We start from the raw sequence: 56,758 nt of genomic DNA, 5'->3' as shown, positions 1-56,758 counted from the left end.
CCGAGGATCATCATCACCACATGCTCGGCAACGCTGATGCTGTTGCTGTAGGTGACCTCGGCAACGGTCATGCCGTGCTTGATCGCCGCGTCCAGGTCGACGTGGTCGGAGCCGATGCCGGCGGTGATCGCGAGCTTGAGGTTCGGCGCCTTGGCGATCCGCTCAGGGGTCAGGTACGCCGGCCAGAACGGTTGGGAGATCACCACATCGGCGTCGGCCAGCTCCCGGTCGAGAACCGAGTCCGGGCCCTCCTTGTCGGACGTGACGACCAGCGTGTGGCCCTGGCTCTCCAGGAACTCGCGCAGCCCGAGCTCGCCGGACACGCTGCCGAGCAGCTCGCCCGGTGTGAAGTCGATTGCCTTCGGCGTGGGTGCGGTCTGGCCGCCCGGGTAGCCATTGACTGTCGGGATGTCGTCCCGTGCGTACGACGTCGGATGGCCGTCGACGGGATCGTCGTACAGGACGCAGATGATCTTGGCCATGATGTGGAATCTCCTTGTTGGAAGGGACTTCCACAGTCGCCGCGTCACGGTCCGACGGTCAAAGACTTGCTCGCTATGTCGAGATAGCCAGAACCCATCAAATGCACGTTGAGTAGATCGTCGAGAGCGGTGTGTACGGCGGCCTGCCGCGCGACGTCGAGGAGCGCGCGGGCCAGCACGGGTTCGGGACTGCGGGCCGCGATCACCAGTCCGACCCGCGGCCCGTGCGCAGGACTCTTCAGCGGTACGACGCGCATGCCTTCAGGCACACCGAACATATGCAGCCAGGCGTGGGAGATCACGGTCGACCAGTGGTTGCCGTGCAGGTGGCTGTAGAGACCGGAGACCGTGTCGCTCTCGATCGCTGGAGAGGCGGTCACGCCGTCGTCGGTGAAGTAGCCGTTCATGATCCGGCGGTTGCGCATGTCGGGGGAGAGCAGGCACAGCGGCAGTGCGGCCACCTGCGCCCAGGTTGCCACCGGCAACTCACCCAGTTCGGTGTGCTGCGGGGTGAGGAGCAGGTACCGCTCCTCGTACAGCGGGGTCTTGCGGACCTGGCCCAGCGTGTCGTCGTCGAGGTAGGTCATCGCGACGTCGAGATCGAACTCGGCCAGCTTCTGGGTGATGTCGCGCGACGACAACGACTCGAGCGTGACCCGGGCGCTCGTGTGCCGCTCGCAGAACGGGGTGGTCAGCAATGAGACGACCGGCATCGCGGTCGGGATCGCGCCGAGCCGGAGTGTGCCGGTCAGACCGCCGCGCATCACCGACAACTCGTGCCGGAGCGCATCCTGCTCGGCCAGGATCCGCTGCGCCCACAGCAGCACCCGCTCGCCTTCGGGAGTGAGCCCCTCGAATCGGCGACCGCGCCGGACGATCGGTACGTCGAGCTCCTGCTCGAGCTTGCGGATCGCGGCGGACAGCGACGGCTGGGAGACGTAGCACGCGTCGGCGGCTCGGGCGAAGTGCTTCTCCCGGGCGAGGGCGACGAGGTACTCCAGCTGGCGGAGCAGCATCAGGAACCCATCGTGCGGTGGACCGCATACCAGCCGTCTGTATACATAATCCAACTGTAGTGAGGCGGGTCGGCCACGGATAGGGCTCGGGCTCGCCGCTAGTGTCCTGTGATGTGGATCACAACCGATGGGGTGTCTCTCCACGCTGTCTTCGTTCGACGGATTGGCAGGGATCCCCAACTGAGGAGGGGTGTGGTGATGGAGAAGGTCACCTCGAAGGACGGCACCGAGATCGCGTACGACACCTACGGCAGCGGGCCGGTGCTGGTGCTCGTGGCCGGCGGGTTCACCGACCGCGCGCGGTACGTGCCGGACGCCGAGGCGCTCGCGTCGACGTTCACCGTGGTGAACTACGACCGGCGTGGCCGTGGCGACTCCGGCGATGCACCGACGTACGCCGTTGAGCGCGAGTGGGAGGACCTCGATGCGGTCCGCTCGGCGACCGGCGCGCGGTTCGCCTGCGCGTATTCGTCGGGTTCGATGGTGCTGTTCCAGGCCGGACTGCCGTTCGAGAAGCAGGCGGTGATGGAGCCGCCGTTCCGGGTCGAGGGAGCGCCGCCGGCGCCGGATCGGTATATCGAACGGCTGCAGGAGTACGTCGCGGCCGGGAACCCCGGCGGTGCGGCCGAGTTGTTCATGGTCGAGGCGGTCGGCCAGCCGAAAGAGGTCGTCGATCAGATCCGGGCGACGCCGATGTGGGCCGGGCTCGAGGCGATAGCGCACACGCTCGTGTACGACGGCCTGCAGATGCGGGACAGCGCCGTACCGACCGAGCTGTTGTCGACAATCGAACTGCCGACACTTGCGCTGTACAGCAACGACAGTCCGGTGTGGCTGCAGGATTCGGTCAAGCAGACCGCCGCAGCGCTGCCGAAGGGCACGGTGGAGGGGCGTGACGGCTCGTTCCACACGCTCCCGCCGGAGACGCTGGCGCGGGTGTTGAAGGACTACTTCGTGACGGCGTGAGCCGGCTCGCGACGGGCGCCGGGTAGGACGCGCTCGAGCAGCCGCTTGAGGCGGGGCGCCAGCGGTTGCTCGACCCCGTAGTGCAGGGCGGCCGCGACGCCGACCATCGCGAGCATCGTGGCGGCGACCAGGAGAACGTGGTTCACCTGGTCGCCGAGCCGTTCGAAGACGATGAACCCGATGTGCGCGTGCACCAGGTAGAGCGGGTAGGTGAGTGCGCCGAGGACGGCGAACCACGGCCGTCCGAGCCGATGGGTCCACTTGAGCGCGACGGCCAGCATGACGGCGAAGATCACCACGATGATCGCGACGACCGCCGGCCGGTGGATCTCGGTGTGGTAGCGGACGCCGACGCGGTCGCCGAATCCGATGCCACGGTAGATCGCGTTGCCGAGCGAGACGGCGACGATCAGCAGCGTCTGCGGCGTCGGGCCGTACCGGTGGATCAGGCACAGAGCCATACCGGCGATGAAGTAGTGCGAGAACTGGGTGTTCAGCACCAGGTCGGTTGCGTGCGGCAACAGACCGGCCTGGAAGACGAACGTCGCGGCCAGCCACGCCCAGAGGAAGATCGTGACCCGGCGGCGGGTGATGCCGATCCAGGTCAGGAGCAGGATCATCGCGTAGAACCGCACCTCGGCCCACAGCGTCCAGTAGACGACGTCGACGTTCTCGATGTTCGGCAGCGAGTTGAACATCGTCAGGTTGGCCAGGTACTGCGGCAGTGACACCGGGAACCGGCCCTGGCTGAGCGAGACCGACACGATCGTGGTGAGCGTGACCGCCACCCAGTACGCCGGGTAGAGCCGGACGGCCCGGGAGACGACGAAGGACCGCGGCGTGCGGTCCCAGGCGCTCAGCAGCACCACGAACCCGCTGATCGTGAAGAACAGATCGACACCGAGATAGCCGTACCGGGCCACCACGTCGGCATGGGGGCACTGCATCGCCGACAGGCCGCCGGCGTACGCCGAGAACAGGTAGTGGTACGTCATCACCGAGACGGCCGCGAGGATCCGCAGCAGATCGATCTCGTGCAGCCGGGCCTTCGGCGAGTCCACAGTCGTCCTTCCTAGTGGTGGCGCGGGGCACCACCACTAGACCGCATCGACCGCCGCCGATCGTCAGTCCATAGCCTGATCCGGCGTCCTACTTACGGATGATTGCCGTCGGCATCCGGTCGGCATCAGCTCGGCAGCCGCATCGGCATCAGGATGTACGCCGAGTCGCCGGTCGGAACCTGGTCGGGAGCTCGCAGACCGGTCAGGTTCACAGGCTTCATCGGCTGGGTGAAGGCGAAATGCGCGATCGGCAGACCCAGTGAGGCGAGCGCATCGAGGAGATAGCCCGCGTTGAACCCGGTGGACACCGGATCACCAGTGACTGTTGCCTCCACCGACTCCGATGCCTGCGCCTCCTCGCCACTCCCGGCGTCGAGAGTCGCCGTACCGTCCGCGAAGTTGATCCGCACCGGGGTGGTCCGCTCGGCCACCAGCGCGACTCGCTTCACCGCCTCGACCAGCGAGGCTGTGTCCACTTGGACGGTGCTGGTGATCGCGGACTCGGCCGGGATCAGGCTGCGAACCCTCGGGAAGTCGCCGTCGATCAGCCGGCTCGTCGCGCGCCGGCCGCCACCCTCGAACCCGATCAACCCGTCCCCTGTGCGGGTTGAACCGAGCGCGAGAGTGAGATCGTGGCCGGCCATCGCCTTGGCCACGTCGTGGAGCATCCGCGCCGGCACCAGCGCGTTCGCCTCCACGGTCGGGTCGGCCGGCTCCCACTCGATGACGCGGAGCGCCAGCCGGTACCGGTCGGTGGCCAGCAACGAGATGGTCGAACCGCGGAGCTCCACCCGGATGCCGGTGAACACCGGCAGCGTGTCGTCACGGCCGGATGCGCTCACCACCTGGGCGACGGCGCGGGCGAATGCATCTCCATTGACCACGCCGCTCGCGCCGGGCAGCTCGGGCAGCGCCGGGTACTCGTTGAGAGGGAGGGTCTGCAGCGCGAAGCGCGAACTCCCGCTGACCACCTGGACCCGGGACGCGTCACCGCTCAGATCCACCGAGTCCCTCGGCATGCTGCGGCAGATGTCGGACAGCAGCCGGCCCGACACCAGGACCCGCCCGCCGTCCGCCACCTCCGCAGGCACACTCACCTGCGCGGAGCTCTCGTAGTCGAACCCGGACAGCGTCACCTGACCGTCTGCCGCGTCCACCACCATCCCGGCCAAGATCGGCACACTCGGCCGGCTCGGCAGCCCCTTTGCCACCCATCCGACCGCCTCGGCCAGCACCTCACGAGCAACCCGAACCTTCACACCCATTCCTCCCCACGTCGAAGTACGACTCAATCACCCGGCACCGACAGTTCCTGAGACCCTCGACTTACTCTGTACGCTTACGATGTAAGTGCCACGGTCGGCGAGAGGATCGGAATGGCGGTACGGCGCGAGCCACTGAACCGGGAGCGGGTCCTGCGGGCCGCGATTACGCTGGCCGACAAGGAGGGCCTGGACGCGTTGACCATGCGTCGGCTCGGCCAGGAGGTCGGCGTGGAGGCGATGTCGCTCTACAACCACGTGAAGAACAAGGACGACATCCTCGACGGCATCGTCGACCTGGTGCTGACCGACATCGACGTACCGCCCGCCGGGACGGACTGGAAGAAGGCGATGCGGCGGCGGTCGATCTCTGCCCACGAGGTGCTGGTCGCCCATCCGTGGGCGGCGATGCAGATCATGTCCCGGTACAGCATCGGTCTGGGCATGACGCGCTACCTGGACGCGACGCTCGGTCGGCTCCGCGAGGGCGGCTTCACGATCGAGGGTGCACTGGATGCCTGGCACACGCTGGACAGTCACCTCTACGGATTCACCTTGCAGCAGCTCAACCTGCCGTTCGCCGCCGACGACGCGTCGCGGGTGTCGGCCGACGTACTCCCGGGATTGTCCGCCGAGGAGTTTCCGCATGTCGTGGAGGTGATCGGTCACGTGATGCGGTCCGGGCGGGTGGAGGACTTCGAGTACGGGCTGGATCTGATCCTGGACGGTCTGGAGGCCGGCCTCAACGGAAGCTGATCGCTTCGAGCCGGTTCGCCTGGTCGCGATCGAGGACGATGGCGGAAGCCGCGCCGGGGATGAGTTCGGCGGGGTCGGCGACTGCCTGGTCGAGGAGCTGCGGCCACCGACGGCAGTGCGTGGCCATGCTGCCCTTGCCTACGACGCGTCCGCGCGCCTGCTGGCCGTCGCGGGCGAGGTCATCGGGTACGTCGAGCAGGAGCAGGTGCACTGTCCTCCCAGTCTGGCGGGCCCTCCAGCCGATGAGGCGTCGTACCCACGGACGGGTCGCGCAGTCGTGCACGACCAGGGGACCGGTGCGCATCGCGTTGAGCACGATCGCGTAGTACGTGAGATGGAGGAGCGGCCGCCACCAGGGATAGGGGAGGACGCCGAAGACCGGCATCCAGCGATCGCGGAGGCGGCCCGAGTCGTACACGCGGTCAGTGTGTTCGGGGAACAGCCGGTCGAGGAGTGTGCTCTTGCCGGCTCCTGGAACGCCGGCGAGCACGACCACGGAGTCGCTCGGGTACGTCAGCTCCTCGGCCGTCATCGTGTCGGCGGTACCTGTCATGCTGTCGTCCCTTCGCCCGGCGGACTTTCGTCCGTCAACGGAGGTGAGACGGGCAGGGTTCCGCGATCGGCCCGTGATTGCACTGAGAACTTGATAGGAACTTCCTGAGAGGAGCGAGCGCATGGACTGGTCCACTTGGCATGACGAGTACGACGACCCGGGGTCGGTGCTGTCGCAGCGGTTGAAGGTCGTGCAGACACAGCTCCGGGCCGCTTTGGAGGACTGCGCTGCCGGACCGCTGCGAATCGTCAGCCTGTGCGCCGGCCAAGGCCGCGACGTACTCGAGGTCCTGGCCGACCATCCACGCCGCGGCGACGTCCGTGCCCGGCTGGTCGAGCTCGACCCAGAGATCGCCGACGGTGCCGCCTCAGCCGCTCACGCCCTCGGACTCGATCAAGTGGAGGTCCGGGCCGGCGACGCCGCTCTCATCGATCAGTACGCCGGTATGGTCCCGGCAGACATCGTGCTGGCCTGCGGAATCTTCGGCAACATCAGCGACGAACACATCCAGCGCACGATCGCCGCCCTCCCGCAGCTGTGTCGCTCCGGAGCTCCCGTGATCTGGACCCGCCACCGCGGCGACCCCGACCTGGTTCCGCAGATCTGCTCCTGGTTCGAGTCGCGCGACTTCGAACCCATCTACCTCTCCGAACCCTCAGCCGGATTCGGCGTCGGCGTCCACCGCTACACCGGCACCCCTGAACCCCTAATCCCCGGCACCCATCTCTTCACCTTCCGCCACTACGAGCCATGACGCCGCCGGGACTCCCATGGAGCCGACGAGGTGGCGGGCACGAGTGCAGGGGCGTAGTACTCGTGCGCCTCGCGATGGGGTATTTCGGCTTCGGTCAATGCGCCGAGGATGGGGGCGCGATGCCTGGGGTAATCGGACGAGTCGGGCGACTGACTGCGCCACGGCGTACCGCGCGGATGGCCAATGCCCAGGCGGCCATCATCGGAACCGTGCCGGCCCCCGCGGACAGCACACTGCTCAATGCGATGTCCAGCGGCAACCAGCCAAGCAGCAGCGCCGGGACGAGCCAGGGCCGGAAACCGTCGCGAAGGAATGCGATACCGAGCACCAGTGAACCGACTACCGCTAGCAGGAACCCGGGCAGGCCCGCCACGACGTAGGCGATATCCAGCCCGATCCAGAAGAATCCGAACAGGCCGAGAGCCATCAGGGTCAGGCCGGGTACGGTCAGCCGCCAGCCCAAGCGCTCGAGGCGTCCCCGACGCCGGCTGTTTCGGACCAGCACCGCACTGACGATGGTGGCGGCGATCAGGACCGGCCATCCCTTGCCGTACATGCGGTAGACCGTGTCGACGTCCGCCCAGTCGAGCAGCGGCCGCAATGCGCGCGCGGTGGGCTCGGCCCAGATCCGGACGACGCCGCTCTCCAGGTCTTCCTGTCCGTCTGGTGTCGCGAACCGTGCCAGCGCGTGCAGTGGCGCCAGCACGGCCGCCATGCCCACCGGCACCCATGCAATCTTCCTGATCAGCCGATGTTCGTGGTCCATCTCTGCCTCCCCGGATCGGATCGTTCGCTCGACCGTAGGTCCGGTGCGGCGTTCTTGGCGTCGGCTCCGGGATTGGCCCGTTCTCCAACCTGGGTTTGACCCGCCGAGCGGCAGGCCGATCTAGCATCGAAGCGTGGGGTGGGGACTTCCGCCGGCGCTGCGCGAGGCCGCAGTGCCGGTCACACTGGGCGTCGTCGCCACCGCCGAGCTCTTGGCCCTGGATCTTCCGGGCACGGGCGCGGCGCTGGCCATCGACTGGATCGCCTGTGCGTTGTTGGTGCTGCGTCGGCGGTTTCCTTTGTCTGCATGCACGCTCGCAGGCCTCGTGCTCATCACCCCGGTCGTCGGTCGTGTCGACGATGCGGCCGCGCCCATCTTGATCCTCGCGCTGGCGACCTTCACGGTGGCCCGGAGGGTCAGTGGCCTGCGGGCGCTGATGCCAATCGTGCTGTTTCTCGCGGCCCTGTTCTGGGGCTATCTCCGGCTCGATCGACCGCTGGATGTCGCCGACCTGGTGTTCGTCTCGGCCGTCGTGCTGCCGCCGTACGCGTTCGGTCTGCTGATGCGGTCCCTGGACGAACGGAACGTGAGGCTGGCCGAGCAGGCCGAGCTGCTCGTCCGGCACCAGGAGATGGTCCGGCGGGAGGCGATCGCGGCCGAGCGGACGCGGATCGCGCGCGAGCTGCACGACATCATCGCCCACTCGGTCAGCGCGATGGTGGTTCAGGCCGCTGCTGCTCGCGACCTGGTACGGCGGGATGCAGACGGCGCGGAGGCGGCGATCGACGAGGTGACGACCGCGGGGCGCGAGGCGCTCGGCGAGACGGGCAGGTTGCTGCGGCTGATTCGCGACACCGACGACGAGCTCGGACTCGCGCCGGAGCTGGGACTCGACCGCCTGCACGACCTGGTGGACCGGTTCCGGCGCAGCGGCCTGCAGGTCGATCTCACCGTCGAAGGGCGGCTGGATACGTTGCCGTCCGGCGTCGATATCTCGGGCTACCGGATCGTGCAAGAGGCGCTGACCAACGCCCTCCGGTACGCGACCGACCACATGGCGTCGGTCCGGGTCACCCGTTCGCCGACGGTACTGCTGATCGGCATCGAGAACCGCGCCTCCGGTGTAGCAGACAGCGCCGGCGGGCTCGGACTCCTCGGCATGGCCGAACGTATCGCCGTGTTCGGCGGCCGGCTCACGCACAGTCTGACCGACGACGGACGCTTCGTGCTCACTGCCAGCCTGCCGCTTGTGCCGGAGGCCCGATGATCAGCGTCGTGATCGCCGATGACCAGGACCTGGTGCGGTCCGGGCTGGCGCTGGTATTGCAGGCCCGCGGCCTCGCCGTGCTGGCGGAGGTCGCAGACGGTAGGCATGCGATCGACGCTGTACGGCGTACCGATGCAGACGTCGTTCTGATGGACATTCGGATGCCCGTACTGGACGGCATCGGCGCCACCCGCGAACTGACCCGGCTCGGCTGCCGGACCAAGATCCTGATGTTGACCACGTACGACCTGGACGAATACGTCTACGATGCGCTCCGGGCCGGTGCCGCCGGGTTCCTGCTGAAGGCGACGCCGCCCGATGTGCTGGCCGCCGGCATCCGCACAGTGGCCGCAGGCGACGCGCTGCTCGCTCCCGGTATTACCAGGCGGCTGATCGAGGAGCACATCAGCAGACCGCCGCCTGTGCGGGGGGTGCCGACGGCACTGGTGGCGCTGACACCGCGGGAGGTTCACGTGCTCACGGAGATCGCACGCGGCAAGTCGAACGGCGAGATCGCCAGTTCCCTGGTCGTCAGCGAGGCGACGGTGAAGACGCACGTGAACCACATCTTGGCCAAGCTCGATCTCCGCGGCCGGGTGCAGGCCGTCGTCCTCGCCTACGAGACGGGGCTGATCAGCCCGGGCCGCTGACAGCTCAGCGGCCAGCTCGGGTCTGGCGATCGAATGTCGTGCACGCGCGCGCCCACAAGAAGAAGCGCACCTGACAGCTTGCAGTCGGGACGCCAATGTGAACGAAACGGTTTCGTTCACTTGGGGGGTGTGGGGTGACTGGCGAGGACGGGCGCCGGGGGCAGGCTGAGGTGCGGGAGGAGGCGATTCTCGGGGCGACGTTGGGGTTGCTGGCCGAGGTCGGGTACGACCGGATGAGCATGGATGCGATCGCACTGCGCGCCCGCGCGAGCAAGGCCACCATTTATCGCCGCTGGTCGGGTAAGGCCGAACTGGTCGTGACCGCGGTTGAGCGGCATACCGGGCAGCGGATGACCGAGCGGCCGGATCCGGGGACTCTCCGTGCTGACCTGCTGGGCACGCTGCAGGCGATGCGCGATGGATTGACCGAGCAGGACGCCGGACTGTTGCTCGGTCTGCTGACGGCGATGCATCACGACGAAGAACTGGCGCGGACGGTGCGAGCGCGGATGGCCGACGACAAACGGCAAGCGTTCGACCCCGCCATCGACCGAGCGATCGCCAGAGGTGAGCTGCCGGCTGCGATCAATCGCGCGCTGCTCGCGGAGCTGAGTTCGGCGATGCTGTTCTCGCATGCGTTCGTCACCGGTGAGCCGCTGGACGACACGTTCCTGACCGGGCTCGTCGACGACGTACTGCTCCCACTCCTTCGCCACCCAGGCAGGTGACGTCTGATGGTGACGACGGTCCTCCTCGCGCTCGTGGCCGGCTTCTTCGTCGGCAACGGGCTTCCGTACTACGTCCTGTTCCACCGAAGAAACGCCAGCTTGATGCTGACCACCATCCTGCGAACATCGTTGTCGGACGGGGATGTTCGTCGCCACGGTGATCTGCTGGCACCTCGCCCACGTGTCCAGCCACAAGGTGTCCGGTTACGCCGCCGTCGGTGTACTGGCTGTCGGGCTCATCCACGCCAGGCTCTGGCGCAACAACGCCTGGCCTTGGCGTAAGTCTCCAGTCGAACAATGGAACCTGTTCAGCCCACCGCCCTGACCTCTGTCTGGCGATTGGCTCGCATGACTCGTTCGTAGGCCTCCGAGAGATCGCGTTGCCTCATGGCACTGTCAGGTTCTTGGGTGACAAGTCGTCTCGCGATGTGCAACCCCTTGCGGTACTGGCGCGCCGCTTCACGCCGACGCCCCTCACGGAGGGAAATGTCACCGAGACGAAGGACGCAGGTCATCAGGTCGCGCCGTGCGGGGAGATTGTCCGGCTCGCTGGCAGTCAGATCACGTGCAACCTCGTAAGCTCGGCGATAGTAGGCCTGGGCATCAGGAACCTCAGATGAACTCATCGCCAGTTCGCCTAGTTTGCTGTAAGCATCAATGAGATCACGTTGGAGAGTCGCATTCTTCGGCTCCTCAGATGCTAGGTTCACAGCAATTCGCAGAACCGTTCGGTAGTGGTCGCCCGCCTCGGTAAGGTGATCCGTCAGCGCTGCCAGGTCTCCGAGGTTCTGATAGGAGACCGAGATGTTTCGCTGACATGGTGTGCTTTCGGGTTCGTGCTCGGCGAGATCCTCGACGATCCGCAAGGCCTGCCGATATCGGTTCCCCGCGTCCGGCCATTCATGTAACTCGACCGCCAGATCACCCAGGTTGTTGTACGAGTTCCACAGGTCGATTTGATAGACACTGTTTCCTGGTTCACGTGGACTAAGGGACAGTGCAATCGCCAGCGCTTTGAGGTATGGCTCTTTCGCGTCATCAGGGCGGTCGTCATTGACAGCCAGATCGCCCAGATTGTTGTAGGCATTTGAAAGGTCGCGCTGATAGATCGAATTCTCGGCATCACGGTCGATCAGCCGGAGAGCGATGTCCAATGCCTGGTTGTAGCGTCGTCTCGCCTCGTCATTGCGGCCCTCTTTGAATGCCAGATCGCCGAGGTTGTTGTAGCAGTTCGACAGCTCGTGGCCGTAGATGCTTCCGGTCGGATGTGCCCCGACGATCGCTTCGGCGATCCGCAAGGCCTCGTGATAGTTGTCGCGGGCGTCGTCATAGTCCTCCTTCTGTACCGCTAGGTCGCCAAGGCGGTTGTAGGAGTCGGACAACGCGAACTGATAGGCCTGGTTATCGGGATGGAGGTTCGCAAGCTCTCGTCGAGTCTTCAAGCTGTGGTAATAGTAGGTTTCGGCCTCGGTGGTGCGTCCGGCTTCGGCATGAAGAACGCCGAGATTGTCGTAGGAGTTTGCCAGATCGCTGCGGTAGACGAGGTTGCCGGGATCTTGGTCAACCCTCCGCTGGCACAGGTCGTGGTACTGAGTGGTGAGAACGGCCGCGTCCTTGCTTCGTGCGAACTGCCCGGCCAGGCCTCGAACCATGTCGAGGCCGGCTGCCAATGCGTCCATCTCCCGGACCGTGAGACGAGGCAAGTCTCCATTCCCGATGACAGCCAGATGAAGGCGCACCAGACCATCGAGCAGGCCAGTCGCACCCACGCGGTCTTTTGAGCCCCGCGTCTGACGTTGGCAGCGTCTTGCCAAGGTACCGTAGCGGGCTATCAATGGCGGCCTCAGGTCGTTCGCCCAGACCTTGTCGATCGTCAATCGGGCGAGCACCTCGAGCGCACGCTCGACTTGTCGATCCGACCTGAGTCGAAGAATCTTCCGGACTACATGCTTAAAACGTAACGACTCCTCGCGGAGTGACTGCGCAATCAGGACCTCGCCAAGCCGGTCAGGTTTGAGAGGATTCCAGTGGTCGTCGCCGGGATAGAGTGCGGCCAGCCAGATGTCGACTGCTCGTCGAGCAGGTCCTTTGCCAACCTCGGGTACAAGGGAGAGCAACGCGCGAGCTTCGGCGTTGTCCCTGGCGCCAGCCAAGGTAGCGAAAGCGACACATCGGCGAGCAAGATCTCCGCCGACAGGTGCCGAACCGGTCCGCCAGTACCTCTCTTCGTGGTTCAGGACGCGTTCCACCGCTGGGCGTGTGCCGTCGTGTCCGCCGTGGTCGGTCAGCGCCGTATCGAAGGCCTCGAACAGAACGTCGAGCGGCTGGGCGAAATGGTCGTCGCTGAGGTCAGGGCTTTCCTGATCGGTGGGTCTCCAAGTCTCGCCGGCGGCGCCGTGACCGAACCGAGGGAGGGCCTCCGCGAACAGCACGCTTCTCTGATCCGTCGTGAGGGCCGAGACAGGATCGGCGAGTTCGACAGATTTCTCCAGCGCGCGCAACAAAGCGCCGACGGCAAGTGGTTGTTGCGCCACCGCATCGATGGCGGCGTGCAGGCCGGCTCCTCGGGTTGGTCGGCTCAGCAGAAGAACACGGACTGGGCTCATCTGATTTGCGGAGTTGCACAGGGAACTGAGCTCAGTCACGAGGTCCAGCGCTCCGCTCTCCTCGACGTAGTCGACCGCGATCAGACGCGGAAGTGGAACTGAGCTCACACCTCGGGGCTCGCGAGGCAACATGCCGGTGATCCATCCCTTCAGCGCCACGCGACGGCAGAGCTCAATGGCAAAGCGTGTCTTCCCGGCTCCGCCGGCCGCCTCGATGTAGCGAATCGAGAAACGATCCGGAGTTTCACACCATTCCAGAGCTCGTTTGAGCCCGTCATCCCGAAACATGTATGGGACGACGCCGAACTCGGCTCGAAGCATCGTCGAAGGGTGATCGAAGCGATCATCAGGCTCGAGTCCTTCCCACGGATGGTCAAGACATCCCTCGGAGTCAGTTACTGGCAGCGCCCTGTTCCAGAGCGCTCGATGCACCCAACTGTTCGACCGATTCTCTGCAACGACTGTCTCGGCGATGCTTCGGCCGCCGTCAACGTCAGGTATGGCAGGGAGTGCTGACACTGGTCCGGCCCACCCACCTCTTGCCGCCCCCGGGTCGCGCGTCGCAGTCATGATGCCGACCACCGCCCGCTGGATCGGGCAGACAAGCGGTGATCCGCTGAGCCCAGGTGTGGCCTCACCTGCCGACAACGACAGGAATCCGTCGCCGTCCTCGCCGGCAAGGGTGTATGTCGACGCGGATCCGACAGACGCAACGCCTTCTTCGCGCAGGCCGTAACCCCACGCGTGTGGCAGGCAGTCGCCGGTAGGTACCTTCCCACTGAGCACTGCAAAGGAATGATCCGTCCAGTCCGGCGTCCGCACGAGCGCTAGATCCGGGAATGGCCACAAGGCTGACGGTGAGGAAGGATCCCGAGAGTCCGATCTCGCCATGGTGAGACCAGTCACCTTCGCAGGAGGCTCCGCACCGTCGCGCGTCAGCGCCCCTCGATCTGGCACGACGACGACGCGATCGCGACCCCCGAGCACGTGGGCGGCGGTCAACACCCAGCCTGAGGCGACCAGAACGCCTGAGCCGAGAGTCTCCGTCTGGTCTGCTGATTCGATCCGCACCACGAACGCGCGCAGCACAGAATCGAAGAACGTGGTCGTTGCCATGGATGTTCACCCCGGTTCTGCTTGATCGCCGGCCTTCCATGTCAGCGAGATCGAGAGTGTGGCCTCCCCGCCCCCATCCACGATCAGACCGGTCAGCTTGCCGGACTTCGCTATGAGTTTGAGACCGAAGTCGACGGTCGCCTCAGCCGGCTTCACCTTGTCCCAGATCTGACCAAGTTCGGTTGCCACCGCCAGAATGGTGTCGCGAACCCCGTCGAGACTGAGTGGCTCGTGATTCGATCCGATCGTCTGTGGGCCGCCGATGTTCACCACCTCGACGTAGAAATCCGCACCCCCGGCACTGACGAGTTGTGATGACATGGTCCCCTCCCGAGTGGTCCACGCCGGGGGCCAAACATTCATTTGAATTCGTTGCGATCAAAATGGAGTCTGTTTGCCGCCCGGCATTTCACAGTACAGCCGCTGGAGCCACATACGTACGCTGAGAAGGCCGCGCGGCCGGCTTGCCGATTCGACTGTTGCACGCAGTCAATCGGTCGACTGCGTGCGTCGAGCCGGACTACTCTCCGGACGCCGGGATCCTGCTCACAGCTTCCTGCGCCGGCGGAGGCTAGAGCGGGCGGGAGTTGTGGCGGGCCCAGACGAGGGGGCGCTCGTCCTCGGGGACTTGGTGGAGTTCGCGTACCAGGGCGTCGATCTGTGGGGTCATCGTGACGAGGATGGTTGCCGGTAGGTCGCCGACGGTCGCGAAGGTGTGTGGGGTGCCGGCAGATACCACGAGGAACTCGCCGGCGCCCAGGCGCCGTACGTCGGCTCCGAGCGTCACATCGAGCTCGCCGGTGAGGACGACGAAGCCCTCGTCTCCGCGGTCGTGGACATGCAGCGGAGCCTGTGGGAAGGGGAGTGGCGTCAGGTCCCAGCGTCGTATGACGAAGTCGGCCATGGCCTGACGCTATCGGCTCGGAAGGTCGTCGACTGCTACTGCTGCCATTCGTGGGCGAGGAGGCCGTAGAGCACGAGGTCGCGTCGTTCGTTGGGGAAGACTGCGGCCTCGCGCAGTACGCCTTCCTGGGTGAAGCCCATGCGCTCGGCCACGTTCCGGCTGCGGGTGTTGTCGACGGTGGTGCACAGCCCGACTCGGAGCAGGCCGAGCGGCCCGAAGGCGTGATCGAGTACGGCGGTGACGGTCCGGCTGACCAGTCCACGGCCGACGAAGTCCGTGTCGAGCCAGTAGCCGATCTCGGCCGACCGCGCCTGACGGTCTATCTCGAGTTGCGCCCAGCCGACCAGGCGCCAGCCGTTGTCCGCCTTCACCGCGATGGACAGCGGCAACAACGATCCGTCCAGCCAGCCCCGCCCAGCCTCCTCCAGGGTCGCGCGGGTCTCCTCGAGCACCGGTGGTTCCTGGTACGCGTCCCCGAACCACTGCGCCAGGCGTTGATAGTTGGCCTCGACCAGAGCGAAATGCGCCTCCGCGATCGCGGCCGTGCGTGGGATCAGTACGGCGTCGTCGCCTAGCGGCCAGGTGAATTCCGCAGCGGTAACAGTGGACACAGCTGCTCCGATCGCAGGGTTTGGTGGGGCGCCCGGCAGGATTCGAATCGGCGATCATGCTCGCATATGTAGGCCCGTTGTTGGGGTTACGCTGCTGCGGTGCTGGTGGGGCGGGCAGTTGAGCGGGCTTCGGTGGAGCGGGTGCTCGCCGAGGCCCTTGACGGCCGGTGTGGGTCGTTGGTGGTGCGGGGTGAGGCCGGGATCGGCAAGACCGCGCTGCTCGATCACGCGGCGGCTGCTGCTGACGGCATGCGAGTACTGCGGGTTGTCGGCATCGAATCCGAGGCGGAGCTTCCGTTCGCCGGTCTCCAGTTGATGCTCGCCCGTTTCGCCGATCGCTTCGACGCGTTGCCCGGCCGCCAAGGTCAGGCACTGCGGACCGCGTTCGGCGCGAGCACCTTGCCGGGTGGGCCACCGGCCGTCGGCGCGGCTGTGTTGACGCTGCTCTCCGACCTGGCCGAGGAGCAGCCACTGGTGTGCCTGGTCGACGATGCGCACTGGTTCGACCGATCCTCGATCGACGCGCTGCTGTTCGCCGTACGGCGCCTGCACACCGACCCGGTCGCGATGATCATTGCCGCGCGGGACGGCGACCGACCGTTCCCTGCCGCAGGGCTGGACAGCATCGCCCTCCAGCGACTGGGTCAGCCGGACTCGACTCGGCTGCTGGCCAGTGTTCGTACGTTGCCTCGGGAGGCAGCCGAGCGCGTACTCGCGGAATCCGAAGGGAACCCGCTGGCCATCCTGGAGTTGGCGGCGAGCGATCGCGCAGATCGTCCGTCCGCGCCAGTCACCCCGCTGCCGGCCAGCGGACGCTTGGAGGAGCACTTCCGTCTGCAGGTTCGCGCCCTGCCGGAGAATGCGCAGCGAGCGTTGTTACTTGCCGCCGCCGACCACACCTCAGAGCTTCAAGCGTTCTCGGCCGCCGCCGCGTCCCTGGGTCTGGCCGCAGCGGACCTCGAGTCGGCCGAGCAAGAGCGACTCGTCCGGGTGACCTCCGACTCCGTCGAGTTCCGGCACCCGTTGATCCGGTCGGCGGTCTACCAGGACGCGCCGTTCGCCCAGCGAGTGGCCGCGCACGAAGCGCTGGCCGACTCGTTCTCGGATCCACGTTTTGCCGACCGGCGCGCCTGGCACCTCGCCGCCGCGGCCGGTGGCACCGACGACTTGGCCGCGGCGGAACTCGAACGCGCGGCGCTCCGTGCGGTCGGGCGCGGCGGCCCGGCGTCCGCGGCGCGAGCTCTGGAGCGGGCCGCACAGCTCAGCAACGACCGCGCCGACCGCGCCAGGCGTCTTGTCGGAGCCGCCCGAGCGACGTACGACGCGGGTGGGCTCGATCATGCGGCAGAGTTGGCCGCGGCCGGTGGCACGCTGACCAGACAACCCAGCGAACAGGCCGAAGCCGCTTGGATTCGAGCCCAGGTGGCGTACGAGCGCGTCTCTCCCGCTGAGGCGAGTGCGCTGTCTCTCGCCGCCGCAGTACCGATCCTGTCGACCGATCCGGACCGTGCTGTCTCCATCCTTGCCGAAGCGACGTGGTGCGCGCGCGACGCGGCCGATCCCGTCCTGCTTGGTCGTTGCGCTGAGCAACTACAGTCGATCAACGGTGGCCTGGCCGAGGCGTTGATCGGCTTCACCGACCTGTTGCTCGGAAACATCAAGCCCGCGGTCGCATCGATGCGGACGCTGCTGCCCGCTGCGCTCGAGCTGGACGCCAGGCTCGACCGGCTGACGGCCGGGTACATGGCCGTGCTCATCGGCGAGGACACCTTGGCGCTCAAGCTCCTCGAGAGCCACGTCGCCGCGTTGCGCCTGGACGGAGCGCTCGGCTGGCTGCCCTATGCGCAGGAACCACTCGCGCTCGCGCAGTTGGTGACCGGCCGCCTCCAGGACGGGGAAGCGACGGTGACCGAAGCGATCGAGCTGGCGACCGACCTCGGTCAGGACCTACAGGTCGTCGTACTGACCTCGATCTCGGCGTGGCTTGCCGCAGTTCGCGGCGACGCCTCAGCCGGCGCGCAGGCAGACCTGGTCCTCGCCGATACCAGGCAGCACCGGATGTCGGCAGCCCTGGTGACCTGGGCCCTTGCGTTGGTCGATCTCATGGCTGGTCAGCCCGCTGACGCCCTCGACCGGCTGGAGCGAGTCTGCGACGGCCCATCCGGACGGGACGTGGCCGTGCGCGCGATCCCCGATCATGTCGAGGCCGCCGTACGGGCGGGTGAGACCGATCGCGCGCAGCGGTACCTCCCGGCGCTGATCGAGTGGGCGACAGAATCGGGCAACCCCGCGGCACAAGCGCTCGTACTGCGGTGCGAGGCGTTACTCAGCGAGGGACCCCAGGCACAGCAGGCGTTCGAGGCGGCGCTCCGTCTCGAAGGGTGCGGACCGTACGACCGGGCGCGCACTTCCCTTGCGTACGGCGAATGGCTGCGACGCAATCGCCGTCGTACGGCGGCCCGGGCCCAACTGGCGGAGGCGCTCGGTACGTTCGAGCGGATCGCGGCGTACGGCTGGGAACGACGCGTCCGCACCGAGCTCACCGCGCTCGGCGACACCGCTCCGGAGCCGGTGGCCGGTCTCGGTGGTGTCAGCCAGCTCACCCCGCAGGAGTTGCAGGTCGTACGCCGAGCCGCGCAGGGTATGAGCAACCGGGAGATCGCGGCCGAGTTGTTCCTCAGCCCGCGCACCGTCGGTCATCACCTGTACAAGGCGTACCCCAAGCTGGGCGTCAGCAGACGCTCGCAGCTCGCCGGACTGACGCCGTGACTCATCGGCACCGGCCGTCGCGTACGCCAGCACCAGTCATCTGACTGATTCGGAGCGGGCTGTCCTGCTCCTAACGTCAGGTCCAGTACCTGCACACCAGGGAGGATCTGATGGCTAGAACGATCATGGGAGCGATTGTCTCCTTGGATGGCTACATGGCCGACGACAGCGACGGAGTCGGTCCGCTGTTCGACTGGCTGGGCAACGGGGACGTGAGTTGGTCGTTCGAAGGCAGCGACGACACGGTCAGCACCACCCAGGCATCGGCCGACTTCACCCGCAATCACTACAAGGGAATCGCGTGCGTCATCATGGGCCGGCGCCTCTTCGACCTCACCAACGGCTGGAACGGCGTACCGGCCGCCGGCGAGCACGTTTTCGTGGTCACGCACGAACCACCGAAGGACTGGGAGCACGCCGGTACGGCGCCGTTCACCTTCGTCGGCAGCGTCGAGGAAGGCATCAAGGCCGGGCGGGAGTACGCCGGTGAGGACCGCATCGTCGACGTCGCCGCCGGCCAGATCGGCGGACAGGCCTTGCGGCTCGGCCTGATCGACCAGGTCGTCGTCAACCTCGTCCCCGTGGTGTTCGGCTCGGGCCGCCCGTTCTGGGCGACCGGTCCGCTGTCCGAGCCGCTCATGCTCGAGAACCCGTCGCAGATCGTCCAAGGCGACCGCGTCACACACCTCGTGTACGACGTACCGAAGCGCTGAAGCCCACACGGCCGGGCCGGCGGCCTGGAGGGGTGGACCCGGAGACCAGCCGGGACGCGATCACCGAGAAGCTCTCGGCCAACTGACGATCAGGTCGAACGCGGAGAACCGCATTCAGCGGGGGGGGGGGAGCTCGCGGTCACTGTCCGGTCAGTTCGGCGACGACAGGAGCCAGCGCGTCAACGGCGTTCGCGCCGATGACGATATATGAGAAGCCACCCTCCTCACGTCGTCGCAGGATTTCCTCGGTGGCTGCCGCCGGGTCACTTGGAAGCACCAACAGCGAGTCCGCTGCGCGCAACGCGGCAGGGTCCGTGTCGGGGGGTGCCATGAACGGGGAGACCTCGTCGCCGACCACCGCCACGTGGTGCGCCAGTTCGAGGTCTCCGAGTGCGCGAAACTCGGTCGCCAATCGCACTATGTCGGCGCGAGAGTCGCCCGGCATCGTGGCGAACGTGACTGTATCGGCCAGGGCGGCCGCCAGCGCTTGCGCCTTCGGGCCACGCACGGCCATGACCACCGGCGTACGGAGATCCGGGCCGTCGAGTTCTCTGAGCGACGTGACAGCGTCGCGCACCTGAGACAACCGCTGGCCCGGTGTCACCACCGGAAGGCCCAACTCACGCAGTTCGTCCTCGATCCCGGGCCTGCCGACGCCGATGCCCATCTCGAAGCGACCTTCAGTAAGCACCGACAGTGAGTGCGCTTCCCAGGCCAAGCTCCAGGGCGTGCGCAGCGGAGAGGCATACACCCACGTACCCACCCGCAGGTCCGCGAGAGTCGCCGCGACAGCCAGGGTGGGACCGGGCGCCGGCTGCCACTGCTGAACGTCGGGCATCAGGAGTGTCGAGAAACCGCTGTCGGCAATACGGCGCACCTGGTCTCGCCACGCCGGCAGCTCAGTTCTGATCGGAGCAAGAACACCGAATCGGAACTTTCTCGCTCCGCCGGTCGCCCTGTCGTCGGTCATCGTCGCCGTCCTCTCGATTCATGCCGGCCGAGCCCTGTGCCCGGTCTCTACATCACATCGAACGGGCTCGGACAGATCCGACAACCACACGCCGCCAATCTCGCGCGGCGCGCTCACGAGGCTCAGGGTGGTCGGCGGCGGGTTGTTGACTGGAGATCCCGTTTGTGAATCGGATCACAAATTCGTTTCCCCGGTTGATGCATTGCTGCGAGGATCTGCGCATGGCCAGCGGCGGTGCACGGCAGCGGAGGTGGCGGACGGCTGCGGTTCGCGAGTGGCTGGACAGGATGACCGAGACGTGGATCCCGCCGGCGCACCGTGATCTGACCAGCCCCTGGCGCTTCCTCTTCTGGCTTACCCGATCGCAGCCGCGGCGGGTCGCGACGGGTGCGATGTTGGGCACCGTCTGGATGGTCGGCTTGGCGGTGCCACCGTGGGTGCTGTCCCGTGCGGTGGATGACGGACTTGTCGCCGGCGATACTGCCGCCCTCGTCGAGTGGGCTCTGGTCCTGCTCGTGGTCACCGTGCTGAACGCGCTCTTGGGGATCGCTCGGCATCGCACGATGACCAAGATCCGGATGGACGCATCGTTTCGCTCGGTCCGGGCAACGGTGTGGCACACGTCCCGCTTGGGTGCCTCGCTGACGCGTCGCGTGAGTGCTGGGGAGGTGGTGACGGTCGGCATCGCCGACGTGTACACGGTTGCGATGGCCCTGACCGTCACTGGTCCCGGCGTTGGCGCGGTGGTGGCGTACGCCGTCGTCGCCGTCGTATTGTTCACGATTTCGCCGTTGCTGGCCGCGGTGGTCCTCGCCGGAGTTCCGTTGCTCGCTGTCGCAGTGGGCCCGTTCCTGCAGCGCATCGAGCGCACCGGCGGCGAGTATCGCGTGCACCAGGGGCAGCTGACGACCCGCCTGGTCGATGTCCTGGCCGGGCTACGAGTGCTCAACGGCCTTGGCGGGAAGGGGGTTGTCGCCGAGCGGTACGGACAGCAGTCGCAGGGACTGGTGAATCGTGGCTACCGGGTCGCCGGTCCCTCGAGTTGGGTCGGCGCATTGTCCACAGGACTGCCGGCGCTGTTCCTGGCTGCGGTGGTGTGGCTCTCGGCGCGAATGGCTGCGACCGGCGACATCAGCATCGGAGACGTTGTCGCCGTCTACGGCTACGTTGCCGTTCTGGTCGTGCCGGTGTCCGCCTTCATCGAGGGCGGAGGTGACATCGCCCGTGCGCGGGTGGCCGGTCAACGAATCATCGACCTGCTCAACCTGCCGGTGACACGCGACAACGACCGCGACGCGGCGATCATCCCTCCTGACGGTGGGCCGTTGGCCGATCCACAGTCGGGGGTGGTGATCTATCCCGGACGGTTCACCGCGCTGGTCGCTGCCCGCCCCGCGGAGACAGTCGCGGTGGTCGAGAGGCTTGGGCAGCTGAGCACCGATCCCGAGGCCGGTGCGACCTGGGCCGACGTACGGATCGATGATGTTGCTCGCAGCGAGTTCAGGCGCCGGCTGGTTGTCGCCGACAACCACGCCGAGGTGTTCGCCGGCACAGTCCGCGACATTGTTGCGGGACGCCTCGAGCCTGACGACGACCGAATCCATGCGGCCCTGCACACCGCCGTGGCCGAGGACGTCGTGGACGCGTTGCCCGGCGGTCTGGACGCGTCGATCGCTGCCGGCGGGAGTGACCTTTCTGGTGGCCAACGGCAACGGATTCAACTCGCCCGCGCCATCTATGCCGCACCCGAAGTCCTGCTCGCCGTCGAACCCACCTCCGCGGTCGACGCGAACACCGAAGCAGTCATGATCGACCGGCTCCGCGAAGCCAGACGCGACTCGACCACGGTGATCACCACGACGTCACCGCTGGTTCTGGACCGTGCCGACGTAGTCATCGTCCTGGTCGATGGTCAGACGTCGTCAGTCGGGACACACGCCGAACTCCTGCGCAGCGATCGCGGGTATCGAGACTTGGTATCCCGTGCACAGGGCGATCAGGAGAGCCATGAGTAGGCAGCTGCCGATCGCAGGCACCCCCGAGGTCCGTGCAGCGGCGCTCCGCGACCTGCGCGCAGACCGAGGTGCCGTGGTCGGGATCGTCTGTGTCAATGGGCTTGCTGCCGCAGCTGGGCTGGTCGGTCCGTGGCTGCTGGGCCGAATCATCGACACGATCCAAGCCGGCGGCAGTGACGTGCTCAGCCAGGTGGACCGTCTCGCCTTCGGCGCATTGGTGTTCACGATCGTGCAGACAACCCTGACCTGGTGGGCGCTCAAGATCGGCTACCGGTTCGGCGAGCGCACAGCGGCACGGGTTCGAGAACGGTTCTTGAAACGCACCCTGGCATTACCACCACGAGTCGCAGACCATCTGCCCACTGGCGACCTGATCGCCCGCGGAAGCACAGACGCATCCGTGGTGGCCATGACCTTGCGGTACGCCGTACCCGAGGTCCTCGTCGCCCTCGTCCACGCCCTGTTCCTCGTCGTCGCCGTTGTCGTTCTGGATCCATTGCTCGGACTGTGCGGGCTCGCCTGCCTGATCGGTGTTGCAGGGGCGGTGCGCTGGTATCTGCGACGCGCCAGACCCGTCTATCTGGCGGTCGCAGCGACCGGAGCAGAACTGGCCGACGTCGTCGCCAGCACCGCCAAAGGCGCCCGAACGATCGAACTGCTCGGTCTGGAGCAGCGCCGAGCACAGGCCACTGAGTCAGCCGTCACTCAAGCCCGGTCCGCACGCCTAGGGGCATTGTGGCTGCGAACGGTGCTGTTTCCGTGGGCAGACGTCTCACTGGCACTGCCAGTGGTCGGAGTCCTCCTGGTCGGCGGCGCACTGGAGGCCAACGGTGTGGTCAGCCTCGGCGTGGTGGTGACGGCGACGGTGTATCTACGCCAGCTCGTCGGCCCGCTCGACACCCTGATGCTCTGGATCGAACAACTACAAGGCGCTGGCGCCTCCTACGCCCGCGTCGAAGGACTGGCCGACGTTCCCGACGAGGAACCCAAGCCAACCACGCACGTCAGCGCCGCCGAGGACGGCGACCGGATCCAGGTGACCAACGCTCACTACAGCTACACCGACGATCGCGACGTGCTGCACGGAATTGATCTGTCCGTGCAGCCCGGAGAACGGTTGGCCATCGTCGGCACCTCCGGAGCAGGGAAATCCACGCTCGCCCGTCTCCTCGCCGGCCTCGACCGTCCGCACACCGGGTCGGTGACCATCGGCGGTACACCCGTTGCCGACCTGCCACCCGACGAGCTGCGCGAACACGTCGTACTCATCACCCAGGATCATCACGTCTTCCACGACACCGTGCGCGACAACCTGCGCATCGCCCGACCGGACGCGACCGACGAGGAGCTGTATGCCGCCTTGGACGCAGTCGGAGCCGCGTGGTTGGACGACCTACCCCACGGGCTGGACACCGAGATCGGCGACGACACCAACCTCGACGGCGCCAGCGCCCAGCAACTCTCGCTGGCACGAGTCGTCCTCGCCGATCCGCACACGCTGATCCTGGACGAAGCCACCGCACAACTCGACCCCAGAACAGCACGCCGAACAGAACAATCGCTGGCCGCCGTACTCCGGGGTCGTACCGTGATCGCGATCGCCCATCGCCTTCAGACCGCGCACGACGCCGACAGGATCGCCGTCATGGAAGCCGGTGAGCTCGTCGAGCTCGGTACTCACAACGAACTCGTCAGCGCCGGACGTGTCTACGGCAAACTCTGGAAGTCATGGCACGCAGAATCCGACGGCCAGCCTGGTAGCTAGGTGGCGGTTCGCGTCCAGTCGGGTCGGTTCAGTTCCACGGTGAGGTCGTCGAAGGCGACTCGGTCGCTGCCGCTTCCGGTGTGTGGCCTGTTGAACCAGTCCGCGTACTGCGCCAGCTCCTCCAGTCGCCACTCCAGGTCGAACAGCTCGATCATTTCCCAGTTCGGAGCGGCCCGTTCGGCGTACCCGGAGCCGACCAGAGTGCCCAGGTCACGCTCCCGCGGTGCTCGGGCCAGCGATTCCCAGTCGACGAAGAGAATCCCCTCGTCGGTGACGACCTGGTTGGCGGTGTGCGGTTCACCGTGCGTCGGCACCCACGGATGTTCTGCGGCCCGGCGAGCCAGTTCGTGGTAGCTCTCTGTCCAGCGCCGGATCGCGTCGATCCGCCCAGCCAGAGCGGTCTGCGCACGCTCGCCGTACGGACCGGTCTGCCATGGGCTGCGCAGCAGGTCGGCCAATGAGTCGCCGAAATCCTCTCCGACCCGGGGTCGCCAGCTCGGGATGCCCGCGGGCGGGGTGGTGGCGTGCAGGCGCGCGAGCGCTTCGGCGTTCTGTCGGGCCAGGCGGTCGCTGTCGATGGCGCCCGAACCAGCCGGTTCCCCGTCCAGCCATGGCACACAGCTCAGACTGCCGCCGGCCAGGGGAGCCGTGTAGCGACCCTGGCGATTGCGTATCGATGCCGCGACGAACTCGAGCCCGCCCCCGGCCAGCTCGCCCGCCGCGGTATAGGCAGCCTCGAGCGACGCCGCCGAATGGCGTCGGCCGAGGCTGTCGAGCGTGACGAACAGGCGCGGCATCCCGGCGTACGAGACCCGCCAGTGGTGCGCGCCGAAACCGACCGGCAGGTGTTCGATCGCGTCGACGTCGATCGCCCAGCCCGTTCGCACAGCATCGAGCACCGCCTCGGCAGAGACGACGTCCGGCGCCTCACGCATGAGTTCCATCCCTCATTGGGTGCCACCAGCAACGTGGCTTGACCTCGATTCGCACCACATCCCCACGCTCCAAACCCACCTCGCCTGTCGCGCCCAGATCGTCACGTGGCGGAGGTGATTGATCAGGTCAGGAGTCTATTGAGGTCCAGAAGGCGCACTGGTGTTCCTTGGCCAGGTCGGCTGAGGCGATTGTTGCAGTGGCGAGTGACTGGACGTGGTCCTTGTTCTGGAATGGCTGCCACCGTGGCTGACCCGGACCGTTCGGGTTCCCGGTGTGTGCGAACTGCGTCCAGTAGCGCATCATCGTCGCGGAGAGTTGTTCCTGCGCGGGTGTGCTCGGGCCCGGGAGTTGCTCGTCGGTGAAGAGGTACTGCAGTTCGGCGCCGTGGAACGCGCCGGTCGGGAAGTTGGGTTTCGGGAGCGTGCTGAACCACGGAGCAGTCTCGTCGGCGAACTCGTACGCATACAGCGGTGTCTGCGCGGCGAGTGCGCGATCTCGATCGAGGACCGGGCAGCCCCACGCCCAGTCGGTGACGACGGCCGACAGTGCCTCGCCGGCCGAATGGAACTGTTCGACGGGATAGCGGGCCAGGATCCGTTCGGCGTCCGACTGGTCGAACAGCGTGTGGATTTCTTCGCTGTAGCTTGCCGGGGTCGTCACCTGACCGGTTGCTGTTTCGATTGCCGCGGTGAACAGGCGGTGCTCGTCCCGCGTCGTCCCCTGGATGATCGGTACGTGGGTGAAGCGGCCGGTTGCAAAGGCGCGATCCGGGCTGACAGGCAGCACGCCACCTCCAACGGTGGGTCCTGATCCGACCCCGTCGTCAGACCACTTGCTGAGCTCGTCCGTAGGTTTGGCCCGCAGGCAGGCCGCAGCGGTCCCCGGGTCGGAGCAGCCGACCTTGGCCGCGACATCGAGGCCGTGCTGCTCGCGCTCGGAGCGTGGCAGCGGAAACCAGGTCGGCGGTCCGGGCGACCACTTCTGCCCGGTGCATTCAGCGCTCTGCAGGATCGCCTTCTGGAACAGCCCTGTGGATCCCGGCGCGACCAGATGAGAACAGACGCTGGTGCCTCCAGCGGACTCACCGAAGATCGTGACATTGCCCGGATCGCCTCCGAACGACGCCGCGTTGCGCTTGACCCACCGCAACGCAGCCTGCTGATCTTCGAGGCCGAAGTTCCCCGAGAGCTGCCGAGCTCCGCCGTGGTCCAGCGCCGGATGGGCGAGGAAGCCGAAGATGCCCAGCCGGTAGTTGGGGCTGACCACGACGACCTGGCCGCTGTTCGCCAACTGCTGTGCGTCGTACAGGCTGCCGGCCCCACTGATGAAGCCGTTGCCGTGGATCCACACCATGACCGGCAGCTTGTCTGCGCCGCTGTCGCGTGGTGTGGTGACGTTGAGGTAGAGGCAGTCCTCGGTAGTGCTGGCCTCGTCGATCAGCCCTTCGGCCTGGGCACAGCGATTCCCGGGCTTGGTGGCGTCCCGGATGCCACGCCATGACGCGGTTCGTTGCGGCGATGCCCAGCGGAGCTCGCCGACCGGCGGTGCGGCGTACGGAATTCCTTGGAAGAGCCGGGCATCCGCGGTGAGCGTGCCGCGTACTGCGCCGGCGTCCGTCGAGACCAGGGTGTTCGCGGGAGTCTCCGGCGTCCCACGGCTGTTCGTCGTGGCTTCGGCCGTGCCCCCACCGGCCGCCACCGAGCTCGAGAGCAATGCCGCGGTCAGCACCACTCCGAGCCGGCGAGAAAGGTCGAACCGCGGTCGTCGCCGACCCGGTCGGTCGTGGTGATCCTGCTGTCCCATATCGCATCCTCAGGTGTATTCGTGTGTGGGTCCCACTAATATAAAGTGTAAGGTGCACACGAAGTCAAACACCGAGTTTCGCGGGCGTGGGGAGCCGACCTGATGCCGTTGACCGACGATGCGCACCTGCCACCGGGGCTCGTGCTGGCGTGGGGCCAGCCCGCCAAGTCGAACAAACTCGGCCGGAAGCCGACGCAGAGCGTCGAGCGGATCGTCGACGCAGCCCTCGAGCTGGCCGATGCCGACGGGTTCGCCGCGTTGTCGATGCCCAAGATCGCCCAGAAGCTCGGGCTGACCGCCAACGCGATCTACAGGTACGTCAGGTCCCGCGACGAGCTGCTGGTACTGCTCGGTGACGCAGCCTGGGGTCCGGCACCGGACCGGGTCGGAGACGCACGGGACTGGCGAGCCGCAGCGACCGTCTGGACGCAGGCGATGGTCGATCGGTGCGACGTCCACCCATGGCTCTGCGATCTCCCCATCCGCGGAGCGCCGGTGACGCCGAACCTACTCGGCTGGGCAGAGGCGATCCTGAAGGCGCTGACCGGTGCCGGGCTGAGTCCCACCGAAAGCCTGTCGTGCGCGTTGCTGCTGGACGGTTATGCCCGGCGGATCGCCAGCGCGCGTCGCGATCTGCGCGACAGCACCACGACGTCCGTCCAGCCGGCAGCGGTGTCACGATTCCTGGAACCTCGGCTGCACGAACTCGGATACTCGATCCTGGCCGCCCTGATGACCGGGAACCAGTACACCGATGAGATCCACGACGCCGACGTGACCTTCGGCCTCGACCGAATCCTGGACGGCATCGACGTACTGATCGCGCAGAAGGCGTCGACGCGCCGGCACCAGAGATCCACGGACCGCGCGACGTAGCGGCAGCCTCAGAGGCTGGCGGATCGGTTCTTGGATTTCGAGCTCCGGCAGCATCCGCCGGAAGCTGGTCGGACGGGCGGCGTCGAGGCAGAGGTCCGGAAGACGCTCAGGCCGGCGCGCAGCAGAATCCTCGACAACGGTGCGGTGAGTGCAGCAACCACCAGGGTGTTGCGCCGCGACGGCGACGGGTGATGGTGGATCGTTGGCCCCTCTGCTCTTGCAATGGCGTCCGTGTCGTCACTCATCGGCCCGTCCCCTCACCGTGCGTCGCAGTCCCGTCCGCCGGGCAGCACGCTGGGCGACGCAGCCAAAGCCTGGCGAAGGTCGAGAAGCGTGGGCTAGGTGGCTACCAACGGTGGTCTAACGGTCACCGTGACCGGCCTCGCCCGTTGGGGGTGAGGCGGTACGCCTGGCCGGCGGACTAGAACGGGAATGTCGCGGATCTGCGACATGCCACCTATAGAGGACATCCCATGGGAAACAAGATCGTCGTGTTGGCAGTATTCGCGAACGAGGCCGCGGCGGATTCCGCAGCGCAGAGCCTCAAGGACTCCGGGCTCGCCAGCCATGATGCGATCGGCGTTCTCGTCCTCAACGAGAAAGGTGAGGTCAAGACCGAGAAGGTTGGCAAACGCAGCACTGGCAAGGGGGCCGGCATCGGTCTGGCGCTGGCCTTGTTCACCCCGGTCGGCCTCGCTGTCGGAGTGGTCGGCGGTGGACTTGTCGGCGCGCTGCACCACAAGGGCCTCGGCCTGGACAAGGCTGACCGTGAACGCCTCGGATCCGCGCTCACCGATGGCAAGGCCGCCGTCGGGGTGCTGGCGCCGGTGAGCGAAGCGGACGCCGTCTCGACCAAGCTGACAGATCTGGGCGGCACGACGGAGTCACACACAGTGTCCGACGACGATCTCGAGGAAGCCCACCAAGCCGCCACCGCTTCCACGCCCTAGTCCCGTTGCCGCCGTCCTCTGACGCCGACCATCCAGCCGCATCCTCAAAGACAGCATCAGGGCCACCCGCAAGCTCACTCGCCTGGTCGACGGCGAGCACCAGATGATCAGCTCGCCGCTACTGGTCGTCCCGGTGCCGTACGCCGGTGAGCGCACCCGAGCGTCTAGCTTCAGCACGTCCATGTCGCGAGGGAAACGGTCGGCTGCCGCGCGCACGCAGGCACGGCGCGGAACCTTCGGGGTCCAGTTTCATGAGCTCTGCTGCGCGAACCTGCGCCTAACGGCCACCGTGGTCGGGGCCGCGAAGGACGCGGCAACCTGGGTCGCTGGGTCGCTGGGTCGCTGGGTCGCTGGGTTGTCCGGGTCGGTGACTGTCCAGCAGTCGGCAACGGCTACCGGTCGCGACGGTCTTCGCGCCGGTCTTGACGGTCGTCGCCGCGGTCGTCGCGGCGGTCGTGCCGGCGGTTCATACCGTGCGCGACCACGACGGCACCGCCGACGGCGGCGACAGTCCTGCGCCTGCGTCGGGCTGCGAGTGGCATCTCATTCTCCTTCGTCGGATTCTTCGGCGTCGGCCTCGATGGCGGCGATGACCGCCTGGATCGGGATCCGCCCACTGGCGACAAGCTGACCACCCGCGTGGCGTACTGCCGTGCCGAACGGAGCGGCCCACAGGTTCTCCCACACCAGCACGGCGGCCGAGCTGCCCGGCTCGACGGCCTCGACGAGATCCTCAACGTCCTGCTCGCTGAGCAACATGGCCAGCTGGGTCTCGAACCGGCGGAGCTCGCCGACCTCGCTGTCGTCGAGATCGGTTGCCTCGAACACCTCGTAGCCGCCGTCCTCGTCCCGCTTGACGAACAACAGGTCCAGGACCCGGATCAAGCCCCGGTCGACGTAGTCGGCAAGGATCGGCGCGATGTCGCCAGTCAGTTTGCTGCCGGGGAACTCGACCACGATCCAGTCGACCGGGCCCAGTTCGTCGATGTTGACAGTCATGCGCCACCTCCGTTGTTCGACTCCAGAGTCAACGATTGGTCCTAGGAAGCCACCTTCCTCCCGATCGGTGGGGTTCTCATTACCCGTTGCGGGTAATGCACCGCGACCCCGGCGAGTCACATCGCCCGCTGGCCTCAAGCACATGTGAGGATCTCGCGAGTAGACCGGCGCTGGTCGTTGCCCGGGCGCGGGCAGATCCGACCGCCGTGGGCCGTGGGACGTCGATCTTCGCCCCAAGGCACGGTCCGCCGACCGTCCTGAGGGATGATTTCACCAGACCCCGCGGGGTGGCCTGTTGACGAGCGGAACAGGCGGCGCTGACGCTCGCCCACGCAATACTGGTTCGCGGAGGAGCTGTGGTGGCGGCCCAGCGGGCCGCGGCGGGCGGCAGCCGTCGTCGAGGGGGTGGGCCGGTTGATCGTTGATCCGTTTCCGTTGGCGGTTGCAGTCGCACTCAGCCCGGTTCCGGTTATCGCGACACTGTTGATGCTCCTGGCCCGGCGTTCGACGGACACCGGGCTGGGGTTCCTGCTTGGCTGGACAGCGGGAATTGCCGGAGTGACGATGGTGTCCGCGCTGGTCGCCTCTACATCCCGGGCCGAAGCACGATCGGATACGTCTCCGCCGGCGACCGACTGGATTCTCTTGTGGTTGGGTCTACTCCTACTGCTCCTGGGGACTCGCGGGTGGTTGCGGCGGGCGAAGTCGCCGGCCGTGACGACACGTCCGCGTTGGATGGACGCGCTCGACTCCTTGTCCCGGGTCAGGGCCGCGGGCCTGGGAGTGGTGCTCTCGGCGTTGAATCCGAAGAACCTGGCAATCTGTGCGGTGGCCGGAGCAATGATCGGCGGCACGTCGGGGGAGACCGTTGAGCAGGCTGCTGCGATCGCCGTCTTCATCGTCATCGGGACCAGCACCGTGGCCATCCCCGTGCTCTCCTACTTGGTCGCGAGGGACCGGCTGAGACCCTCGCTGGATCGCCTACGGGAGTGGCTGGAGCAGAACAGCAGGGCCGTGGTGAGCGCATTGTTCGTGGTGATCGGTCTGGTGCTTGTCGCCCAGGCTCTCATCAGCCTCGCGGGCTGAGCGTGGGTGCATGCCCTTACCCCGTTTGGCCTAGTCCGGCTCCAGCCCTGCCTTGCCAGAGAGCGGTCACGGCGTGTTCGGGACGGCCAAGGCGAGCGCGATTACCCGTTGAGGACGAGGCGCCCAGCCTGCGCCGCCCGCAGGCTTGACTCGCGGTCTCCGAGAGGGAGGTCAACCATGACGAACTCGTCCGATGTCGATGGGGGCTATTCGGCCGACGGTCTTGCCGGCCGAATAGCCGCTGTTCTGGCCGCGCTGGTCAGTGCTGTGGTCAACGTCGCCTTCCTGGCGGCGTTTCCGGTGGGGTCCAGCCTCATGGTGCTCCTCGACATCGTCGTCATCTGGGCCGTCATCGTGCGCGGCCGCGAGATGAAGTCCGACTACTGACGAAGACTCGATGCCGCGCCGCACGCGGCGGCACCTTGCGGCAGTCGCACCGATCGGTCCGATGGCCCGGGCCTACCAGCGGGCCGGGCCGCCACAGTTTTCCAGTTCGAGGAGGAGAGGTCGATGACCACGTTAAGAGAGAGGTCGATGAGCGGGAGGATCGAGCATCCGAGCGTCGACGATCGCCTGGCCTTGGGCAAGGACGCCGGGCACCGGACGCCTCCGTCCAGCCATGCGGGATGGGAGCCGGCGGCGCAGCGCCCTGACGCGGTCGCTCTGTTGGAGGATCAGAACCTGACGCGTGAGCTGGACCTGGTGCCGGTGCGGCATGGCCGGATGATGGTGTCGCCGTTCACGTTCTACCGTGGCGCGGCCAAGATCATGGCGGCCGACTTGAAGGACACGCCGAGGGCCGGGTTGAGCGTCCAGCTGTGCGGCGATGCTCACCTGTCGAACTTCGGGGGGTTCGCTTCTCCCGAGCGCCGGTTGATGTTCGACCTGAACGACTTCGACGAGACGCTGCCGGGGCCGTTCGAGTACGACGTGAAGCGGATGGCGGCGAGCTTCACTATCGCGGCCCGCAACAATGGCTTCCGGAAGGCAGAGGTCCGGGATGTGACCACCGCGTCGGTGGCGGCGTATCGCGAGGCGATGGCCGACTTCGCGCAGATGCGCACCCTGGACATCTGGTACGCGCACCTCGACGAAGAGGACATCCTCGCGTCCGCGCGCTCGCAGGACAAGGGCCAGAAGTCGAAGAAGGACCTCAAGCGCGCCAAGAAGAGCTTCGGCAAGGCTCGGACCCGGGACAGCTTGCAGGCGTTGTCCAAGCTCGCCGAGCTGGTCGACGGGAAGTACCGGATTGTCAGCCGGCCGCCGATCGTGGTGCCGCTGCGCGACCTGGCCGCGACCGACTACGGGCTGGCGCCGGAGCAGGTGGACAAGGCGCTGCGTGACCAGTTCCGCGCCTACCGGCAAACGTTGCAGCCCGACCGGCGTCAGCTTCTGGAGCGGTACGAGTTGGTCGATCTGGCCCGGAAGGTCGTCGGCGTCGGCAGTGTCGGGACAAGGGCGTTTATCGGGCTGCTCCAGGGCAGGGACGGACAAGATCCGCTGTTCTTGCAGGTCAAGGAGGCCACGGCGTCGGTGCTGGAGGACCACCTGCCGAAGAGCCGCTTCCGGCAGCCCGGTGAGCGGGTCGTGCAGGGGCAGCGGATGATGCAGGCCGCCAGCGACATCTTCCTCGGCTGGACGAAGGGCGCGGATGTTTCGCGCCACTTCTACTGGCGGCAGTTGCGCGACATGAAGGGCTCGGCAGTCGTCGAGGCCCTGTCGCCGTCGGGCCTCGGCTTCTACGCACGAACCTGCGGTTGGACACTGGCCCGGGCGCATGCGCGATCCGGAGACCCGATCGCCATCACCGCGTACCTCGGTGATTCGGACGCGTTCGACCGAGCGATCACCGACTTCTCGAAGCGTTACGCCGACCAGAACGACCGCGACTACGACGAATTCGTGAAAGCCATCCGATCCGGCAAACTCGCCGCACTCGAAGGCGTCTGAAACGCGGAGTAGGTCAGCCGACGCTGACGCTATTACCCGTTCGGGGTAATGCGAACCGGAGCGGCCGACAGCATCGTGAGAACAAGCAAGCAGTAGGCGCCGGTCATTGTCGAATGTGGCTCCGGCAGCCAGACGAGCGAGGGACGGCGAGGACAGTGAGTGAAGCGGATCGCAGCAGCCTTCCGATGAGGCGACCGACGTTCGCGGGAGTGGCCAATCGGACGTTGGCCGGATCCGAGCCGGACTGGAACCTGATCGGGCATCCGACTGCGCCGGAGGGCGCCCCGAATGTTCTGCTGGTGCTGATCGACGATGCCGGGTTCGGCAATCCGAGCACGTTCGGTGGCCCGATCCGGACGCCGAACTTCACGCGGATGGCGGACGGCGGTTTGCGGTACAACCGGCTGCACGTCACGGCGCTGTGTTCACCCACTCGGGCGGCCCTGCTGACCGGGCGGAACAACCACGCGGTCGGGTTCGGCTCGGTTGGTGAGTTCGCGGGCGGCTTTCCCGGTTACTCAGCCACGTTGCCTCGTGACTGCGCGCCGTTGCCCCGGATCCTGCGGGACAACGGGTACAGCACGGCGGCGTTCGGTAAGTGGCACCTGACGCCTGACGGGCAGCAAGGCCCGGCCGGACCGCTCGACCGGTGGCCGAACGGTTGGGGGTTCGACTACTTCTACGGGTTCCTCGGTGGGGGCGCCAGCCAATACGACCCGTGCTTGGCGGAGAACCAGAAGATCATCGGTACGCCGCCTGAGTTTTACGACGAGGAGCATCCGTACTACTTCCCGGACGCGATGGCTGACAAGACCATCGAGTGGTTGCACGGCGTCCGCGGTCAGGACGCTTCCAAGCCCTTCTTCGTCTACTTCTCGACGGGCTGCAGTCACGCTCCACACCATGTCGCGAAGGAGTGGGCCGATCGGTACAAGGGCCAGTTCGACCAGGGCTGGGACCAGTTGCGCGAGCAGACCTTTGCGCGGCAGAAGGAACTCGGGGTCATTCCGCCCGATGCCGAACTGACGGCCCGGGACCCGGCGTTCCCGGCGTGGGACGACGTGCCGGACAAGTTGAAGCCGTTCTACGCCCGCCAGATGGAGGTGTACGCCGGCTACTCGGAGAACGCCGACCACAACGTCGGGCGGCTGGTCGACGCGATCGACGAACTGGGCGAGCTCGACAACACGATGATCATCTGGATCTGGGGTGACAACGGCGCCAGCATGGAAGGGACGGTCACCGGCTCGTTCAACGAGCTGACGATGCAGAACGGCATCCCGCTCACTGACGAGATGCAACTGCAGCTGTCCGAGCGGTACGGCGGAGTCGACGCGTGGAGTACGTCGCTGATGGCGCCGCATTACGCGGCGGCCTGGGCGTGGGCGGGCAATACGCCGTTCAAGTGGGGCAAGCAGGTCGGCTCGCACCTGGGCGGGACGCGCAACCCGTTGGTCATGCACTGGCCGGACCGCATCACTGACAGTGGCGGCCTGCGCTCGCAGTTCGCTCACGTGATCGACATCGCACCGTTGGTCCTCGACGTGACAGGGATCCCGTTGCCGCGGACCGTTGACGGGATTGAGCAGGCGCCGATGCACGGGACCTCGTTCGCCGCTTCGCTGACCGACGAGGCTGCGCCGGAGCATCGATCCCAGCAGTACTTCGAAACCATCGGCAACCGGGCGATGTACAAGGACGGCTGGTGGCTGGCGATGAAGACCGAGCGCATCCCGTGGGTGATCACCCCCGACGCGCTCAGGCCCTACGCGCCCGCTGTGTGGGACCCGGATGCCGGGCCCGCAGAGCTGTACTACCTGCCGGACGACTTCACTCAGGCGAAGGATCTGGCCGCGGAGCACCCGGACAAGGTGCGCGAGCTCAAGGACCTGTTCTGGCAGGAGGCTGAGCAGTACAAGGTCTTGCCGCTGCTCGCAACGCTGTCCACGTTCTTCGGGATGCTGCCGCCGCTGCCGGAGCAGACAACGTTCGAGTTCCGGGGCGACGTGCAGAACGTGATGTCCGGGATGATCCCGCGGGTCTACAACCATTCCTACGCGATCCAGGCCGACCTGGTCGTGCCTGAGGACGGAGCCGAGGGTGTGATCGTCGCTGAGGCGGACCACCTCGGCGGCTTCACTCTCTATGTGAAGGACGGCAAGCTCACGCACACCTACTCGATGATGGGCGTGTCCGTTTTCAAGCAGGTCGCTGACGAGGCAATGCCCACTGGCGAGGTGACGGTCCGGATGGAGTTCGAGGCCGACGCCGCGAAGCCGGCGACTGGCGGCGACGTGACCTTGTACGTCGACGGTCGGCCGGTCGGCAAGGGACGGATGGACCACACCGTGCCTATCCGGTTCTCCGGCTATTCGGGCATGGACATCGGCAGGGACAACGGCGGTGTCGTCGACCTCAGTTACGACAGCGAGAAGCCGTTCGCCTTCACCGGGACGATCAAGAAGGTTGTGTTCGACATCAAACCGCATCTGTCCGTCGATGACGAGATGACCATCCACGCTTCAGAACAGCACGGACAGGCCGCGCACGGCCTGTCCGGGTGACGCACGCCACCGCAAGGAGGACTGCCATGGGGTTCGATGAGGAGACCACCGATGTGCTCATCGGCGGGTACCTGTCCGTTGATGCGGCACAGGAGGATTACGAGGCGGCACTGAACTGCGGCGCGCGCCTGTGGGGCGCCGTCGTGGTGAGCAAGGACCTCGAGGGCAACGTCTCGGTCGAGCAGTCCGACCACATGGTCGAGGAGGGCGCCGGCGGGCTGGCGGCCGTGGGATTCGCAGTCGGTCTCTTCGCACCACCTCTGCTGGCGGCGACCGCGATCGGAGCAGCGGTGGGCGCAGTCGGCGGCAAGCTCTTGCACAAGAAGTCGAGCAAACAGATCGAAGAGCAGGCCGGGGAGACCATTCCCATCGGCGGCGCCGGTCTGATCCTGGCATACCCGCACAAGGCTGCAGGAGTGGTCGAGCCCTCGGTGACACGAGCGATCAAACACGTGGTCGGCGAGGCGGACGGTCACCACGTCAAGGCCCTCAAGAGCGCCCTGACCGACGCCGAACAAAAGATGGCCGAAACGGGCGGCTGACGCTTCGAACGCGCCGCTGGTGCGATCGGGCTGCATCTCCAGCCGTTGGCTATGGAGCGGCTGGCGACAGAGTGCTGCCGCCGTACTCGGTCCTGCTGGACGTCGACGCTCAACCGAGCCACGGACCCACGGCGCCAGCTGCGCTGTGGGTCGCGGCTGTGCCGACCGGGCGTCGGCGAAGCCCGATGTCAGGGCCCGATCTTGTGGCAGCGGATGGCGATGATCTCGACGTGGTGTGACTCCAGCCGGCGAGCCAGGTCGGCGACCCACCCAGATTCTGGGCTCACGATCATCAGCAATGTTGTTGCAGGGTACGGAACGGTCAGCGCGTCGTGGGGGAGTGCCGAGGCCGTGAGTGGTCCGATCCGACCGGCGATTCGGGCCTCGAAGGTCATGTCGACAGCCCCGGTCGCGGTCCGGGCGAGAATGGCAGGATCTCCGCATCGCTGCGTTCGTCGATGTCCATCACCCGGCGCAGCGCGAAGACATTGAGGCCGAGAGCGTGGAGCAGGTCCAGAAGCCCCACCAATGCGGACTGGTCAGGAGTGCTTGCCCGGATCAGCGTGGTGACCGGCTCAGTCGTCGTAAAGACCTCCCCGACCTCGGCGTCGAGTTCGGCGAGGACGCTTGGACTGAGCCGGCCGACGACCTGGACCTCGTAGACCCAACTGGTCATTGCTGCCACCTCGGCTGTCGGAGGACTGTTCACATCCAGCGTCCCGGCGCACCGCGCGACGCGCATTATCCGCAATGGGTAGTCGCATGAACCCTCCGCGGATTAGTCCGGGCCGCCTAGGGTTCCTGCGGGTGATGTTCGCCTAGTCTGGGATGAGATGGGGCCGCGGGGGGGACGGCCGAGAGGTGGGGGCTGAAGTGGATACGTCAGAGGTTGGAGACCTGGCGTGGGGGGCGTCCACTCGTGTGGGCGCCGAGGGCGCAGTACGAGAATCGCGCACGTCGGGGTGGCCAACTGGCGGCGAAGCCAAGCCGCTGCCCGCGGTGAGCTTGCTGATCAGCAAGCTGGCTGCACCCCAGCTGCCGTCGGGGCTGGTGGTCCGTTCGCGGCTCGTGGACCGGCTGGAGGCGGGGACCTCCGGGCGGCTGACCCTGGTGAGTGCGGGAGCCGGCTGGGGCAAGACGATCCTTGTCGCCGGCTGGGCCACAACGCGATCCGCGGCGCTGCCCGTGGCCTGGTTGTCGTTGGACTCCTTCGACAACGACCCTGTCCTGTTCTGGTCCTACCTGGTGGCCGCGGTTCACGGCAGCGGTGAGGCCCCGGGCGGAGGGCTCGGATCGCTGATGATCAGACCGCCAGTTGGCCAAGACGTCGTACGAAGGATCATTCTCGAGTTGTCACAGCTGCCGCGTCCGCTCGCACTCGTCCTCGACGACTTCGGCGAGATCCACAATCCGGAAGTCCTGAACGGGATCACCGAGCTGCTTCGCCACCCCTTGCCGCTCCACCTGGTGATCGTGACCCGATCCGACCCGAGTCTGCACCTTCACCGGCTCCGCGTCGACGGCGCGCTTGCGGAGGTACGCGCGAAGGACCTGGCCTTCACCGAGGCCGAATCCGGCGAGCTCCTGGTGCGTTCGGGGGTCGACCTGCCGCCCGAGCTGCGCACTCGAATCCTGGATCGAACCGATGGATGGGCCGCCGGGCTCCGGCTGGCGGCGATGTTCGCGGCCACCACGACACAGATCGACCGCATCGAGGAGTTCACCGGGACCGACGCGGGTGTCGCCGAGTATCTGTTCGACGAAGTCCTCGCGGCCATGCCTGCGGAGCGCCGCCGCTTCCTGCTGCGGACGAGCACCGCGGACCGCATCTGCGCCGACCTGGCCGATCTGCTGACGGATCGCGGTGGGAGTCAGGGGGAGTTGGAGAGCTTGGTGCAGTCCAACGCCTTCGTCGTGGCCCTCGGCACAGACCACCGCTGGTTCCGATACCACCCGCTGCTGGTCGACCTGCTCCGTCACCGGCTGCTGTTGGACGAACCGGACCTGGCGCCCGAACTGCACCGGCGCGCGGCGCGGTGGTTCGCCGGCCATGGAGAGGCGATCGAGGCGGTCCGCCACGCGGTTCGCGCGCAGGACTGGCAACTCGTCGGAGAACTGATGGTCAATGGCGCCGCGATGCGCGCCCTGTCGGCCGAGCGGCAGGCGTTCGCCGCACTCCTGGCGGAGATACCCGCCGCAGAGCTGTACTCCAGCGCAGAGTTGAGGGCGAGCGCGGCCATCGCCTGCTTCATCGCCCACGACTATGCAGGATTCAGCAACCATGTCGCGCACGCACGAGGCATGTTGAACGAACGCGGCGAGGAGTCCCGCAGATCGCTCGAACTGTTCCTCTGCGTAACGGACCTCGTGCTGAGCCGTGTACAGGGCAGCGTGCCCGACCTGATCGTGGCCGCCAGGCAGCTGCTGCGCCGGCTTTCTGACCCTGAGTTGGCACGATTGCCGGCCGCGCCCACGTACGAGGCGCCGGCGTTGAGTAATCTCGGCGTGGGGCTCGTCTGGTCCGCCCACACCGATCAGGCCGAGCAGGCGCTACGCGAGTCGATGGGTCTCGCCACAGCGACAAGAACCGACCTCACGATGGTGAACAGCCTCGGCTACTTGGCTCTGATCGAGTGGGAGCGGGGCGACGTGCAGGCCGCGCACGACGTGGCAGCCCAGGCCCTGGAGATCATCGAGCAGCGGGGTTGGACCGAGCACGCCCAAGCCATTGTGGTGTACCTGGTCCTGGCTCGGATCGAGTTGGAGCGAAACCACAGCGAGACCGCCCAGATCTTCATCCACGCCGGACTGGCCGCCGAGCGCAACGACCCGGACCGCACCCCCTATCCGGCGCTGCGCGCGACCGAAGCGCGGCTTTGGCTCGCGGCGGGGAAAGTCGATCGGGCCGAGAACCTGATGGTCTCTTTGGGCTCTGAGCTCAAAGATCGTACGATCGCGCCGCTCGTCGGACGATGGGTCGCACTCGTCCAAGCCGAGGTCGATCTGGCCCGCGGACGGCAAGACGCCGCCGTGAGTCGGCTACGTTCACTGCTCGCCGTACCAGGTGCAGCCGGCGACGCGATCGCCCAAGCCCCTGGTGGCTCCGCGGGTCTTGACGAGGTCAGATTGTGCCTGGCGCGGGCCGAGCAGGCTCTCGGCAATCTGACAGTGGCGGAGGACATCTTGTTGCCACTGCGCGATCAATGCCCGAATGCGGTCATCAAGGCTCGGGCTTGGCTGGTGACCGCACTCCTGGCCGACAGTCAGCGGGAAGACCATCGAGCCCTCGCTGCTATCGACCAGGCACTGTCCATTGCCGAACCAGAGGACATTCGCCGGCCATTTGTCGCCCTCGGCAACGGACGTCCCGAGGCGCTGCTGAGGCATCGGCTACAACTCTGGGACGGCGCGGAGCCGGCCGCGCGGCGATTTGCTGACGCCCTTCTCGAGGACATCGGCTCAGCCGACCGCATCGCTGCCGTACCCACACCACTTGACGAGCCCCTCACAGATCGCGAGCATATTGTCCTCAGCCATCTGGCGACGCTCGAAACCAACGACGAGATCGCTGCAGAACTCTTCGTATCGGTCAACACCGTAAAAGCACATGCCCGGGGCGTGTATCGAAAGCTCGCGGTCCACAGTCGGCGCGAGGCGGTCCGCCGCGCGCGTGAGCTCGGGTTGATTTGAGCTCGTCGCGCCACAACGCTCAGGAGCACCGCCGATCCGATCACAGATCGCGCGCACGCCGAGCCGGTCTCCAACGGCTCGCGGACGCGGATTGCGACCTGCCAACTGACTCACAGATGCTTGCAAGTAGGGCGGGCGGTGTTGTGGTTCAACACATCGGAATGGGGTGTCTCAGGACATCGGAATAGGTGTGGGGGCGGGATGTTGCGGGGGTGTCGAAGCGTCGGTTGGTGATCACTGCGGTGTTGGCGGGGCGTTCGCAGTCGGAGGTGGCCCGGGGCCCCAAAGACACGTGTCAACGCCGGTCGAACCCTGACCCATCTGTTCCGGGGCGGGTTCTAGTCAACGTTGCAACCCCGAACGACCTGAGTTCTGACCGGTCTGGGCCGAGGCCATCCTCAGGGGGCGGGTGCGGATGATTGTTTTGCCCTTGGTTCGCTTGGTTGGGTTGAAGGCGGTGATGGCGTCGGTGAGGGGCGACCGTGCTGATGTTCGGGCGCAGTCGGCCGTCGCGCACGCGTTCGTACGATCTCCTTGAGTTGGGAGCGACTCGATGTCGGTGCCGGCGCAGATGCGGAACGGCGCACCGAGCTTGACGATGAGCAACGCCGACGGCATCGCAGACCCATCAGCGCCACCGAAGACACTTTGCGGTGTGAAGAGCCCTCGATCGCCTCCTGACCTGATCAATCAAGTGGACGTGGCGAGCCTCCGAGCACGACGGTCCTGATCGGGCGTGAAACCGTTTTGAAAGCGTCGGATGTCACGATGACCCGGTGAGTGTCGTCCAGTCGCCGCAGAGGAGATTCAAGTAATGCGGAAATGGTTCATTGGCTTTGTTATATCACTGATGGTTGGAGTAGGGCTCTTGGCGGGCCCCGGACTTGGGTCCGCGCAAGCCGGCGGGACGTACGCAGGCTGTCCTTACGGCGCCGTCTGCGTATACCCTGATGCCTCGTTCAACCACAATCCCTCGCTGGTGTTTTGGTCCTACGGGGCACACAACCTCTCCAATCAGATTGGTATGCACCGAGTTTTCAACAATCAATATGGGGGCGCGCACGCTTGGCTTTGTAGAAACTACAACGGGGTCAACTGCACGCCTTTTCCAAACGGCTATCCGATCGAGCAGTACACCTATGTCGACTACGACCTGACACCCATCAACTCGATCCTCCTGACCAGAAACTAGTCGTGCGCCGCGGCGTTCGTCGTCCGCGTCGATCTGGCCTGGCCGTACCTCGAGTACGCGAGGTTCATGCGGTGCCTTGTTGACCGAAGCACTCGGCGAACGTCGTGGTCAGGGCGTCGAGGGCCGAGGTGTCGGCGTGGTCCGAGGGACGGCCGTAGCCGATCATGACGCCCTGGCGGGTAGGGGACAGTTGCGTGCGCTCCGACAGGCAGCCGAGGGCGACGCCGTGAGCCTGCGCAACGGCTTCGATGTCGGTCTCGGTGGGGCCGTCCGGGGGAGGATTGCCAGGGCGTGCAACCCGGCGGCGATGCCAGTCAGCGTGATCCGCAAGCCTGCGAGGTGGTGGCGGAGTTGGTCGCGTCGGCGGCGGTACCGCTGACGCGACCTGCGGATGTGGCGATCGTAGCCGTGGCGGGTGATCAGGTCGGCCAGGGTCAGTTGGCCGAGGTGTTCGGTGCGGTGGTCGATATGCGTCCTGGCATCGGCGACCTGGCCCATGAGGCGAGGCGGCAGCACCATCCAGCCGAGTCGCAGCGCCGGACCCAGCGTCTTGGACGTCGTGCCCAGGTAGGCCACATGGTCAGGGTCGGCGCCCTGCAGTTCTGGCACGCAGGTACAGAGCCAGATGGTCCTCGCGAAACCAGTACCGGCCACGTGTGTCACGGTCGCACGGAATCCGGTCGGACCTGGCTAATCACAAAAGAGTCGAGACGCTGCGACCCAGAACCCTGGCCGCGGCGGCGGCGGTTAGTTGCCCGGCACGATCGTCGGGCTGTGGATGAGATTCGGCGTACCGTTCCACGTCACGCCGGAACACCGGAAACGTCGCGTTGGACGAAGAGCGCACTTCACCGGCGGCGATCAGATCTCGGACCGCCGTCCTCGACCGACCGATGATGCCGGCTGCCTCACCGATCGAGATCGCTGCACCGCGATCAGCCAGGGCCTCGAGCGCTGCTCGGTGATACCTGCGGTATCCGGACCCACGCTGGAGCAGGCCCCGACGCGCCATTCGGTGAACCGTGCTCTCACTTACGCCGAGAACGCGGGCGGCTTCCTGCGCCGAGACCCACTCGTCCGCTCGGAGGTCATAGGCAAGGCCGTCCTGTGTCGTCAAGACGCCGGAAGTGGGTCGAGAAGGTGCGGGCCGTTGTTGCGACGGACGTCGTTGACCGCGGTGGACACGGCGTAGATCTCCAGGCCCGTCGGCGGCCTCATCAGCGCCTTGACGTCGTCGGGGTCCTTGACCGTGGGATCGAGCCACTGCTCCCACTCGTCGGCACCGATCGCCATCGGCGTTCGGTCGTGAATGCGCCCGATCTCATCCGTCGCGGTGGTGGTCAGGATCGTGTACGACCACAGCAACGCGGCAGGATCGTCCTCGGCCAGGGACTTGCCCTTCCACACCTCGTACAGGCCGGCCAGAGCGAGTGAGGACCCGTCGGTGGGCCGGAACGCGAAGGGCTGCTTGAGTGGCTTCTTGGTCTTCTCGCTGATCTTGTCGGTCTCGAACCATTCGTAGAAGGCGTCGACCGGGATCAGGCAGCGCCGCGACTTGAAGGCTGCCTTGTAGGCGGGCTTTTCGTCGACCGTTTCGGACCGCGCGTTGACCATCCGAGTTGACTGCACCAAGTCTCTATTCTCTGGCGGGTTGCCTGGCGATCTGGAGGTCTTGGCTTGTTAGACGAGCTTCGGCAGGAATTGCTGCATGGGCGGATCGATGTACCGCGCGTTGGAGAGGTCGTTGCGGTCGCAGGACGGTTCCCGCCGTTCGTAGTCGTCGATGCCGGCGGAGCCGAGATCGAGGCTGCGGTTCAATATCTGAGGGACCTGGTGCTCGGTGATGTGAGTCCGTTGACGTGTCGTAGCTACGGCTTCGATCTGCTGCGGTGGTTCCGGCTGTTGTGGGTTCTCGGCGTGGACTGGGATCGGGCGAAGTAGTAGCGGTGTCCGGGCCGCGCCTGCGACGTGTCGCATGTATGCGGTGGGCGCGGCCGTCAGGCAGCGGCTCGCTGAGCAGCAACGGGTGAGCGTGCTTAGTCGCGCGCCCTGTGTCGCCCGCCCTGCCGGACTGATCGACTAGAACATAGGTTCCCTTGAGCTCAGGACCTTGGATTGCGCGGTGACCTGCGGGTCTGCGTCCTGGACGATGTCGACGACGCAGGCGGCGCCGGACCGGGAGATGACCTGATCATGCCTCCGGAAACCGACGGTGGCCCAGATCACAACGGCGTCGTGTCGAGCGCCTGGAGATCGGGGATCAGGGCGGCGATCCGTTCGAGCTGATCGTGCTGCGAGCGGAGATCCAGAGCAGCCAAGCGGATGACGAGATGCCGGGCGCCGGCGGCGACGTAGCGGCCGAGGCCGTCGAGGATCTGCTCGGCGGAGCCGCTGACGACAGCCTGGATCTTCTCGAGTTCCGCCAGCGGCATTCCGTAGTTGGCGCGGGCGTAGTCGTCGAGCGATCCACGAGGGCTTTCGCCAACCCGGACCGACACGAACAGGGCCGGGGTGATTTGCTCGGCCAGACGCCCGGAGTCGGCCGCCGCCTTCCGCACGCTCAGCAGGCCGGAGGCGTAGTCGGACGGGGCGGGCGGGTACGGCAGCCACCCGTCGTACAGTCGGCCGGTGCGGTCGAGCGCGGCCGGGGTCGCGCCGCCGAGCCAAATCGGCGGGCCGTCAGCCCGATATGGCCGGGTCGCCGCCGGCAGGTCGTCGTACCGAAGGATCTCGCCATGGAACGACGTGGCGCCGGCCCACAACGCCCGCCACAGCGCAACGGTCTCGTCCAGCCGCGCGAACCGGTGCGCCCACGGGACCTCGGACAGCGTGTAGAACGGTCGCCCGAAGCGGCCGGGGAACCCGGCACCGACCGCCACCGCAAGCCGGCCGCCGGACAGCAGGTCGATCGAAGCCAGCGACTGCGCGACCTGGACCGGGCGGCGCAGGAACGGCAGCAGCGCGCCGGTCCCCAGCGTCACGCGCTCGGTGGCGGGCGCGAGCGCGGCCAGCATGGTCAGGGCCTCGATCCGCGGGCTGATCAGGGAGTCGTTGACGAAGAGCGAGGAGAAGCCCGACCGCTCGGCCTCGATGCCGAAGGCAACCAAGTCGCGGGGGTCGCCGTCCGCGCCCCACTGGGCTTTTCCGGTCGGGAGAAGTACGCCGATGTCCATGCCCCCGAGGCTCCAGTGCTGCGACACTGACCTCAATTCCCCCGGAGGAATATCGTGACTGAGATCACTTCGGAGTCAGATGTCCATCCGGCGCCGGCGTCCGTTCGACGATGCGGCCTACGAGCTGAAGGGCCGCGAGCAGGAGGAAGCGACGGCGCTGCTGCTGGGCCGCGTCAGCTACCAGGCGTTCTCGCCCGTGTGGCCGACGACAACCACGGGCCCCGGCTGCAACGCGATGCCGAAGTACGTCGTCTCGACCACGTTGCAGGACGAGGGCCTGGTGGCGAACAGGGGCGAGACCACCATCCTGCGTTCGCTCGACGACCGAATGTTCGGCGTCCACCATGGTCCACGAAACCTCGCCGTCTGGAAGGACGACTCGCTGCACAACTCGACTCACAACCGCCTCGGAGCGTCGACAACACTCCAGATAACGACACGCCGTCACAACCGCTGCGCACCAAGTAGCCGCGTCAGCTACATCAAGGACATCGTGTGATGTCTCAGGACATGGGTGACAGTTCTGCATCAGGACATCGGTGACAGTTGGTGTGTCAGGACATCGGTGACGGTTCAGGGGTCTTGGCGTGGGCCGCGGGGGCGGCCGTTGCCGACGTAGGTCACTCCTGGTGCGGGTCTGGTGTGCTCGATGAGGATCTCGCCTTCCAGGTCGGTGACGGTGATCTTGTCGCCGGGCTTGTTGCCGGTGCTGATGACGAGGACCTGCTGGAAGCCGCGTCGCCCGTCGACCAGGTATTGGACCTTGTCCAGGTAGAACATGCCGGCGGGAGTCAGCTTCTTGACGACGGTGTCGTCGGGCAGGTCAGCGGGCGCCGGTGCGAGAGGCGGCCGGGGCCGGCTGGCGGGACGGTGGGAGCGACGGGGAAGGTTGTGTGTGGGACGTGGCGGCTCGGCCTTCGCGGTGGCTTCCCAGGCGGCCTGGGGCGTGACGCGTCCGGGCAGGCCCTGGTGGGGGCGCTGGGTGTTGTAGATGTGGTCGAAGGCCTCGACCTGGGCCTGCAGTTCGTCGAGCGTCTCGGCGAGCGCTTGTTTGTCGAGGTAACGGAACAGGGTCTGGTGGAAGCGTTCGTTCTTGCCCTGGGTCGTCGGCTTGTAGGGCTTGCCGGTGATCGGCTCGACCCCCAGTGCCATCAGGTGTACGACGAATTGACCCAGGAGCCCACGGCGCGACGGATTGAGCGCGGATCCGTTGTCGGACAGCAGCCGCTGAGGCACGCCGTGGGCGGCCACGGCCTTGTCGAACACGGCGATCGCCGCGGCAGATGTCTCGCCCCACGCGACGTGGGAAGCGACCGCATAGCGGGAGTGGTCGTCGATGAGCTGGAGGATCACACACCTACGCCCACCGGTGAGCACGTACTCGGTGCCGTCGAGCTGCCAGCAGGCGTTCGGAGCTGGATAGACGAACCGGCGCCAGGCCGAGCGTGGCTTCTTCCGCGGTTCGAACCGCGCCACACCGGCCTGCCGGAAGATCCGGGCCAGTGACGCGACCGAGGGCACCACCTCCAGCCCCATCGCGCGCATCTTGTCGTGCACGCTGATCGGCCCGTGGTCGAGCCCGGAGGCCTCCAACGCAGCCCGCACCTGCACCGCTTGTTCTTTGACCTCCTCGGTCAACTTCGCCGGGCTCGTCCTCGGGCGCCTGGACCTGGGCTCGAGCACGGCCGCCGGACCGTCGGCCGTCGCGCGCTTGCGCAACTCGTAGAAGGACTTGCGCGAAATGCCGTGCTCGGCGCAGAAGGTCGAGACCGCACCGCGCGGAGCATCGTCCGGCCACTGCGAGATCGCAAGGCGGACACGGGGATCGATAGGTTCATTGGCTGGCACCGCCCGAGCCTCGCGGCCGAAGTGTCACCACCAAGCCCACCAGAAATGTCACCGATGTCCTGATGCAGAACTGTCACCGATGTCCTGCGACATGACAACATCAAGGACATCGTTACGAAGGCTTAAGGGAACATAGGTTCGATTAATGGCATGATGGGGTCATGGTTGGGCGCTTCAATGTGCGACCGGGCGACGGGGACGACGGTGGCTGGATGGTGTGGGACAACGCGATGAACGGTCACCGCGGCAGATGCTCGACCGAGATCGAGGCGAACGCATTGGCAGCGGATCTGGAGTTGCGGTACACCGTTCACGGCCCGCGGGACCAGGCCAGTGTTCGGCGGGTCGACCCGCCGATTCCGGTCGACGGCTGGCAGCAGCGTGTGGGCGAGCTGGATGCCTGGATCAGCGAGGGCGGGCGGTGGCTCGGTCGCGTCCGGCACCCCGACGGCCGCGTCTCGTTCATCGATCAGAACGAGCTCCGGCCAGCAGTCGGCAGCCCGCAGGGAGCAACACCGGCGCGCCCGCCGGAGGCGCACTGATGTCGGGGCCGCTGCGCGAGTCGGTGATCACTCTTGCCGGCGGCCCGTGGGACCGGCAGGCGTTCTAGGTCTCCGAGTGGGAAGACACCCGACTCGCGGCTGTCGCGGATGGGGCGAACCGCAGTCGAGTTCTGCGGATGGCCGCTGGCGTACAGACAAGAGGCGCCGGGAAGTCACCGCTGGATGTGGGCCGCAGGCGAGAGCTGGCCACGACAGGTGCGAGCCGGCGCGGCGGCCTGACTCCACGATCGGCGGCGCGCCGGATCGGCGTCAGCGACACCGGGGCATGCAACTTCCGCCGAGCTTCATCAGCCTCGCCGTCTCGCCTCGTGTGGGCACGTTGCGGTGGCAGTCCATGGGGGAGTGCGATCAGTTGTCGAAGCTGGCGAGTCGTTGCTGGTTCGCGTCGCGGCGCCGCTGGGCGAGGGTGGCGTTTCGGGTGGCTCGGTCTCGTGCCGTCGTGAGCCGTTTCGTCTGGCGGTTGGCGTCGCGGAGTTGCTGGCGGGCGTGCTCGAGTTCTCCGTTGAGACGCTGGATGGTCGCGGTGAGGTCGGCGATCAGGTGTGCATGCGCGTCAAGGTGTGCTTCGGCGTCGGCCCGTTCGGTCTCTGCGGCGGTGTAGTCGGTCTGGGCTTCCTGCGCGCGGGACTCCAGTTCGGCGCGGCGGCGACGAAGCGTGGTGTCGACCGTGGACGGTTTCCGGACCGGTTTGGCTGCTCGCTTGGTTGGCGGCTTGGGGCGGCTGCGCACGACTCGGGGCTTGACCGGTGCGAGCTGGGCGGGTTCGCCGGTCTCGTCGACGACGCCGAACCCGACATGGCGTAGCGCGCTGGTCAGTTGCCCGGACCGCAGCAGCTGCGCGGCGCCAGGATCGACCAGGGCGGCGTCGAGGGTCTCGGTCAGTCGCTGCGCGATCTGCTCACTTACCGGGCGGCCCTGCTCCCTGGCCAGGTCGCGAGCGGTCTGGACGACTCGCTGGACCTGGCTGTGGCGCCGTGGCGTCAGCCGGCGTAGCTGTGCGCCGTCTCCGGACACGTGTGCCTGGCGCAGCTGTTCGCCGAGCTCGGTGAGGTCGTTGACGCCGTCTGGATCGGTGCGGACCAGCTGGTTGGCCAGCCAGGCTGCGAGCGTCGGCTTCCGCAAGGCTTTGATCGCCTCACCGGCCTGGACATCGCCGCCGTCTTTGGCGGTCTTCGCGGCTGCGTTGCGGAGAGCAGTGAACTGCTCGGGTGTCAGCCCGTACAGCTCGACCGCGGCCGCGTCGACGTCCATGTCTTCAACCATGCGGCGGCCAGGCGGGCCGGAGCAACGCCAGGGTCACGGCATCCGCTGACCTCGCGACTCAGATTGCCCGGTGTCAGAGTTCTCTGACGTCAGCCAGGATCGCCACATCAAGGGCATGACCTGGACGACATTGTGCGGTGCGCTCACAACAATAGGCTCCTTACCTCGTGAACTACCCGCAGCCGGTCTCACTCGACGGCGCGACGGCGACTCGCGTGTCATTCTTGCCGCGGCGGAATATGTCCGACGCCAGAAGTCCAGGAAGTGATGAGCGAGCAGCCCGACCAGCCCGATCAGCCGCCGAGCGGCTACGAGATCCGATCGAGTCACCGCTTCGACCGCGACAACCTGCCGGACGAGTTCACCGCGGACTTCCTCGACCACGTCGTCGTCCGCGATCTCCTGTGGTTGGAGAGTGACGCTGACCTGACACCGCGTCAGCGCGAGGCGTTCTCGGCCTGGAGCTCCGATCGGTACGGGGCGATCGCTAAAGCCTTCAGGCAGCAGCAGAACACGTTCAGCAAGCTGCTCGGTACACGCAAGCCGTGGTGGTCCAGCGTCGGCCTCTCGGCCCGGGACGCTCTCGGCGAGAACATCCGTAAGTCCGTAGACGGCCTGCGGGAATCGGTCACCGAGCACACCCTCGAAGTCCACGACGCGATGCACCTGACCGACTCCGCCACGGTCGAGCTGAACGGCCAGGTTGTCGTCCCCATCGACAAGCACGCCGATCAGATGCGAGCGTTCGGGCGCTTGCACGACACGTCTGACCGCATGGCGGAACTGCTGGCGCTGCCGGTCGAGCGAACCGAGCAACAGTACCGGGCCGCCCAGCGGCAGAAGACGACCAACTGGCTGCTCGCCTGCATTGCCGGCGCTTCGATGATCGGCACCTTCGCCACTGTGCAGGGTACGACCCGGATGTGGCTGGCATTGATCGCCACGTTCGTGATCATCGGGGTCCTGTACGTCGTCATGAATATCGACGACTGATCTGCTGCGTTCCCGGCGAGGCCGGAGCTGCACCAGGCGCAGCAAGTCCCAGGTCTGCGATCTACGCGCCATGCGGGGCCGGCCAGCCTACGATCTATCCAGACCGCTGACCTCCGCGCCCGCGTGCGATGCGGCGGAGGTCGCAGAACAGGCTAAGCGCAGGGCCGAGATCGAATCGCCGAGTGCCAGCGATTTGAATCAATCGCGGTCGCTCAGTTTTCGAAGGTGTCATTTTTCGAACTGAATATTGTTCAGGCTAAGTCTTCCCGTGGCAAGGAGATAGACCGACGCGGCCAACAAGAATAAACCCCAAATCGCCGCAAACAAGCGGGCATAGGTCTCCAGCAGTTCAAGAATGCGGGTCGTGAACGCTTCCCACCTTCCCTTGGCGGCCATTCGCAGCTCTGGCATTGGGTTTCCTTGCACGTCGAAGGCATCGGCCGCGCTCGCGATGTGTTGATATGAGTCCATTCTGCGAGGGCCTGCGAATAATGTTGGCACCATCTTCAACATCGCTGGCAACATAGCGGGCGGAGTCGGCTTCAATGAGTCGACGCGGGATAGGTTCCGATGCATTTGTAACGCCATTCCACGCAGAATCGAGGCGATTGGGTGAAGTGGCGCTGACACCTCCAGGCGCCTTGCTGCTTGTATGAGCAACCGAGCGATTCTGGTTAGCTGCGTACGTTGCTTTCCAAGGGGATCGGTGACGGAATTTGAGCGAACACCCTTCGCTCGCCGACTTGTCGGGTCGAGGAAGCTGTGAATGGCGCAGACCGATCCCATCGCGGGATCAGCAAGATTGATGCCGGCCAAGAGTAACCACCGAGTCGCCAAGCCGAGAGCAAGTCCACCGAGCCATAGCGAGTCGTATGCATCCGCGACCGTCCACGTGTGTGCAGAACCTGCCGGCCGAGGATGCTCATCGGCCGGTGCGCTCCCGGTCGCCAGGCTCAGCACGCCAAGGAGGGTTGAGGCATTGACGGCGAATCGCAGTTGGTGATGGCGGTATACCTTCCGCAGGAAGCCAGTGCGTCGTGTCCAACTCACATCGCCCGCCACGAATGAAATTCGAGGCAAGCCGCCCCACGTCCGTTTCCGACCTGGGGTCGATAAGTAGTGAATTGACCGAAACAGTGAAAACACGCCGAGGAGTGGGCCGAGTAGGAGTGGTAGGAGTGGAATTCCGTGGCTGTCCTCCGCCGGAAGACCGATGGTGTCTCTTGCGACGACGAATGGGATCAATGCAGCGATTGCGGCCATGAGACCGACCAAGGCCGATGCGACTGTTGCGCCTGCTAGCAGCAGTGTTGTGTCGCCTGCGATTCGCAGGCCTCGTGACCAGTTCCTGCGCCGGACGAGCCTTATGATCCGCCGCCAGCGCGCCAGAGTCCAGCGCAGACCAACGGAGTCGTTCTCGGCTGGCCTCGGTAGGATGATAATAACCTCATTCAACTGATACGTCGCTTGCGCTGAGAAGAATAGACCAATGAACGTAATAACGATCGACCCTGGAATCGAAAAGAGTATCCAAGCCACACTGACCCAGTTCATGGCATCGTTGTATCATCTCGCCCTACACCTTGAATATATTCTGGCGTGGACCGCGCATTGGCTGCGTTGCCGTGGGGGCGGCGAGGCGCGACTCACCATGACCGATGTCTGAGTGTCGGGACTTACTCGCTGATATCCACCGGTGCGCGTTGTCCAGATCACCGACCGACGCCCCACCCCGCGAGTTGAGGAGCTCAGCCAACTACCAGGGTCGCGATCGTCCGCGGCGGTGATCGGGCGCGCGGTTGTGGACCCGCAACCGCAACGACATGAGCGACCGCTTCCCCGACATCCTCGCCGCTGCTGTGCAGCAGGTGCCCGCCGGCGTGGTACTCGATGTTCTGATACCGCTGCAGATGAGTGACGGATGGCCGAGGCGCAGGTTGTGGGCGTTGAGGTGGGCGGTTGCCCCTAGCCATGACGCATCAGTGTTGTGTTACTTCCGGCTGGTCAGCCACTCGTACGCGTCGATGCGGTGGTCGTCCTCGATCGTCGTGTGGTCCTCGTCAGGGAAGCACGCCTCGATGCCGGGGACGAGCTTTGCGATCCGGTGGCCGTGCACGAGCGGCATGTGCCGGTCCCGCGCGCCGTGCCACAGCCGTACCGGCACGCGAATGCCGGCGAGGTCGAACCCCCAGGGCTCGATCAGCGACACCCAGTCGTCCCACCAGCCCTGGTCGCCGTTGCCCAGGCTCTCGCGCACGTCCGCGGCGAGGTACTCGGCCACCTCACGGCTGTGCGCCACATCCTGCTCCGCCCGGTCGCCCCAGCGCTCCAGCCAGCCCTCCGGGTCCGAGAACTTCGCAAGCATCGTCTCCGCGTCCTGCCGCCAGTTCGCCCGCGCGGTCTCCTGATCGGTGAAGTACCGCTCCAGTTCCTCGCGCGCTGCCTCCGACCAGCCCTCGGCGTAGTCGAACTCGCCGGGCGCGTACGGCGCCGGCGACGCGAACACGCAGGCCGCAACCACCCGTTCGGGCATCATCGCTGCACACGCGAGCGCGTACGGCCCGCCGCCGGAGAATCCCCACACTGCGAACCGCTCCAGCCCCAGCCGGTCCGCGACCATCCCGGTCTCCACCGCGGTGTCCGCGACCGTCCGCCCCCGTACCACCGGCCGCGACCCGTACCCCGGCCGGTCGAAGCTCACCAACCGAAGCCCGGACCCCGCCGCGACATCCGCGCCCGGGCCGAATAACAACCGTGACCCCGGCGTCCCCGGATGTACCACCACCGCCAGCCCGTTCCGCGGCCCGCTGTCCTCGACCAGGATCTCGCCGCGGTCCGTCTTAAGCACGTGCTTGCGTATCTCCACCATGGCGCAGTGGTAGCAGCGGGGGCGGGCAGGTGGCGAACGATTTCAGTGATCGCCCTTTCGTTCGCCTGTGAGAACGTGCGACCACCGAGGAAGATCGGGACTTCAAGCCTGGTCAGTACCGGGTGTTGAGCTGGGTCATGAGTTCGCGGGCGGCGACGAGTTCGTCGGTGTGTTCCTCGAGCTGGCGGCGCAGCTCGAGCCGAGTTCTGTCGTGACCGTCATGCCCCACCTGCCGCTCAAGGCTCGACGCTCGTGTTGTGACCCCGCGCAGCCTCGCGGCCGGTCACGAGTCTCTGTCCGGATCGTCTGCCGGATGCTCGGTTGGTGTCGGTCCGCGGCTGTGGTGTGTTGGTGAACGATGCTGTGCACTACCTGCACTGCTCCCGGGAGGCAACCAGTGGCTCAGAGAGTGGAGATCCTGCTCACAGATGATCTCGACGGCACCGATCTCCCTGCCGGCCGGGGAGAGACCGTGGCCTTTGCGCTCGACGGCAGCTCCTACGAGATCGACCTTGGCACCAAGAACGCCGCGGCGCTTCGAAAGGCGTTGGCTGGCTACGTCGCTGCGGCGCGACCGATCAGGAACAAGCGGGGCAGGAAGGTCACCCGCTCGACTGTCGGCGCGGATGCCCGCACCGTGAGGGAGTGGGCTCGCGCCAACGGCTACGAGGTCAACGACCGCGGGCGAGTCCCGGCCGACATCAGAGAGGCCTTCGACGCTGCCAACTGACCCGATAGCCAGCAGAAGGCGTGGCGCGATCGTTGAATCAAGGTTGGGGCACGGTCTCGCTCCTGGCGTTGACCAGCCGGTTTCTCTGTACTAGTCAAACGCGGTTGCCAGTGTGGAGTTGGGGTCGCCGTTGCGGCCATGCGTGCGCAAGAAATGGTCTCGTCGGCTGAGGTGACTATCCCTTGCCTGTTGGCAAGATCAGCGCCAGAACCTCGCGATCATTCCGGTCGAAAGAACCCGATCGCGTCGCCGGAGATGTCCCTGATCGGGGCCGGTGGGCGGACGATGGACTGCGGCCGCGACGACACGGGGTGCCCAGTAGTAGCGAGGCAGCAGCGGTTCACGACGAGAGCTTCATCGGCACCTCATTTCGCTGGCTCGGCCCGATGCGGCTCGCCCACGATGTCGGCCACGATTGTCGAGGACAATTGGTCCGGGACCGCCGAACCGAATCAGGACCGGTTCTGCGATGCTGTGCTCCGTCAAGTCCGAGGGAGGGTTGAGCATGAACGACGAGTTGGACCCGGAGACCCGGATCATCGGTTCTGCAAGCGGCGATCTTGCATGGGTTCGCCGTGGTGACCCTGGGGATCCCGCCGTGATCGGTTTGCATGGGACGCCTGGGGGACGGCACACGGCGGTTCCGCCGGCGGAGGTCCTGAGTGGCCTGCGGTTGCAGTACCTGACCTTCGACCGGCCAGGCTATGGCCTGTCGACGCGCGCGCTGGGGCGGTCGGTCGCCTCGGTCGCGGAGAATGTCCGGGCGGTCGCCGACGCGGCCGGTGTAGACAGGTTCGCGGTCATCGGCGGCTCCGGTGGTTCCGCGCATGCCCTTGCGGCGGCCGCGCTTCTGCCGGACAGGATCGTTTCAGTCACGCTCGTCGTACCGACGGCGCCGCGGGTCGGCGATCCGTCGATGGGCGACGTAGCGTGGTTCGCCGGGATGGATCCCACGATGAAGCGGATGCATCAGTTGGCTGTCGGCGACGTCGCTGGCCTTCGCGACGCAGCGAGTGCCGCGATGGGTGACGAAGGTGCGTCGACGATCGACGGATTGGTCGACGATCTGGTGTCGACACATCAGGACTGGGGCTTCGATCTGCGGAGCGTGAAAGCTCCCGTGTCGATCTGGTATGGCCGCGATGACGTCAATGCGCCCCCGGCACAGGCGGTCTGGCTGGCCGGTCAATTGCCCGATGCGCGGCTGCACCCGCAAACCGGCGACCACTCCTGGCCTGCTCAGCGGATGCCGGAGATCTTCGCGGCGGCGTACGGAGCATGACGGGTGTGCGCGCAGTTCAGTTCGACCTCGGCGCGCGACCACCTCGCCAATCCGGGGCACATCGATCCGGCCATGCAGCAGCCCTTGCTGAAGCTCGTCCAACGAACCAAGCTCTCTACATCACCAGGCGACCCGTCAGACAATAGAGACCTGGTGCAGTCAACTCGGATCCCGATCTTGGCGTCCTTGGCCCAGAACGGACCAGCCTGTTGACCGGACTACGCGACGACACGCCGCCGCACTGGTCAGGGGTTCCGTGATGCACGGGATAGACCTTGGGCCTCTGGTTCGGAGGCAACAGGTTGCCGGCGACGGCAATGCCCCGTGGCTTCTCGTTGACCGCGTCGGTCCGGCGATCTGGCTGGCGGCCGGAGATTACAGTCGGGTCATGGCGGAACTGGACGCTGAGGACTACTGGTTGGAAGGCGGCGTCGAGGCCGTCGCGAGTGGTGCCGAGAACGGCTTCCTCCAGGAGGTCGATCGGGTCATCGACCTCCTGGGCGCGGACGAGTCGTGGCTGGCGTGGTGGCGAAGGATCAGCGAGGCGCCGGCGCTGGAGATCCACATGATGGTGGTCAAGGAGGGGTACGACGGGTTTACTCGGGAACGTGTAGTCCGCGGCCGAAAGCGGCATCTGGTGGAGATGTTCATCGACTTCCATCAACTCGAGCCGCTGGAGCCTGACGAACGCAGATTGCTTGCGCTGCCGGCGGTTCTGGAGGGCCTTTCGCGTGCAGAGCAGGCTCTGAAGTTGTCGGGTGAGCACCCAGGGATACCAGCCAGCGTGCGGCCCGCCCCGCTCAGCGCGGGGACGCTCCGCCGCAGGCGTCTCCGTGAACTTCGCGGCGTGACGAATGCTCCATTGCCTCAGAATCCGTTCTTGGACAGAGGCGAACGGCAGACCGGCGCGCCGACGGTGCGCTCCGTGCTACGCCCGCAGCCTGCGAGGTTGACACCAATTCCGGCCGTCGCCTCGCAGGATCCCAGCGGGAGGCAGCTTGTCGTCGAGATCCACGTTCCGCTGAACGGTGCCGGCGGCATCCTGCCCGGCGATCCCGGGTATGAGTTCGGCTGGATCGACGACATCGAGGAGTTCCTCGCTGACGAGTCGAGCGATGGCAGCTTCGAGATCTACGACGAGAGCGAAGAGATCGGCGAGACCTACGTCTTCTTCGTCGCCGGTGCTCCCGAACAGGTCCTGCTACGCGTCGCCGCGGACGTCGCCGCACTGCCCGGCGTCCCGTCCGGTGCCTTCGCCGTGGTCACTGACGACCAGAGCGAAGAGATAGGGAACGGCCGCCGCGTCGCGCTCAGCTGAACTGGGGTCGCTTGCAGAGTCGAACGGGGCGCTGACCAGGCCGAGGTCAGCGCAAGTTCGGTAAAAACCCCCACTTGAACAGCCGCAGCTGCCGGACAGCGTCTGCGTCCCTCGGCCCGTCGGCCGGCGGCCGGGAGATCACTACCGGGGCGAGCTTGGTCGGGGCCACGTTGTAGTCCGGCCCCTTCAGTTCGTCGGCCTTGTCGTCGTCGACCTGGAACTGTTCGAGCAGGTCGGTCCGGCGGGCCGTTGACGCGTAGCGACCACACATGCGTTCTAGCCTGCCACGCCCGCAGCGGATGCACAGCCGACCGACGTTGGTCGTTGCGTGACCGCCGGATACCGGGGCTGGAGGCAACAACCAATCTTCCGGGGAGAGGAGCAGGCCATGGCGGACACCAGTTCGAGCAGCGGCCGGGAGTGGACTGACGACCAGGTGCAAGAGCTGCGGGAGCTGGCCGAGGGGAACACGCCCTCCGGTGTCATGTCGATGAAGCTCGGGCGCAGTGAGGACGCGACGGTCCAAGGCGCAGTCCGAGGGGATCAGCCTGTCGGCGCCGAATCGGTCGCCGTACGGCGACATGAGCTGAGTTCTAGGCGCAGTCTGGTGCCATGGCCGGGGTCTGGCGGTGCGGGAAGTGCGACGGGGCCAACGTTCCGGAGCATCACCGGTTCTGCCCGCACCGCGACCCTAGGCTCAAGATCCGACAGGTGAAAGTCATCGTGTGGCCGCCCTTCCGCCGATCACGGAACAGGAGCGGCGATGCCCCCGGCCAGGCGCAGGACTGAACCGAGCGACGTACGGATCCTGGCCGGTCTGGCCGGCCCGGTCGATGTCGCCCTGGCTCGATCGGTCGACCAGATCCCCGCCCCGCACGCCTTGCCCGGCGGTTCGCGCTACGAGGTGAAGTGGGACGGCTACCTTCACTGAACTTGTCAAACGAGCGAGTCGAGGGCCGCGCAGCTGATCGAGGGCCGGGAATGGTTCAGGAGTCAGCAGACGGTGAGTTCGGCCCAGTGGAGGGTCGAGGTTGTCATGGGCGGATGAGGTCCTGCGGCGTCTGGACGACGTCCTTGGTCGAGCGGAACAGGCGGGCGGCGTCCGCGATCGTCACGGTGTCGCCGCCTCCTCCAGCAGTCTCGCGGAAGCCCGTCCGGCGGAGCGTAGATACGCGACGACGTCGCCGGGTCCTCGTACTTCGGGGCGTCGGCCTTCAGCAGCTCGGCCAGCGCGTGCAGCTGGCGGCGTTGGTCTGCTTATCCGTGGAGTGCCGCAGGTACAGCCGGTCTGTCACTCGAGGACCTCGGCGGTCTCGGCGAGTTGGGTGACGCGCGCGGCGGCGTGGGTGATCCGGTCGACCTCGACCCGTAGCGACTTGGCGGGCCCGACGTCAGGTGGTGGCGCCCTGTACTGCGGCGAGGGCCGCATCGAGCAAACGTCCTGGCCCGGCGCTGCCCCGCGAGTGCGCGCACGTGCAGGAGCGGAGCGCGGCCCGTGTCCCGCCCGGGCTGACGGGCGGGTCAGCTGGTGAAGGGTTCCAGTGCGAAGCGGCCGATCGCCACGAAGGCGGCCAGGGCGAGGTAGGTCCCGTCCAGCAACGCGGCTTTGGTCTCGCCACGGCGGATCCGCATGATCACGGCGCCGGTCATGAGCAGCGTCAGGCCGCTGGCCGCCAGCGGTACCAGAATCGGCGCTATGTCGAGCAAGGCTGGCAGGATCAGGCCCACGGCACCGAGAATCTCGAGTGCTCCGATGACCTTGAGGGTGCCGGGCTTGAAGTCGAGGACCCAAGCCGCGGCGTCCATCATCCCGGCCATCTTCTCCCGTGGGACGAACAGCTTCCCGAAACCGGAGAGCAGGAAGATGGCGGTCAGCAGGCCGGTGATGATCCACAGTGCGATGTTCACGAGTTTTCTCCGTGTCAAGAATGTCTGGGGATGGCGGCCGGACCCGGGGGCCCGGGTCCAGCCGAGAGCCTGAGAGGGAATGTCGGCGTCAGCCGAACTGTCCGGGCTGGTACTCGCCGCCGGGCGTCCGGGTGATCACGTTCAGCCGGTTGAAGGCGTTGATCGTGCAGATCAGGGCCACCAGGGCCATCAGCTGATCCTCGTCGAAGTGCTTCGCCGCGTTCGCCCACGCCTCATCGGTGACGCCGCTGGAGTCTGCGAGGCGGGTGCCCTGGTCGGTGAGTTCCAGCGCCGCCCGCTCCGCCTCGGTGTAGACGGTTGTCTCCCGCCAAGCGCCGACCAGGTTGATCCGCACCAGGCTCTCGCCGGCGACCGCGGCATCCTTGGTGTGCATGTCGAGGCAGCCGCCACAGCCGTTGATCTGGCTGGCGCGGATCTTTACCAGCTCCTGCACCGCCTTCGGCAGCGCCGAGTCGGTGATGGCCTTGTTCGA

Annotated in this window: 53 protein-coding genes and 1 pseudogene (2 of these 54 running past the window's edge); 25 read left to right on the top strand and 29 right to left on the bottom strand. The window is 66.5% G+C overall.

Translation table 11 applies throughout. The annotated features are described in order from the left end of the window. Both OG817_RS24790 and OG817_RS24785 read right to left on the bottom strand, forming a co-directional pair. A protein-coding gene (locus OG817_RS24790) for an NAD-dependent formate dehydrogenase (RefSeq protein ID WP_406047020.1) crosses the window boundary here: on the bottom strand, positions 1-482 show its 5' portion. Its footprint begins 679 nt before the window's first position; the window shows 482 of its 1,161 coding nt (coding positions 1-482); its start codon is at positions 480-482; the stop codon falls past the left edge of the window. A gap of 44 nt (positions 483-526) precedes the next feature. Beyond that, on the bottom strand, positions 527-1,498 hold the full coding sequence (locus tag OG817_RS24785; RefSeq protein ID WP_360456696.1) for a LysR family transcriptional regulator: 972 nt from the start codon (positions 1,496-1,498) through the stop codon (positions 527-529). Between the two features lie 198 nt (positions 1,499-1,696). Between OG817_RS24785 and OG817_RS24780 the strand changes: the two genes are divergently transcribed. Further along, positions 1,697-2,464, top strand: a complete 768-nt coding sequence (locus OG817_RS24780; protein WP_406047019.1) for an alpha/beta fold hydrolase — start codon at positions 1,697-1,699, stop codon at positions 2,462-2,464. On the opposite strand, the gene OG817_RS24775 is transcribed toward OG817_RS24780, so the two are convergent. Together OG817_RS24775 and dnaN are read right to left on the bottom strand one after the other, a co-directional pair. After that, the gene (locus OG817_RS24775) at positions 2,446-3,525 is read right to left on the bottom strand and encodes an acyltransferase family protein (protein ID WP_406047018.1); all 1,080 of its coding nucleotides are present in this window, start codon (positions 3,523-3,525) and stop codon (positions 2,446-2,448) included. The genes OG817_RS24780 and OG817_RS24775 overlap by 19 nt on opposite strands. A 125-nt stretch (positions 3,526-3,650) precedes the next feature. Further along, the gene (gene dnaN, locus OG817_RS24770; RefSeq protein WP_406047017.1) at positions 3,651-4,784 is read right to left on the bottom strand and encodes a DNA polymerase III subunit beta; all 1,134 of its coding nucleotides are present in this window, start codon (positions 4,782-4,784) and stop codon (positions 3,651-3,653) included. 117 nt (positions 4,785-4,901) lie between these two features. Between dnaN and OG817_RS24765 the strand changes: the two genes are divergently transcribed. Then, entirely contained in the window at positions 4,902-5,543 is a 642-nt protein-coding gene (locus tag OG817_RS24765; protein WP_396397625.1) for a TetR/AcrR family transcriptional regulator C-terminal domain-containing protein, read from the top strand. On the opposite strand, the gene OG817_RS24760 is transcribed toward OG817_RS24765, so the two are convergent. Next, positions 5,530-6,096, bottom strand: a complete 567-nt coding sequence (locus OG817_RS24760) for an AAA family ATPase (RefSeq protein ID WP_406047016.1) — start codon at positions 6,094-6,096, stop codon at positions 5,530-5,532. The two genes, OG817_RS24765 and OG817_RS24760, sit on opposite strands and share 14 nt — an antisense overlap. Before the next feature lie 121 nt (positions 6,097-6,217). Between OG817_RS24760 and OG817_RS24755 the strand changes: the two genes are divergently transcribed. Next, entirely contained in the window at positions 6,218-6,850 is a 633-nt protein-coding gene (locus tag OG817_RS24755) for a class I SAM-dependent methyltransferase family protein (protein ID WP_406047015.1), read from the top strand. Between the two features lie 94 nt (positions 6,851-6,944). Here the strand turns inward: OG817_RS24755 and OG817_RS24750 are convergent, their stop codons facing one another. Beyond that, positions 6,945-7,616: a hypothetical protein gene (locus tag OG817_RS24750; RefSeq protein WP_406047014.1), complete on the bottom strand. Its 672-nt coding sequence runs from the start codon at positions 7,614-7,616 to the stop codon at positions 6,945-6,947. Positions 7,617-7,749: 133 nt separating this feature from the next. Between OG817_RS24750 and OG817_RS24745 the strand changes: the two genes are divergently transcribed. The 3 genes from OG817_RS24745 (at position 7,750) to OG817_RS24735 (ending at position 10,261) form a co-directional block, all read left to right on the top strand. Then, complete coding sequence (locus OG817_RS24745; protein ID WP_406047013.1) at positions 7,750-8,883, top strand: sensor histidine kinase; 1,134 nt, start codon at positions 7,750-7,752, stop codon at positions 8,881-8,883. Then, complete coding sequence (locus tag OG817_RS24740; protein WP_406047012.1) at positions 8,880-9,533, top strand: response regulator; 654 nt, start codon at positions 8,880-8,882, stop codon at positions 9,531-9,533. The genes OG817_RS24745 and OG817_RS24740 overlap by 4 nt, the downstream gene beginning before the upstream one ends. A 134-nt stretch (positions 9,534-9,667) precedes the next feature. After that, a complete protein-coding gene (locus OG817_RS24735) occupies positions 9,668-10,261 on the top strand; it encodes a TetR/AcrR family transcriptional regulator (protein ID WP_406047011.1) in 594 nt (197 codons plus the stop codon). A 308-nt stretch (positions 10,262-10,569) separates the two neighbouring features. Here OG817_RS24735 and OG817_RS24730 read toward each other — a convergent pair whose 3' ends face one another. From OG817_RS24730 to OG817_RS24715, 4 genes are all read right to left on the bottom strand, one after another. After that, a complete protein-coding gene (locus tag OG817_RS24730; protein WP_406047010.1) occupies positions 10,570-13,983 on the bottom strand; it encodes a tetratricopeptide repeat-containing serine protease family protein in 3,414 nt (1,137 codons plus the stop codon). Between the two features lie 6 nt (positions 13,984-13,989). Further along, positions 13,990-14,304: a CU044_2847 family protein gene (locus OG817_RS24725; protein WP_396397633.1), complete on the bottom strand. Its 315-nt coding sequence runs from the start codon at positions 14,302-14,304 to the stop codon at positions 13,990-13,992. 250 nt (positions 14,305-14,554) lie between these two features. Next, positions 14,555-14,887: a cupin domain-containing protein gene (locus OG817_RS24720; RefSeq protein WP_406047009.1), complete on the bottom strand. Its 333-nt coding sequence runs from the start codon at positions 14,885-14,887 to the stop codon at positions 14,555-14,557. 35 nt (positions 14,888-14,922) lie between these two features. Further along, positions 14,923-15,498 (bottom strand): GNAT family N-acetyltransferase, encoded by a 576-nt coding sequence (locus OG817_RS24715; RefSeq protein ID WP_406047008.1) that lies wholly within the window; start codon positions 15,496-15,498, stop codon positions 14,923-14,925. Positions 15,499-15,597: 99 nt separating this feature from the next. Between OG817_RS24715 and OG817_RS24710 the strand changes: the two genes are divergently transcribed. Continuing rightward, the gene (locus OG817_RS24710; RefSeq protein WP_406047007.1) at positions 15,598-18,267 is read left to right on the top strand and encodes an AAA family ATPase; all 2,670 of its coding nucleotides are present in this window, start codon (positions 15,598-15,600) and stop codon (positions 18,265-18,267) included. Positions 18,268-18,377: 110 nt separating this feature from the next. Continuing rightward, positions 18,378-18,980 carry a dihydrofolate reductase family protein gene (locus OG817_RS24705; protein ID WP_406047006.1) on the top strand — a complete coding sequence of 201 codons (603 nt, stop codon included), beginning with the start codon at positions 18,378-18,380 and terminating at the stop codon, positions 18,978-18,980. 139 nt (positions 18,981-19,119) lie between these two features. Here OG817_RS24705 and OG817_RS24700 read toward each other — a convergent pair whose 3' ends face one another. After that, a complete protein-coding gene (locus OG817_RS24700; protein ID WP_406047005.1) occupies positions 19,120-19,950 on the bottom strand; it encodes an LLM class flavin-dependent oxidoreductase in 831 nt (276 codons plus the stop codon). A gap of 287 nt (positions 19,951-20,237) precedes the next feature. Between OG817_RS24700 and OG817_RS24695 the strand changes: the two genes are divergently transcribed. Continuing rightward, complete coding sequence (locus tag OG817_RS24695; RefSeq protein WP_406047004.1) at positions 20,238-21,965, top strand: ABC transporter transmembrane domain-containing protein; 1,728 nt, start codon at positions 20,238-20,240, stop codon at positions 21,963-21,965. Further along, on the top strand, positions 21,958-23,730 hold the full coding sequence (locus OG817_RS24690) for an ABC transporter ATP-binding protein (protein ID WP_406047003.1): 1,773 nt from the start codon (positions 21,958-21,960) through the stop codon (positions 23,728-23,730). The genes OG817_RS24695 and OG817_RS24690 overlap by 8 nt, the downstream gene beginning before the upstream one ends. Here the strand turns inward: OG817_RS24690 and OG817_RS24685 are convergent. Beyond that, the gene (locus tag OG817_RS24685; RefSeq protein WP_406047002.1) at positions 23,727-24,665 is read right to left on the bottom strand and encodes a phosphotransferase; all 939 of its coding nucleotides are present in this window, start codon (positions 24,663-24,665) and stop codon (positions 23,727-23,729) included. The two genes, OG817_RS24690 and OG817_RS24685, sit on opposite strands and share 4 nt — an antisense overlap. Before the next feature lie 127 nt (positions 24,666-24,792). Beyond that, the gene (locus OG817_RS24680) at positions 24,793-26,469 is read right to left on the bottom strand and encodes a carboxylesterase/lipase family protein (protein ID WP_406047001.1); all 1,677 of its coding nucleotides are present in this window, start codon (positions 26,467-26,469) and stop codon (positions 24,793-24,795) included. 102 nt (positions 26,470-26,571) lie between these two features. Between OG817_RS24680 and OG817_RS24675 the strand changes: the two genes are divergently transcribed. Further along, entirely contained in the window at positions 26,572-27,345 is a 774-nt protein-coding gene (locus tag OG817_RS24675; protein WP_406047000.1) for a TetR/AcrR family transcriptional regulator, read from the top strand. Between the two features lie 473 nt (positions 27,346-27,818). Further along, positions 27,819-28,295: a DUF1269 domain-containing protein gene (locus OG817_RS24670; RefSeq protein WP_406046999.1), complete on the top strand. Its 477-nt coding sequence runs from the start codon at positions 27,819-27,821 to the stop codon at positions 28,293-28,295. Between the two features lie 392 nt (positions 28,296-28,687). Here the strand turns inward: OG817_RS24670 and OG817_RS24665 are convergent, their stop codons facing one another. Beyond that, positions 28,688-28,837 carry a hypothetical protein gene (locus OG817_RS24665; protein WP_406046998.1) on the bottom strand — a complete coding sequence of 50 codons (150 nt, stop codon included), beginning with the start codon at positions 28,835-28,837 and terminating at the stop codon, positions 28,688-28,690. A gap of 1 nt (position 28,838) precedes the next feature. Continuing rightward, entirely contained in the window at positions 28,839-29,294 is a 456-nt protein-coding gene (locus tag OG817_RS24660) for a DUF6325 family protein (protein ID WP_406046997.1), read from the bottom strand. A 405-nt stretch (positions 29,295-29,699) separates the two neighbouring features. Here OG817_RS24660 and OG817_RS24655 point away from each other — a divergent pair, with 405 nt between their 5' ends. The 5 genes from OG817_RS24655 to OG817_RS24635 all read left to right on the top strand — a co-directional run bounded on the left by OG817_RS24655 (position 29,700) and on the right by OG817_RS24635 (position 35,436). Next, positions 29,700-30,380, top strand: a complete 681-nt coding sequence (locus OG817_RS24655; protein WP_406046996.1) for a GAP family protein — start codon at positions 29,700-29,702, stop codon at positions 30,378-30,380. 177 nt (positions 30,381-30,557) lie between these two features. Beyond that, positions 30,558-30,767, top strand: coding sequence for a hypothetical protein (locus OG817_RS24650; RefSeq protein ID WP_406046995.1), 210 nt, complete (start codon positions 30,558-30,560; stop codon positions 30,765-30,767). Between the two features lie 123 nt (positions 30,768-30,890). Next, complete coding sequence (locus tag OG817_RS24645) at positions 30,891-32,330, top strand: DUF2252 domain-containing protein (RefSeq protein WP_406046994.1); 1,440 nt, start codon at positions 30,891-30,893, stop codon at positions 32,328-32,330. A gap of 185 nt (positions 32,331-32,515) precedes the next feature. After that, a complete protein-coding gene (locus OG817_RS24640; protein WP_406046993.1) occupies positions 32,516-34,894 on the top strand; it encodes an arylsulfatase in 2,379 nt (792 codons plus the stop codon). A 26-nt stretch (positions 34,895-34,920) separates the two neighbouring features. Further along, complete coding sequence (locus OG817_RS24635) at positions 34,921-35,436, top strand: DUF1269 domain-containing protein (protein WP_406046992.1); 516 nt, start codon at positions 34,921-34,923, stop codon at positions 35,434-35,436. Between the two features lie 391 nt (positions 35,437-35,827). Here OG817_RS24635 and OG817_RS24630 read toward each other — a convergent pair whose 3' ends face one another. Further along, positions 35,828-36,112 (bottom strand): hypothetical protein, encoded by a 285-nt coding sequence (locus tag OG817_RS24630; RefSeq protein WP_406046991.1) that lies wholly within the window; start codon positions 36,110-36,112, stop codon positions 35,828-35,830. A gap of 911 nt (positions 36,113-37,023) precedes the next feature. On the opposite strand from OG817_RS24630, the gene OG817_RS24625 reads away from it, so the two are divergent. Further along, positions 37,024-39,126, top strand: coding sequence for a LuxR C-terminal-related transcriptional regulator (locus tag OG817_RS24625; protein WP_406046990.1), 2,103 nt, complete (start codon positions 37,024-37,026; stop codon positions 39,124-39,126). A 1,354-nt stretch (positions 39,127-40,480) separates the two neighbouring features. Here OG817_RS24625 and OG817_RS24620 read toward each other — a convergent pair. From OG817_RS24620 to OG817_RS24600, 5 genes are all read right to left on the bottom strand, one after another. Next, a complete protein-coding gene (locus tag OG817_RS24620) occupies positions 40,481-40,927 on the bottom strand; it encodes an aminotransferase class I/II-fold pyridoxal phosphate-dependent enzyme (protein ID WP_406046989.1) in 447 nt (148 codons plus the stop codon). A gap of 85 nt (positions 40,928-41,012) precedes the next feature. Then, positions 41,013-41,435 carry a helix-turn-helix domain-containing protein gene (locus OG817_RS24615; RefSeq protein ID WP_406046988.1) on the bottom strand — a complete coding sequence of 141 codons (423 nt, stop codon included), beginning with the start codon at positions 41,433-41,435 and terminating at the stop codon, positions 41,013-41,015. After that, positions 41,432-41,947 (bottom strand): SOS response-associated peptidase, encoded by a 516-nt coding sequence (locus OG817_RS24610; RefSeq protein WP_406057490.1) that lies wholly within the window; start codon positions 41,945-41,947, stop codon positions 41,432-41,434. Before OG817_RS24610 ends, OG817_RS24615 begins: the two co-directional genes overlap by 4 nt. Positions 41,948-41,998: 51 nt before the next feature. Beyond that, complete coding sequence (locus OG817_RS24605) at positions 41,999-42,136, bottom strand: hypothetical protein (RefSeq protein WP_406046987.1); 138 nt, start codon at positions 42,134-42,136, stop codon at positions 41,999-42,001. 404 nt (positions 42,137-42,540) lie between these two features. Next, the gene (locus tag OG817_RS24600; protein ID WP_406046986.1) at positions 42,541-43,491 is read right to left on the bottom strand and encodes an LLM class flavin-dependent oxidoreductase; all 951 of its coding nucleotides are present in this window, start codon (positions 43,489-43,491) and stop codon (positions 42,541-42,543) included. A gap of 79 nt (positions 43,492-43,570) precedes the next feature. Here OG817_RS24600 and OG817_RS24595 point away from each other — a divergent pair, with 79 nt between their 5' ends. Beyond that, positions 43,571-43,990, top strand: coding sequence for a hypothetical protein (locus OG817_RS24595; RefSeq protein WP_406046985.1), 420 nt, complete (start codon positions 43,571-43,573; stop codon positions 43,988-43,990). A gap of 92 nt (positions 43,991-44,082) precedes the next feature. Here the strand turns inward: OG817_RS24595 and OG817_RS24590 are convergent. After that, positions 44,083-45,297 (bottom strand): annotated as a pseudogene (locus OG817_RS24590) (integrase core domain-containing protein); the annotation flags it as partial. 203 nt (positions 45,298-45,500) lie between these two features. On the opposite strand from OG817_RS24590, the gene OG817_RS24585 reads away from it, so the two are divergent. Further along, entirely contained in the window at positions 45,501-45,881 is a 381-nt protein-coding gene (locus OG817_RS24585; RefSeq protein WP_406046984.1) for a hypothetical protein, read from the top strand. A 369-nt stretch (positions 45,882-46,250) separates the two neighbouring features. Here OG817_RS24585 and OG817_RS24580 read toward each other — a convergent pair whose 3' ends face one another. After that, a complete protein-coding gene (locus tag OG817_RS24580; protein WP_406046983.1) occupies positions 46,251-47,153 on the bottom strand; it encodes a hypothetical protein in 903 nt (300 codons plus the stop codon). 279 nt (positions 47,154-47,432) lie between these two features. Here OG817_RS24580 and OG817_RS24575 point away from each other — a divergent pair, with 279 nt between their 5' ends. Continuing rightward, positions 47,433-48,158, top strand: a complete 726-nt coding sequence (locus OG817_RS24575; RefSeq protein WP_406046982.1) for a hypothetical protein — start codon at positions 47,433-47,435, stop codon at positions 48,156-48,158. 228 nt (positions 48,159-48,386) lie between these two features. Here OG817_RS24575 and OG817_RS24570 read toward each other — a convergent pair whose 3' ends face one another. Both OG817_RS24570 and OG817_RS24565 read right to left on the bottom strand, forming a co-directional pair. Then, positions 48,387-48,671, bottom strand: coding sequence for a hypothetical protein (locus OG817_RS24570; protein ID WP_406046981.1), 285 nt, complete (start codon positions 48,669-48,671; stop codon positions 48,387-48,389). A gap of 1,477 nt (positions 48,672-50,148) precedes the next feature. Continuing rightward, positions 50,149-51,027, bottom strand: coding sequence for an alpha/beta fold hydrolase (locus tag OG817_RS24565; protein ID WP_406046980.1), 879 nt, complete (start codon positions 51,025-51,027; stop codon positions 50,149-50,151). A 409-nt stretch (positions 51,028-51,436) separates the two neighbouring features. Between OG817_RS24565 and OG817_RS24560 the strand changes: the two genes are divergently transcribed. From OG817_RS24560 to OG817_RS24550, 3 genes are all read left to right on the top strand, one after another. Further along, a complete protein-coding gene (locus tag OG817_RS24560; RefSeq protein ID WP_406046979.1) occupies positions 51,437-51,757 on the top strand; it encodes an Lsr2 family protein in 321 nt (106 codons plus the stop codon). 505 nt (positions 51,758-52,262) lie between these two features. Next, on the top strand, positions 52,263-53,039 hold the full coding sequence (locus OG817_RS24555) for an alpha/beta fold hydrolase (RefSeq protein WP_406046978.1): 777 nt from the start codon (positions 52,263-52,265) through the stop codon (positions 53,037-53,039). Between the two features lie 259 nt (positions 53,040-53,298). Then, complete coding sequence (locus tag OG817_RS24550; RefSeq protein WP_406046977.1) at positions 53,299-54,357, top strand: hypothetical protein; 1,059 nt, start codon at positions 53,299-53,301, stop codon at positions 54,355-54,357. A gap of 46 nt (positions 54,358-54,403) precedes the next feature. Here OG817_RS24550 and OG817_RS24545 read toward each other — a convergent pair whose 3' ends face one another. After that, positions 54,404-54,628, bottom strand: a complete 225-nt coding sequence (locus tag OG817_RS24545) for an SOS response-associated peptidase family protein (protein ID WP_406046976.1) — start codon at positions 54,626-54,628, stop codon at positions 54,404-54,406. A 492-nt stretch (positions 54,629-55,120) separates the two neighbouring features. Here OG817_RS24545 and OG817_RS24540 point away from each other — a divergent pair, with 492 nt between their 5' ends. Further along, complete coding sequence (locus tag OG817_RS24540; RefSeq protein WP_406046975.1) at positions 55,121-55,288, top strand: hypothetical protein; 168 nt, start codon at positions 55,121-55,123, stop codon at positions 55,286-55,288. Positions 55,289-55,648: 360 nt separating this feature from the next. On the opposite strand, the gene OG817_RS24535 is transcribed toward OG817_RS24540, so the two are convergent. The 3 genes from OG817_RS24535 to OG817_RS24525 all read right to left on the bottom strand — a co-directional run. After that, complete coding sequence (locus tag OG817_RS24535) at positions 55,649-55,786, bottom strand: hypothetical protein (RefSeq protein WP_406046974.1); 138 nt, start codon at positions 55,784-55,786, stop codon at positions 55,649-55,651. A gap of 92 nt (positions 55,787-55,878) precedes the next feature. Next, the gene (locus tag OG817_RS24530; protein WP_406046973.1) at positions 55,879-56,265 is read right to left on the bottom strand and encodes a DoxX family protein; all 387 of its coding nucleotides are present in this window, start codon (positions 56,263-56,265) and stop codon (positions 55,879-55,881) included. 88 nt (positions 56,266-56,353) lie between these two features. Then, positions 56,354-56,758 carry the 3' portion of a carboxymuconolactone decarboxylase family protein gene (locus tag OG817_RS24525; RefSeq protein ID WP_406046972.1) on the bottom strand. It continues 66 nt past the right edge of the window, so 405 of the gene's 471 nt are visible here — the last part of the coding sequence; its start codon lies beyond the right edge, outside the window; it ends in the stop codon at positions 56,354-56,356.

The organism is Kribbella sp. NBC_00889 (assembly GCF_045207705.1).
Classification (GTDB): Bacteria; Actinomycetota; Actinomycetes; order Propionibacteriales; family Kribbellaceae; genus Kribbella.
The sequence above is the reverse complement of the archived record's forward strand: the minus strand, read 5'-3'. Positions and strand labels throughout refer to the sequence as shown.

Excerpts from the sequence above, each read along its gene's own strand:
- OG817_RS24695 (WP_406047004.1), top strand. The coding sequence starts at position 20,238 with ATGACCGAGACGTGGATCCCGCCGGCGCACCGTGATCTGACCAGCCCC.
- OG817_RS24675 (WP_406047000.1), top strand. The coding sequence starts at position 26,572 with ATGCCGTTGACCGACGATGCGCACCTGCCACCGGGGCTCGTGCTGGCG.
- OG817_RS24635 (WP_406046992.1), top strand. The coding sequence starts at position 34,921 with ATGGGGTTCGATGAGGAGACCACCGATGTGCTCATCGGCGGGTACCTG.
- OG817_RS24765 (WP_396397625.1), top strand. The coding sequence starts at position 4,902 with ATGGCGGTACGGCGCGAGCCACTGAACCGGGAGCGGGTCCTGCGGGCC.
- OG817_RS24540 (WP_406046975.1), top strand. The coding sequence starts at position 55,121 with ATGCCCCCGGCCAGGCGCAGGACTGAACCGAGCGACGTACGGATCCTG.
- OG817_RS24535 (WP_406046974.1), bottom strand. The coding sequence starts at position 55,786 with ATGCGGCCCTCGCCGCAGTACAGGGCGCCACCACCTGACGTCGGGCCC.
- OG817_RS24755 (WP_406047015.1), top strand. The coding sequence starts at position 6,218 with ATGGACTGGTCCACTTGGCATGACGAGTACGACGACCCGGGGTCGGTG.
- OG817_RS24690 (WP_406047003.1), top strand. The coding sequence starts at position 21,958 with ATGAGTAGGCAGCTGCCGATCGCAGGCACCCCCGAGGTCCGTGCAGCG.
- OG817_RS24550 (WP_406046977.1), top strand. The coding sequence starts at position 53,299 with ATGCACGGGATAGACCTTGGGCCTCTGGTTCGGAGGCAACAGGTTGCC.
- OG817_RS24785 (WP_360456696.1), bottom strand. The coding sequence starts at position 1,498 with ATGCTGCTCCGCCAGCTGGAGTACCTCGTCGCCCTCGCCCGGGAGAAG.
- OG817_RS24700 (WP_406047005.1), bottom strand. The coding sequence starts at position 19,950 with ATGACCGACGACAGGGCGACCGGCGGAGCGAGAAAGTTCCGATTCGGT.
- OG817_RS24665 (WP_406046998.1), bottom strand. The coding sequence starts at position 28,837 with ATGCCACTCGCAGCCCGACGCAGGCGCAGGACTGTCGCCGCCGTCGGC.
- OG817_RS24645 (WP_406046994.1), top strand. The coding sequence starts at position 30,891 with ATGACCACGTTAAGAGAGAGGTCGATGAGCGGGAGGATCGAGCATCCG.
- OG817_RS24680 (WP_406047001.1), bottom strand. The coding sequence starts at position 26,469 with ATGGGACAGCAGGATCACCACGACCGACCGGGTCGGCGACGACCGCGG.
- OG817_RS24640 (WP_406046993.1), top strand. The coding sequence starts at position 32,516 with ATGAGGCGACCGACGTTCGCGGGAGTGGCCAATCGGACGTTGGCCGGA.
- OG817_RS24730 (WP_406047010.1), bottom strand. The coding sequence starts at position 13,983 with ATGGCAACGACCACGTTCTTCGATTCTGTGCTGCGCGCGTTCGTGGTG.
- OG817_RS24630 (WP_406046991.1), bottom strand. The coding sequence starts at position 36,112 with ATGACCAGTTGGGTCTACGAGGTCCAGGTCGTCGGCCGGCTCAGTCCA.
- OG817_RS24600 (WP_406046986.1), bottom strand. The coding sequence starts at position 43,491 with ATGGACATCGGCGTACTTCTCCCGACCGGAAAAGCCCAGTGGGGCGCG.
- OG817_RS24575 (WP_406046982.1), top strand. The coding sequence starts at position 47,433 with ATGAGCGAGCAGCCCGACCAGCCCGATCAGCCGCCGAGCGGCTACGAG.
- OG817_RS24760 (WP_406047016.1), bottom strand. The coding sequence starts at position 6,096 with ATGACAGGTACCGCCGACACGATGACGGCCGAGGAGCTGACGTACCCG.
- OG817_RS24780 (WP_406047019.1), top strand. The coding sequence starts at position 1,697 with ATGGAGAAGGTCACCTCGAAGGACGGCACCGAGATCGCGTACGACACC.
- OG817_RS24705 (WP_406047006.1), top strand. The coding sequence starts at position 18,378 with ATGGCTAGAACGATCATGGGAGCGATTGTCTCCTTGGATGGCTACATG.
- OG817_RS24650 (WP_406046995.1), top strand. The coding sequence starts at position 30,558 with ATGACGAACTCGTCCGATGTCGATGGGGGCTATTCGGCCGACGGTCTT.
- OG817_RS24750 (WP_406047014.1), bottom strand. The coding sequence starts at position 7,616 with ATGGACCACGAACATCGGCTGATCAGGAAGATTGCATGGGTGCCGGTG.
- OG817_RS24685 (WP_406047002.1), bottom strand. The coding sequence starts at position 24,665 with ATGCGTGAGGCGCCGGACGTCGTCTCTGCCGAGGCGGTGCTCGATGCT.
- OG817_RS24580 (WP_406046983.1), bottom strand. The coding sequence starts at position 47,153 with ATGGACGTCGACGCGGCCGCGGTCGAGCTGTACGGGCTGACACCCGAG.
- OG817_RS24725 (WP_396397633.1), bottom strand. The coding sequence starts at position 14,304 with ATGTCATCACAACTCGTCAGTGCCGGGGGTGCGGATTTCTACGTCGAG.
- OG817_RS24570 (WP_406046981.1), bottom strand. The coding sequence starts at position 48,671 with ATGTTGAAGATGGTGCCAACATTATTCGCAGGCCCTCGCAGAATGGAC.
- OG817_RS24720 (WP_406047009.1), bottom strand. The coding sequence starts at position 14,887 with ATGGCCGACTTCGTCATACGACGCTGGGACCTGACGCCACTCCCCTTC.
- OG817_RS24740 (WP_406047012.1), top strand. The coding sequence starts at position 8,880 with ATGATCAGCGTCGTGATCGCCGATGACCAGGACCTGGTGCGGTCCGGG.
- OG817_RS24670 (WP_406046999.1), top strand. The coding sequence starts at position 27,819 with ATGGGAAACAAGATCGTCGTGTTGGCAGTATTCGCGAACGAGGCCGCG.
- OG817_RS24595 (WP_406046985.1), top strand. The coding sequence starts at position 43,571 with ATGTCCATCCGGCGCCGGCGTCCGTTCGACGATGCGGCCTACGAGCTG.
- OG817_RS24660 (WP_406046997.1), bottom strand. The coding sequence starts at position 29,294 with ATGACTGTCAACATCGACGAACTGGGCCCGGTCGACTGGATCGTGGTC.
- OG817_RS24555 (WP_406046978.1), top strand. The coding sequence starts at position 52,263 with ATGAACGACGAGTTGGACCCGGAGACCCGGATCATCGGTTCTGCAAGC.
- OG817_RS24585 (WP_406046984.1), top strand. The coding sequence starts at position 45,501 with ATGGTTGGGCGCTTCAATGTGCGACCGGGCGACGGGGACGACGGTGGC.
- OG817_RS24545 (WP_406046976.1), bottom strand. The coding sequence starts at position 54,628 with ATGTGTGGTCGCTACGCGTCAACGGCCCGCCGGACCGACCTGCTCGAA.
- OG817_RS24565 (WP_406046980.1), bottom strand. The coding sequence starts at position 51,027 with ATGGTGGAGATACGCAAGCACGTGCTTAAGACGGACCGCGGCGAGATC.